The 57,671-nt window shown below is 56.5% G+C and carries 52 protein-coding genes (1 of these 52 running past the window's edge); 23 read left to right on the plus strand and 29 right to left on the minus strand.

The window, feature by feature from the left end:
* The 9 genes from MDG893_RS07795 to MDG893_RS07835 form a co-directional block, all read right to left on the minus strand.
* The coding region (locus MDG893_RS07795) for a porin (protein ID WP_007153205.1) at nucleotides 1-1,070 on the minus strand (1,070 nt) is incomplete at its 3' end.
* Nucleotides 1,071-1,439: 369 nt separating this feature from the next.
* The gene (locus tag MDG893_RS07800) at nucleotides 1,440-2,030 is read right to left on the minus strand and encodes a cupin domain-containing protein (RefSeq protein WP_007153206.1); all 591 of its coding nucleotides are present in this window, start codon (nucleotides 2,028-2,030) and stop codon (nucleotides 1,440-1,442) included.
* A 36-nt stretch (nucleotides 2,031-2,066) separates the two neighbouring features.
* On the minus strand, nucleotides 2,067-2,519 hold the full coding sequence (locus MDG893_RS07805; RefSeq protein WP_007153207.1) for a cupin domain-containing protein: 453 nt from the start codon (nucleotides 2,517-2,519) through the stop codon (nucleotides 2,067-2,069).
* 540 nt (nucleotides 2,520-3,059) lie between these two features.
* The gene (locus MDG893_RS07810) at nucleotides 3,060-3,914 is read right to left on the minus strand and encodes an alpha/beta fold hydrolase (protein ID WP_007153208.1); all 855 of its coding nucleotides are present in this window, start codon (nucleotides 3,912-3,914) and stop codon (nucleotides 3,060-3,062) included.
* A gap of 9 nt (nucleotides 3,915-3,923) precedes the next feature.
* Nucleotides 3,924-4,751, minus strand: coding sequence for a 3-methyl-2-oxobutanoate hydroxymethyltransferase (locus MDG893_RS07815; RefSeq protein WP_007153209.1), 828 nt, complete (start codon nucleotides 4,749-4,751; stop codon nucleotides 3,924-3,926).
* Between the two features lie 32 nt (nucleotides 4,752-4,783).
* The gene (locus MDG893_RS07820) at nucleotides 4,784-5,806 is read right to left on the minus strand and encodes an amidohydrolase family protein (RefSeq protein ID WP_007153210.1); all 1,023 of its coding nucleotides are present in this window, start codon (nucleotides 5,804-5,806) and stop codon (nucleotides 4,784-4,786) included.
* Nucleotides 5,807-5,840: 34 nt separating this feature from the next.
* Nucleotides 5,841-6,527: a 4-carboxy-4-hydroxy-2-oxoadipate aldolase/oxaloacetate decarboxylase gene (locus MDG893_RS07825; protein WP_007153211.1), complete on the minus strand. Its 687-nt coding sequence runs from the start codon at nucleotides 6,525-6,527 to the stop codon at nucleotides 5,841-5,843.
* A gap of 35 nt (nucleotides 6,528-6,562) precedes the next feature.
* Complete coding sequence (locus MDG893_RS07830; RefSeq protein ID WP_007153212.1) at nucleotides 6,563-7,609, minus strand: CobW family GTP-binding protein; 1,047 nt, start codon at nucleotides 7,607-7,609, stop codon at nucleotides 6,563-6,565.
* A 14-nt stretch (nucleotides 7,610-7,623) separates the two neighbouring features.
* The gene (locus MDG893_RS07835) at nucleotides 7,624-8,733 is read right to left on the minus strand and encodes a zinc-dependent alcohol dehydrogenase (RefSeq protein ID WP_007153213.1); all 1,110 of its coding nucleotides are present in this window, start codon (nucleotides 8,731-8,733) and stop codon (nucleotides 7,624-7,626) included.
* Between the two features lie 131 nt (nucleotides 8,734-8,864).
* Here MDG893_RS07835 and MDG893_RS07840 point away from each other — a divergent pair, with 131 nt between their 5' ends.
* A complete protein-coding gene (locus MDG893_RS07840; RefSeq protein WP_007153214.1) occupies nucleotides 8,865-9,164 on the plus strand; it encodes a hypothetical protein in 300 nt (99 codons plus the stop codon).
* Between the two features lie 120 nt (nucleotides 9,165-9,284).
* The gene (locus tag MDG893_RS07845) at nucleotides 9,285-10,235 is read left to right on the plus strand and encodes an ABC transporter substrate-binding protein (protein ID WP_007153215.1); all 951 of its coding nucleotides are present in this window, start codon (nucleotides 9,285-9,287) and stop codon (nucleotides 10,233-10,235) included.
* Here MDG893_RS07845 and pcaQ read toward each other — a convergent pair.
* Genes pcaQ through MDG893_RS07860 form a run of 3 tightly spaced genes read right to left on the minus strand, consistent with a single transcriptional unit; the run spans nucleotide 10,232 to nucleotide 13,051 of the window.
* Complete coding sequence (pcaQ, locus tag MDG893_RS07850; RefSeq protein ID WP_007153216.1) at nucleotides 10,232-11,164, minus strand: pca operon transcription factor PcaQ; 933 nt, start codon at nucleotides 11,162-11,164, stop codon at nucleotides 10,232-10,234. The two genes, MDG893_RS07845 and pcaQ, sit on opposite strands and share 4 nt — an antisense overlap.
* A 17-nt stretch (nucleotides 11,165-11,181) precedes the next feature.
* A complete protein-coding gene (locus MDG893_RS07855; protein WP_157132793.1) occupies nucleotides 11,182-12,387 on the minus strand; it encodes an MFS transporter in 1,206 nt (401 codons plus the stop codon).
* Nucleotides 12,388-12,412: 25 nt separating this feature from the next.
* Entirely contained in the window at nucleotides 12,413-13,051 is a 639-nt protein-coding gene (locus tag MDG893_RS07860; protein ID WP_007153218.1) for a cysteine hydrolase family protein, read from the minus strand.
* 344 nt (nucleotides 13,052-13,395) lie between these two features.
* Between MDG893_RS07860 and MDG893_RS07865 the strand changes: the two genes are divergently transcribed.
* Together MDG893_RS07865 and MDG893_RS07870 are read left to right on the plus strand one after the other, a co-directional pair.
* Entirely contained in the window at nucleotides 13,396-14,415 is a 1,020-nt protein-coding gene (locus MDG893_RS07865; protein WP_007153219.1) for a Bug family tripartite tricarboxylate transporter substrate binding protein, read from the plus strand.
* Nucleotides 14,416-14,481: 66 nt separating this feature from the next.
* On the plus strand, nucleotides 14,482-15,354 hold the full coding sequence (locus tag MDG893_RS07870; protein ID WP_007153220.1) for a TauD/TfdA dioxygenase family protein: 873 nt from the start codon (nucleotides 14,482-14,484) through the stop codon (nucleotides 15,352-15,354).
* 126 nt (nucleotides 15,355-15,480) lie between these two features.
* Here MDG893_RS07870 and ppk1 read toward each other — a convergent pair whose 3' ends face one another.
* Nucleotides 15,481-17,625, minus strand: coding sequence for a polyphosphate kinase 1 (gene ppk1 / locus MDG893_RS07875; RefSeq protein ID WP_007153221.1), 2,145 nt, complete (start codon nucleotides 17,623-17,625; stop codon nucleotides 15,481-15,483).
* Nucleotides 17,626-18,781: 1,156 nt separating this feature from the next.
* On the opposite strand from ppk1, the gene MDG893_RS07880 reads away from it, so the two are divergent.
* Nucleotides 18,782-21,964, plus strand: coding sequence for an ATP-binding response regulator (locus MDG893_RS07880; protein ID WP_208855178.1), 3,183 nt, complete (start codon nucleotides 18,782-18,784; stop codon nucleotides 21,962-21,964).
* A gap of 55 nt (nucleotides 21,965-22,019) precedes the next feature.
* On the opposite strand, the gene MDG893_RS07885 is transcribed toward MDG893_RS07880, so the two are convergent.
* Both MDG893_RS07885 and MDG893_RS07890 read right to left on the minus strand, forming a co-directional pair.
* Nucleotides 22,020-23,162 (minus strand): putative sulfate/molybdate transporter, encoded by a 1,143-nt coding sequence (locus MDG893_RS07885; RefSeq protein WP_007153223.1) that lies wholly within the window; start codon nucleotides 23,160-23,162, stop codon nucleotides 22,020-22,022.
* Nucleotides 23,163-23,214: 52 nt separating this feature from the next.
* On the minus strand, nucleotides 23,215-24,099 hold the full coding sequence (locus tag MDG893_RS07890) for a helix-turn-helix transcriptional regulator (RefSeq protein ID WP_007153224.1): 885 nt from the start codon (nucleotides 24,097-24,099) through the stop codon (nucleotides 23,215-23,217).
* 116 nt (nucleotides 24,100-24,215) lie between these two features.
* On the opposite strand from MDG893_RS07890, the gene MDG893_RS07895 reads away from it, so the two are divergent.
* The 7 genes from MDG893_RS07895 (at nucleotide 24,216) to MDG893_RS07925 (ending at nucleotide 29,792) form a co-directional block, all read left to right on the plus strand.
* A complete protein-coding gene (locus MDG893_RS07895) occupies nucleotides 24,216-24,914 on the plus strand; it encodes an ABC transporter permease (RefSeq protein ID WP_007153225.1) in 699 nt (232 codons plus the stop codon).
* Complete coding sequence (locus MDG893_RS07900) at nucleotides 24,911-25,654, plus strand: ABC transporter ATP-binding protein (protein ID WP_007153226.1); 744 nt, start codon at nucleotides 24,911-24,913, stop codon at nucleotides 25,652-25,654. Before MDG893_RS07895 ends, MDG893_RS07900 begins: the two co-directional genes overlap by 4 nt.
* Before the next feature lie 69 nt (nucleotides 25,655-25,723).
* Nucleotides 25,724-26,530, plus strand: coding sequence for an ABC transporter substrate-binding protein (locus MDG893_RS07905; protein ID WP_007153227.1), 807 nt, complete (start codon nucleotides 25,724-25,726; stop codon nucleotides 26,528-26,530).
* A 65-nt stretch (nucleotides 26,531-26,595) separates the two neighbouring features.
* Nucleotides 26,596-27,465 (plus strand): formate dehydrogenase accessory sulfurtransferase FdhD, encoded by an 870-nt coding sequence (locus MDG893_RS07910; protein ID WP_007153228.1) that lies wholly within the window; start codon nucleotides 26,596-26,598, stop codon nucleotides 27,463-27,465.
* Nucleotides 27,458-28,045, plus strand: a complete 588-nt coding sequence (gene mobA, locus MDG893_RS07915; protein WP_007153229.1) for a molybdenum cofactor guanylyltransferase MobA — start codon at nucleotides 27,458-27,460, stop codon at nucleotides 28,043-28,045. Before MDG893_RS07910 ends, mobA begins: the two co-directional genes overlap by 8 nt.
* Entirely contained in the window at nucleotides 28,042-28,533 is a 492-nt protein-coding gene (gene mobB / locus MDG893_RS07920; RefSeq protein ID WP_007153230.1) for a molybdopterin-guanine dinucleotide biosynthesis protein B, read from the plus strand. The genes mobA and mobB overlap by 4 nt, the downstream gene beginning before the upstream one ends.
* Nucleotides 28,530-29,792: a molybdopterin-binding protein gene (locus tag MDG893_RS07925; protein ID WP_007153231.1), complete on the plus strand. Its 1,263-nt coding sequence runs from the start codon at nucleotides 28,530-28,532 to the stop codon at nucleotides 29,790-29,792. The genes mobB and MDG893_RS07925 overlap by 4 nt, the downstream gene beginning before the upstream one ends.
* On the opposite strand, the gene MDG893_RS07930 is transcribed toward MDG893_RS07925, so the two are convergent.
* Genes MDG893_RS07930 through MDG893_RS07945 form a run of 4 tightly spaced genes read right to left on the minus strand, consistent with a single transcriptional unit; the run spans nucleotide 29,793 to nucleotide 33,811 of the window.
* Nucleotides 29,793-30,269: a DUF6505 family protein gene (locus tag MDG893_RS07930; RefSeq protein WP_007153232.1), complete on the minus strand. Its 477-nt coding sequence runs from the start codon at nucleotides 30,267-30,269 to the stop codon at nucleotides 29,793-29,795.
* Complete coding sequence (locus MDG893_RS07935; RefSeq protein ID WP_007153233.1) at nucleotides 30,266-30,970, minus strand: biotin/lipoate--protein ligase family protein; 705 nt, start codon at nucleotides 30,968-30,970, stop codon at nucleotides 30,266-30,268. Before MDG893_RS07935 ends, MDG893_RS07930 begins: the two co-directional genes overlap by 4 nt.
* Nucleotides 30,967-31,812, minus strand: a complete 846-nt coding sequence (locus MDG893_RS07940) for an Mrp/NBP35 family ATP-binding protein (RefSeq protein ID WP_007153234.1) — start codon at nucleotides 31,810-31,812, stop codon at nucleotides 30,967-30,969. Before MDG893_RS07940 ends, MDG893_RS07935 begins: the two co-directional genes overlap by 4 nt.
* Nucleotides 31,813-31,831: 19 nt before the next feature.
* Nucleotides 31,832-33,811 (minus strand): 4Fe-4S binding protein, encoded by a 1,980-nt coding sequence (locus MDG893_RS07945; RefSeq protein WP_007153235.1) that lies wholly within the window; start codon nucleotides 33,809-33,811, stop codon nucleotides 31,832-31,834.
* A 149-nt stretch (nucleotides 33,812-33,960) separates the two neighbouring features.
* Between MDG893_RS07945 and MDG893_RS07950 the strand changes: the two genes are divergently transcribed.
* The 9 genes from MDG893_RS07950 (at nucleotide 33,961) to MDG893_RS07990 (ending at nucleotide 41,351) form a co-directional block, all read left to right on the plus strand.
* Nucleotides 33,961-34,539 carry a DUF3305 domain-containing protein gene (locus tag MDG893_RS07950; RefSeq protein ID WP_007153236.1) on the plus strand — a complete coding sequence of 193 codons (579 nt, stop codon included), beginning with the start codon at nucleotides 33,961-33,963 and terminating at the stop codon, nucleotides 34,537-34,539.
* Nucleotides 34,539-35,165: a DUF3306 domain-containing protein gene (locus MDG893_RS07955; protein ID WP_007153237.1), complete on the plus strand. Its 627-nt coding sequence runs from the start codon at nucleotides 34,539-34,541 to the stop codon at nucleotides 35,163-35,165. The genes MDG893_RS07950 and MDG893_RS07955 overlap by 1 nt, the downstream gene beginning before the upstream one ends.
* A gap of 122 nt (nucleotides 35,166-35,287) precedes the next feature.
* Nucleotides 35,288-35,899, plus strand: coding sequence for a TorD/DmsD family molecular chaperone (locus MDG893_RS07960; RefSeq protein WP_040474423.1), 612 nt, complete (start codon nucleotides 35,288-35,290; stop codon nucleotides 35,897-35,899).
* 41 nt (nucleotides 35,900-35,940) lie between these two features.
* Nucleotides 35,941-36,129 carry a twin-arginine translocation signal domain-containing protein gene (locus tag MDG893_RS07965; RefSeq protein WP_007153239.1) on the plus strand — a complete coding sequence of 63 codons (189 nt, stop codon included), beginning with the start codon at nucleotides 35,941-35,943 and terminating at the stop codon, nucleotides 36,127-36,129.
* Between the two features lie 86 nt (nucleotides 36,130-36,215).
* Nucleotides 36,216-39,101, plus strand: a complete 2,886-nt coding sequence (locus MDG893_RS07970; protein WP_007153240.1) for a formate dehydrogenase subunit alpha — start codon at nucleotides 36,216-36,218, stop codon at nucleotides 39,099-39,101.
* 15 nt (nucleotides 39,102-39,116) lie between these two features.
* Complete coding sequence (fdh3B, locus tag MDG893_RS07975) at nucleotides 39,117-39,725, plus strand: formate dehydrogenase FDH3 subunit beta (RefSeq protein ID WP_007153241.1); 609 nt, start codon at nucleotides 39,117-39,119, stop codon at nucleotides 39,723-39,725.
* 84 nt (nucleotides 39,726-39,809) lie between these two features.
* Nucleotides 39,810-40,982 carry a formate dehydrogenase subunit gamma gene (locus tag MDG893_RS07980; protein WP_007153242.1) on the plus strand — a complete coding sequence of 391 codons (1,173 nt, stop codon included), beginning with the start codon at nucleotides 39,810-39,812 and terminating at the stop codon, nucleotides 40,980-40,982.
* Complete coding sequence (locus MDG893_RS21300; protein WP_007153243.1) at nucleotides 40,979-41,104, plus strand: hypothetical protein; 126 nt, start codon at nucleotides 40,979-40,981, stop codon at nucleotides 41,102-41,104. The genes MDG893_RS07980 and MDG893_RS21300 overlap by 4 nt, the downstream gene beginning before the upstream one ends.
* A gap of 19 nt (nucleotides 41,105-41,123) precedes the next feature.
* Nucleotides 41,124-41,351, plus strand: a complete 228-nt coding sequence (locus tag MDG893_RS07990; protein WP_007153244.1) for a sulfurtransferase TusA family protein — start codon at nucleotides 41,124-41,126, stop codon at nucleotides 41,349-41,351.
* Between the two features lie 43 nt (nucleotides 41,352-41,394).
* Here MDG893_RS07990 and MDG893_RS07995 read toward each other — a convergent pair whose 3' ends face one another.
* Nucleotides 41,395-41,934 (minus strand): cytochrome b, encoded by a 540-nt coding sequence (locus tag MDG893_RS07995; RefSeq protein WP_007153245.1) that lies wholly within the window; start codon nucleotides 41,932-41,934, stop codon nucleotides 41,395-41,397.
* Nucleotides 41,935-42,105: 171 nt separating this feature from the next.
* Here MDG893_RS07995 and MDG893_RS08000 point away from each other — a divergent pair, with 171 nt between their 5' ends.
* Nucleotides 42,106-43,770, plus strand: coding sequence for a SulP family inorganic anion transporter (locus MDG893_RS08000; protein WP_007153246.1), 1,665 nt, complete (start codon nucleotides 42,106-42,108; stop codon nucleotides 43,768-43,770).
* Nucleotides 43,771-43,798: 28 nt separating this feature from the next.
* Here the strand turns inward: MDG893_RS08000 and MDG893_RS08005 are convergent, their stop codons facing one another.
* The 4 genes from MDG893_RS08005 to uraD all read right to left on the minus strand — a co-directional run bounded on the left by MDG893_RS08005 (nucleotide 43,799) and on the right by uraD (nucleotide 51,170).
* On the minus strand, nucleotides 43,799-46,021 hold the full coding sequence (locus MDG893_RS08005) for a GGDEF/EAL domain-containing response regulator (protein WP_007153247.1): 2,223 nt from the start codon (nucleotides 46,019-46,021) through the stop codon (nucleotides 43,799-43,801).
* Nucleotides 46,002-46,913 carry a GGDEF domain-containing response regulator gene (locus MDG893_RS08010; protein WP_007153248.1) on the minus strand — a complete coding sequence of 304 codons (912 nt, stop codon included), beginning with the start codon at nucleotides 46,911-46,913 and terminating at the stop codon, nucleotides 46,002-46,004. The genes MDG893_RS08005 and MDG893_RS08010 overlap by 20 nt, the downstream gene beginning before the upstream one ends.
* Before the next feature lie 8 nt (nucleotides 46,914-46,921).
* Complete coding sequence (locus MDG893_RS20480) at nucleotides 46,922-50,515, minus strand: CHASE domain-containing protein (RefSeq protein ID WP_007153249.1); 3,594 nt, start codon at nucleotides 50,513-50,515, stop codon at nucleotides 46,922-46,924.
* 139 nt (nucleotides 50,516-50,654) lie between these two features.
* Entirely contained in the window at nucleotides 50,655-51,170 is a 516-nt protein-coding gene (gene uraD, locus MDG893_RS08020) for a 2-oxo-4-hydroxy-4-carboxy-5-ureidoimidazoline decarboxylase (RefSeq protein WP_007153250.1), read from the minus strand.
* Nucleotides 51,171-51,694: 524 nt separating this feature from the next.
* Here uraD and MDG893_RS08025 point away from each other — a divergent pair.
* A complete protein-coding gene (locus MDG893_RS08025; RefSeq protein WP_007153251.1) occupies nucleotides 51,695-52,447 on the plus strand; it encodes a GntR family transcriptional regulator in 753 nt (250 codons plus the stop codon).
* Between the two features lie 77 nt (nucleotides 52,448-52,524).
* On the opposite strand, the gene MDG893_RS08030 is transcribed toward MDG893_RS08025, so the two are convergent.
* The 5 genes from MDG893_RS08030 to MDG893_RS08050 all read right to left on the minus strand — a co-directional run.
* Nucleotides 52,525-53,838 carry a glycerate kinase type-2 family protein gene (locus MDG893_RS08030; protein WP_007153252.1) on the minus strand — a complete coding sequence of 438 codons (1,314 nt, stop codon included), beginning with the start codon at nucleotides 53,836-53,838 and terminating at the stop codon, nucleotides 52,525-52,527.
* A gap of 130 nt (nucleotides 53,839-53,968) precedes the next feature.
* The gene (locus MDG893_RS08035; protein ID WP_341857556.1) at nucleotides 53,969-54,859 is read right to left on the minus strand and encodes a 2-hydroxy-3-oxopropionate reductase; all 891 of its coding nucleotides are present in this window, start codon (nucleotides 54,857-54,859) and stop codon (nucleotides 53,969-53,971) included.
* Nucleotides 54,860-54,891: 32 nt separating this feature from the next.
* Nucleotides 54,892-55,668 (minus strand): hydroxypyruvate isomerase, encoded by a 777-nt coding sequence (gene hyi / locus MDG893_RS08040; RefSeq protein ID WP_007153254.1) that lies wholly within the window; start codon nucleotides 55,666-55,668, stop codon nucleotides 54,892-54,894.
* A 91-nt stretch (nucleotides 55,669-55,759) separates the two neighbouring features.
* Nucleotides 55,760-57,535, minus strand: coding sequence for a glyoxylate carboligase (gene gcl / locus MDG893_RS08045; RefSeq protein WP_007153255.1), 1,776 nt, complete (start codon nucleotides 57,533-57,535; stop codon nucleotides 55,760-55,762).
* A gap of 111 nt (nucleotides 57,536-57,646) precedes the next feature.
* On the minus strand, nucleotides 57,647-57,671 hold the end of the coding sequence (locus MDG893_RS08050) for an ureidoglycolate lyase (protein WP_007153256.1). Its footprint extends 473 nt past the window's final position; the window shows 25 of its 498 coding nt (coding positions 474-498); its start codon lies beyond the right edge, outside the window; the stop codon is at nucleotides 57,647-57,649.

A 57,671-nucleotide genomic window follows, 5' to 3' on the forward strand; every position in this document is an offset into this window, starting at 1 on the left:
GTAGCAGCCACTTCCCAGATCGGATTCATCATGAACGTACTGCCGGCCTGAACCAGAGTAACGTTACCGATGCCGCGACGACCGTCACCAACACCGCCAACACCGGAGGTGGTGATGTTTTCAATGAAGCCTTCATCCAGCATCATCTTGGTGGCGCGGAAATCGCCTGCGAGTTCCTGGAATTCGCCCACATCGTTGTCAGCGGGGTCATCGTCACCCGAGCCCCAGGCAACAAGCAGGTGCGGCTCGTGATTCGCCACCTTGGTAGACACCTCGGCATACAAAGCCTGACCTTTATATTTTTCACCCGTGACCGCTTCACCAAACTGCTGGTTGAACTCGAATTGGGCTTTTACGCCACCCAACTTGCCTTTCCAGCCAGCGGACACGTTATAGAGATCGCCAAAATCGTCACCGTCGGCGAGATCTGTGGTGGTCGCGCCACCTGCATCTTGCTGGGCCAGGGCCGTGGTTACATAAAAATCGTTCATGGAACCGGTTACCCAGGTAAGCTGGCGGTCGTCGTCAAATGAATCGTCGTTTTCATCCAGGGTGAGCGTGCCCACTTCAGCGTTGAAGCCACCAAAGTCGTGCATGAGCCGCGCCATGACAGAATCCTCGCGGTAGAAAAGCCGGGTCTTACCCTCCAGATCCGGGCGATACACACCGACGCGAGCACGTGAACTATCAGCTTTGTAGTCAACGTAGGCTGAACGGACCTCGAGATCACCGCTACGGCCATCACGAACCCGGCGGCTACTTTCATCCTGCAAAGTGTCCAACTCCATTTCGAAATAGCCGGACCAGTGATCACCCAGTTCTGCCCCAATACCGAACTCAACTTCGTTATCCCACTCATCTGTGTTGTCAGCACCGTCGGATGGGTCCTCGCGGTAGAACTCCTTTTCAATTTCGATAGCGGTGTGGGTGTAGAGTTTGAAGTTTTCCACGCCTGTATCGATGGCCACTTCTTTGCCGTCTTTTATTTCGTAAAGATCAAGTGCATGAGCTGCTGGCGCAGACGCCACCATCACAGCCAGCGCGATTGGAGTCATTTTTATCGATTTCATGTTAAAGCCCCTTCTTTTGTTTTAATTAGCTTCATTACTTGAGCATTGAATTGCTCATTCTCATTGCGACCAACACAGCACTCTTCAATCGCAAAACTCGGACAAACCCCAACTATTCACGCGCCATCTGGCAGCGAGTAAACAGCGTTAGGCGTTTTGGTTACGCTTACAGAAAATCTGACACTGGCTGCCTGAAAAGACGTTGGCAGCAAGACTACTGTTGTGGCAGGCAGAACCATTTCTGAAGACTTCAGCATGATGACTGCCTTATTTTTATAGTTATAAAAGCTTGCTGTTGTGGCCGGGGCGGTCGGCGTAGCCGAACCAACCCCTGTTTACACTGCGCTACTCTTTCAGCTTTCCAGTGGTTCAGTCCTCCGGTGGCACCCAAAGATCTTCGAAACCTTCAGCCGGCTCGAGCTGATCGAACCAGTCGAAGCCGATCGCCTTCATCATTCGGCTGTTGATGACCACTACCCGAGCTTCGTTTTCAGGGTCAGAATTGAAACGTTTGTGGGCGCAGTAAGGTGGGATATAAATGAAATCACCAGGGCCCCATTCAAACTTCTTGGGCTCGGTTTCCCATTCCCAGACGAACGCTTCTTCACAGCGAAACTTGACGTCGTAGTGCAGGTCATAACCCTTGCCTTCAATCACAAACGCAACCTCCTCCGACAGGTGACGGCTGGTTCCGGTCGCTTTATTGGCGGCTATAAACTGCATGTAAATGTCGATGGCACATTCTTTGGTGTTCATGCCCTCATTAATGATGTGCTTGATGAGGCCGTCGGCGGAACGCTCCATCGGCATTTCACTGTGCTTTACAACGTTTTTGCGTTCCTGGTACTCCCGCCGGAATTCTTTGGATGCCTCAAGGGCCTTGGCGTAGAAGTCTGCGCTGATGTCTGAACGGGCGCGCTGGCGCTCGATATCAGAAACGAAAGGGGTATCTGTACTCATTACACTTCCTCACAATATTGACGAGTGGATCCAGGCTTAAAGTGACGCTGGCGGGGTGTAGTCTTCCTGCCCTGGCACCGGCTCTTTCGGCGGAAACTCAACCACTTCCTGGAAAATCAAATGCATGAACAGGAACAGCGGCTTGGCTTTCATGATCAGGCAGATGGACTCGTTTTCGGTGTCATCAGAGAAGTGCTGGTGTACGCAGCCATTTTCCACAATCAACGCATCGCCCGCTTCCCAGTCGATCCGGCGACCGTCGTGAACGTCGTGACCCTTACCCTTCAGAACGAAAAACACCGCGCTGTTCATGTGTCCGTGACGCTGGCCATGGCCACCGGGCGCGAAGGCGTCCACGTGGGTTTCAATCGACTGAGCAATTTTGGCGGCCTGCGGATTAATGACTTTTTTGCCAAAGTTCTGGGGCCCACCTTTCCACTTCAGATCCTGAGTTGGATAGATGCGCGGCTGATTGAACAGCTCTGACATCAGCTCTCCGTATGTACCTTCAAGTGCGCGGACAAAAGTTCTCTTCTTTGTCCATCTCTCCCAGGAGACCTCTTGTTTTTGTTCTGTGCTTGTATCGCTCATCACTTACTCCTTCGTCTCTACTCGGTTTGGGCGCGCCGTCAGCAACGGAAAATAAAGCACGCTACATCTAACGGTACAACGTTCCACATAACAGAACAAGGTCTAGCGACCCATTAGTTTGGTTAAAAAGCAACCTGCTCAACAACCATTTCAGAACAACTTCGGCCGCTGAATCATTTGATCCTTCTGCCATCGGCCAAAAGTCGTTATGAAGTCTTAATCTCAATATCGGATACGAGCTTCGGCATGTAAATTGACGATTTGTTGTTTTCCTATTCCGAAAACGGAATGCAATAACGAGCAGACAGGAACGCTTGCTGATCGCGTCAAAATCAGTAAAAAAGGGTCTTGTGGAAGGGCACAGAGAAGGTGGGCGCAGCTAAGAACGCTGCACCCTGTTATTTTTGCGCTGGCAAGGCTTGGTCGTGCCCTGACCGTCTATGCAGGCACCTTACCCAGGAACTCAAGAATACGGGCGGGAGCGGTTTCCTCCGTTTGCTGATCCGGTAAAACATCCCAATATTCAGCACCGCTACAGCACTCTTCCAGGTATCGGGCAGCAGACATTGAATGCGCCGCATCCCGGCCGGGAATGATCAGTGTTGGGATATTCAGTTGCATCAGATCTTCGGGCTCAGCCCCTGGAGCCGTATCGCGATCAACCAGAGTGCGAGCCAGGCCGGCAATGACCAGCTTGTAGTTGGCAAGGTCATGCTTGGCGTAGTGGTCTGCAAAGTCGTCGTCACGGCGGATCACCGGCCCCCAGGGCCCTATCCTGGGGTCCTTGCCAAAGCCGTCAGTGGTCGTGCGGGCCAGCTTGACCACACCGTCCAGGCCGTGCTCTTCCACATAGGCCAGATGAATCGAGAACCGTCGACTGGCGTTCATCCGGAAACCAGCGCCGCCTACAGGCCAGTACTGCACCATGCTCAAAACCATCTCCGGGTGCATCGTTGCGAAAGCCGCCACAGGGCAGCAGCCCATGCAGCCACCCATCAGGTGCGCCGCTTTATAGCCAAGATGGTCCAGCAGCCCTTTGCCCTGGGCTACATAATCGGCCCAGGTAATTCGCTGAACGCGCCCACCGGATTTTCCGGTTTCACGTCGGTCAAAAATTATACAGCTATAGCTGGCTGGCAAATGATCGAGCAGTTTGATTTTGGCGTAGACGCCCAAATTTGACCATTTGTCCATCGAGGCATCGAAGCCGCCGGGCGCAAACATCAACAACGGCGGACCGCTACCAATCACATCGTACTCTGTCTTTATTCCATCAATCACAACAGAAGGCATATCGAACCCCTATTTGTTAACCGGTGGTGCACCTTTAATTTGTCGAGCGGCCTTAACGTCCTCGCTGAAAGCGGAAATGGCGTCATAGGTTATCTGCGCTACGTTTGCGTAGGTCTCAATGTCATCATCCAGGTGTTTGGCGGAGTATCCAATCGCGGCATGGCCCATGCGCACACGCCCATCAAGCCAGGGCCCTCCGCCAAATCCACCAATCACCGGAATATCCACGGCATCGGTTGCGGCCGGTCCCACAACCGGGCCAGAGTTGGTAAAATCAAGCAATACAGCGCCCGCCTTCTCAAGCATTCTGGCTTCTTCGACCAGGCGCTCTTTCATGGCTTCGGGCACCTGGGCACCGGCCTTCGACATTGCGGAATACTCCATTCCGTACTGCAATGCGGTCTGAGGGGTAATGCCGAACTGCGCCCAAACCGGAATACCGGCGCGGGTCAGGGCGGTTACCGCTTCTGGAAAATCGGCGGCGCCATCCAGCTTGATCATGTCCACGCCCGCCTCTTTAACCAGGCGAATCGCAGCCCGCACTGCGGCATCAACTCCCTCCTGCAGAGGTCCATAGGGGAAATCGACACTGACCAGCGCCCGTTTGGTGCCACGGCGAACCGCCTGAGCCACGGTCACCATCTGATCCATCGTCACCTCCAGTGGATTGGGCTGGCCCCAGAGGTTAATGCCCACGGTGTCACCGACAGACAGAATATCCACGCCCACCCGGTCCACGATTTTGGCCATCTGGTAATCCCAGGCCACGATACCCACTATCTTTTCTCCCGCTTTCTTCTTTTGCTGAAGCATCGGGATGGTCACTTTATCGCTCATATCAGTTCCTCTGAAATCGTGTCTGGTGGGGGTTACAGGCCCTTCGCTTTCAGGGCAGCGTCCAATCGCGGATACACCCGGCGAACGTTGCCTTCAAAGACCTTTTTCCAGTCTGCATCGGACAAATCCAGCGCATCGATATAGCGCTTGGTGTCGTCAAAATAGTGCCCTGTTTCCGGGTCAATGCCTTTCACCGCACCGAACATCTCAGAGGCAAACAGAATGTTGTCGACGTCAATGACCTTGAACAGCAGTTCAATACCCGGCTTGTGATACACACAGGTGTCAAAAAACACATTGCGCATGATGTGCTCGGTCAGCGGCGGACGATTCAACATATCCGCCAGCCCCCGGTATCGGCCCCAATGGTAAGGCACCGCGCCGCCGCCATGGGGAATAATCAGGCGCAAATCCGGGAAGTCCTTGAACAGGTCGCCCTGGAGAAATTGCATGAATGCGGTGGTGTCGGCATTCAGGTAATGGGCACCCGTGGCGTGAAAGTTGGGGTTGCAGGACCCAGACACGTGAATCATGGCCGGAACGTCCAGCTCCACCAGCTTTTCAAAGAACGGGTACCAGGCCTTATCGGTCAAAGGCGGGCCACTCCAGTGGCCGCCTGACGGGTCCGGGTTCAGGTTACAGCCCACCATCCCCAGTTCCAGCACGCAGCGTTCAAGTTCTTCGATGGAGTTCTTGATTGGCACATTGACCGACTGCGGTAACTGGCATACCCCAATAAAATTGTCTGGGAACAGCGAGGTAACACGATGAATAAGATCGTTATTGATTCGTGTCCATACCTTGGACACGTCTTCATCGCCCACGTGATGGGCCATGGCCGACGCTTTGGGGGAAAAAATGGTCATGTCGGCGCCACGCTCACGCAGCGCTTTCAACTGGTTGTTCTCGATGGACTCGCGGATTTCATCATCCGAAATATGCGCCAGATCGGGCTTTGGATTCGACGGATCCTTGAAATGGGCAATTTGAGCGTCGCGATAATCCTGAAGCTGCTGGGGCGCTGTTGTGTAATGGCCGTGGCAATCGATGATCATTCAGTGTGTCCTCTTCTCGGTCGGGGAATCCCCGTCAATCTTTCGGTGCGCGATCAAGGTAAACCAAGCCTTCTTCTTTTAACCTCGGGCGCATGTTGTTCATGTCCAGACCCAATTCGCCCGCGGCGTATCGACGGCGTATCTCGGCCTCTTTTTCTTCCCGCGCTTTGGATCTGGCAAGCACCTCCGATGCTTCCGCCCGGGCGACGACCACCACTCCGTCATCGTCGGCAACAATGACATCACCCGGGTTGATCAGCTGTCCGCCACAGACCACCGGAATATTCACGCTGCCCAGGGTTTCTTTTACGGTGCCCTGCGCCGAAATACATTTTGACCAGACCGGGAAACCCATTTTCTTCAGGTCGGCGATATCGCGGCAGCCACCGTCCAGAATCAGGCCTTTCACCCCCCGCACTTGCAGAAGTGTGGCAAGCAGGTCACCAAAATAACCCGCATCGGAGTAGGACGTTGGCGCAACGACCATGATGTCTCCCGGCTGGCATTGCTCGGCGGCAACGTGGATCATCCAGTTGTCGCAGGGAGCAACCGAAACCGTGACCGCGGGGCCGGAGATGTGCGCGCCGGAATAGATCGGATTCATGTAAGGTGCGAGAAGCCCTTTGCGACCCTGGGCTTCATGGACCGTTGCTACGCCGTATTCGGCAAAGGCAGGCGCTTCTTCGGCCCGGTCGATGTTCTGAATCACTACGTTCTTCACAGTATTTTCTCCAATGGCTCGTCGATCTGACTCAACTAATCCTCGGCGCAGCCCAACAGGCCAGCGCGCAATTCGGCGTGATTGAGGTTTCGCCCAATGAACACCATCTGACTTCTTCGCTCCTCGTCCGGAGCCCAGGGACGCTGAAAGTCACCCTCGACCATCATGTGCACCGCCTGGAAAACCAGTCGGCGATCATCTCCGGCGGCGTTCACAATACCCTTTGCTCGCAGGATGTCCTGGCCGTTCTCCGCCAGGTAATCATTCAGCCAGTCGGACAATCGCTGGGCGTCCATGGGGCGATCGCTTTCGATCACCAGGCTGGTCACCGACGAATCGTGGGTATGGTCGTGGCCATCGTGACCGTCGTGACTCTCGCCGTGCGCACCGTGCGCGCAGTGCTCGTCGTGCACATGACCCGGCTCACCATGACCGGGGTTCAGAAACCCCGATTCAAGCCGGGTGATCCGCTCCAGGTCGAAGCTACCTTTGCCAAGCAGATTCTCGAGCGGCACATCGGCCCGGTCGGCGCGATAGATCGGGGCAAACGGATTGATGGCTCGCAACGCTTGCTCAATGCTTACCAGTTCCTGGGCGGACACCAGACTGACCTTGTTAAGAACGATCTGGTCAGCAAAGGCGAGTTGCTCTTCCGCTTCAAAACTCTGCTTCAAGGTAGGCTGTATATGCTTGGCGTCGACAACCGTGGTAATGCTGTCCAGGGCCAGACGATCCTGTAGATTGGTATCGACAAAGAAGGTCTGAGCGACTGGGCCCGGGTCTGCCAGGCCAGTCGTTTCAATAATAATCGCGTCAAACTGCTCCGAGCGTTCAAGCAGGGAATACAGAGTTCGGATGAGGTCTCCCCTGACGGTGCAGCAGACGCAGCCGTTGTTCATTTCGAACAGCTCTTCGTCTGAGGAGAGTACAAGGTCGATATCGATACCGACCTCGCCAAACTCATTGACGATCACGGCGTAACGCTTGCCGTGATCACCGGTCAGGATGCGATTCAGCAAGGTGGTCTTGCCTGCCCCCAGAAAACCGGTGAGCAAAGTCACCGGGATACGCTCACTGTACATCGGCCCTTCTGCGCTCACTTCCAGGGCATCAGTGAAACGTGAACGACGCCTTCCTCGCCCTTGCCCGCAACGGCGTTGATCGCTTTGTCCGTATCCTCCAGCCCGAAACGGTGGGTTGTGAGCAAGTGCAGCGGAAAGCGGTCAGACGCCAGTTGTTCCAGTGCCAACTCGCAAGAGCGATAGTTATGGCCCCGGGCCGACTTGATGGTGATGTACTTGGTAGCCACCTTGCCCAATGGGAAGTTCGGGAAGTCAGCCATCTCACCTTGAATCAGTAAGGTGCCACCCTTCCGCTTCAGCGCTTCGATACCCAGCATGACCGGGATGGTGCCAGCACCCGCGGTGCAGTCCAGCGCCACATCAACGCCTTTATCGTTGGTGATTTCCTTGATGCGCGCGAGCGGGTCTTCCTCATCGACTACGATGGTGTAATCGGCACCGAGTTTCAGCGCGGTTTCCAGACGCGCTTTGTCCCGTGATGTTCCGGTGATGATAATCAGTGAAGCACCGGCCTGCTTACAGGCAACCACCTGCGATAGCCCCTGCTGCCCCGGCCCCTGGATCAGAACGCTGGAGTTGTACCCCACCTCACAGTCAAACAGTGCCCACTGAATGCCGTTGGCCATGGGCGTGACAATGCCGGCAAGTTCCGGTGATACACCGTCCGGCACCTTGTGAATGACCGCATTCCAGGGCAAGTACATGTATTCGGCAAAACCACCCCACAAGTACGGCGCACGCTCGGCTGAGGTATAGCCGTAGCGGATGGCATCGGGGTTGCCGCGCCAGTCAGTAGCCGGGCATAGTCGGTATTCGCCCGCATGACACCATTCACACTGGAAGCAGGGCACGTAATGCTCAACAAACACCAGGTCACCCTCTTTCACGCCCTTACGCGCCATAAACTGGCTTCCAGCATTGGTGATATACCCAATGTTTTCATGGCCCATAATGACGGCATCGTCGGACGGCGGCTTGCCATAAAGTTTAACGTCGGTGCCGCAGATGCCCGCGACCTCCACCTTCATAAGAGCCGCGTCTTCCGGCACGTCCGGCATCGGGTATTCACGAATTTCGGTCTTGTTCGCAGCAGTGCGGACAGCGGCCCGTACTTTATTTGTCATTATGGTTCTCCGTTTATTTCAGCAAAGGCGATTGGGGTAGCATACCAAGCGATCTTTATTCTTGCAAAACAATGTTCCGTATACAGGAACGTTATGATAGAACTGTATTAACGCACCAAGGAGCCATTCGCATGTTTCAGTCGTTCAGAAAATCAGCACGTGAGCGCAGCGCCATTGCGCAGGTCGGCGACTGGACGAAAGCAAGGTTCAACCTCTCCGACCAAGCCACCGTGATGGTCGCTGAAGTCAACTGCCAGGTCCCCGGATGCCCGCCAGTAGAGACCGTTATCGCATTCTGGACGGATCCGGAAACCCGCTATCGATTCAAGGTTTTCAAGCCCGTTGCTGAAGTCGTCGAGGACGATTTGCCGGTCAGTTGGCTTTTGCCATCGCTGCTTGATGAAGACGACCTGGGTTGCGACTGCTGCTAGCGCGCACCCTGAAATACGGAACAGCGTTCCGTTTTGCCTTATGATTGGTGTAAACTCAGCCAAGATAAACCGTCGTTTCCATTTTTCAAAGCAGTCAAAACAAGAACCAGGAAGATCATCATGAACAACAAGTCGCATCCACTGAAAACGGTCACACGCACACAGGGCAACAATGCCGCGCTGAAAGATGGCCGCGTCAAGCCAGATGGTTTTACGTTTGAATTCGAGGAAGTTCCCGTGTTGCCACAGGCGTTTCGACGCATGGTGCGCACACTGGAATTCGATGTCAGCGAAATGGCGCTGACGACTTATCTGACGGCTCGCGAACACGGCGTTGAGTTCACCGCGCTACCCATTTTTCTGGTGCGGGGCTTTCACCATGGCGCGATCCTGCACAACGTGAAGGCTGGCATAAAATCGCCCAAAGACCTGGAAGGTAAAAAGGTGGGAGTCAATCGCGGATACACAGTGACCACTGGCGTCTGGGCTCGCGCTATCCTTCAGGACCAGTACGGCGTTGACCTGGATAAAATCACCTGGGTCCTGTCTGGCGACGAACACGTTCAAAGCTGGCAGGCGCCGGGAAACGTCGTTCCACTGGGGGATGACAAAAACATGGAAGGAATGCTGGCCAGCGGTGAGATCCCCGCAGCTATCGGTGTAAGCTCCGACCATCCTGACGTACAGCCACTGATCGCAAATGCCACAGAAGTCGGCCTGGAAGCCCTGCGCGCGTCAGGGCACTACCCGATCAATCACCTGGTAGTGGTCAGAAACGAAGTACTTCAACAGCATCCAGATGTTGCCGAGTCCGTATTCAATGCATTTGCTGAATCCAAACGACTCTATCTTGAGCAACTCAGGGCCGGCAGCATCGCAAAACCCACCGCAATCGACCGGCTACACGCCCAGGTGATGGAGGTCATTGACGACCCCCTGCCATATGGCATCGAACCAAACCGAAAAATACTTGAGGAACTGATTGACCACGCCACTCGCCAAAAGATTCTCCGCAAACCCGTTCACTTGAACGATGTATTCGCCAAAGCAACCTGGAATCTGGCGGGTTAGCGGTCATACCCTGGTTTTTGCGCCTTTGCCTCATCCCTTACCGCATGCATGAACAATTGCATTGCCGGTGACGGGATGGTGTCCGCGCGAATGGTCAGCCCCACTGGACCAAGCGTCTCTTTGGTATCCAGAGGCAAGGCCTCCATTACACCCAGACCAATCTGTGGCGCAGCAACCCCGTGGGAAATGATCCAGATGGCGTCAGTCTGACGGACGTACTCCTTGCCGAAAGCGCCTGAAATCACCTCAATGACGTCTGGCAGTTCGCCCACGCCCTCCGCCAGCAGTATCGCTTCAGCGGCTTTGGCAATGATCGAGCCTTCCACCGGAAACAGCACCGTGTAATCGCGTATGTCCATAAAGCTCAACCGCTCTTTACTGAGCAGCGGATGGCCTTTGCGAACGGCAAACACAATACTTTCCGAATACAGATGTTGAAACGACAACCCCGACATATGGGCAGGTTCAGCCAGGCGACCCACCACCAGATCCAGATCTCCGACCCGCAACTGCCCCAACAGAAAATTATTGGGCGCAGACACCAGTTTCAGGGTGACGTCCATGCCCAGAGTCCGGAAGCGGTCGACCGCCTTGGGCAGTATACTGGCCGCTACCGTAGGCAGAATCCCAATCGACAGCCTGGTTTTGCCCTTCATCTGAGCCTGACTGATACTTTCCGCCCCTTCACGCAGAGCGTTGACGCTAGCACCGGCATACTTGAGAAACACCTCGCCAAAGCCGGTCAGCGTGACACCGTTCTTACTTCTTTCCATTAACCTTACGCCCAGCATTTCCTCTAGCTCTTTGAGCTTCTTGGACACCGCCGGTTGGGACAAAGACAGGGCATCGGCAGCGCGACCAACGCTGCGCTGGCGCGCCACTTCAAGAAAGCATTGCAGATGCCTGAACTTAATTCGGTTATACAGCATAATTTTTTATCCGGTCGTTATGTCAATGGCGTGTGGTCGCGACAAAGCATTCGTTGTTCAACGTCTCGCAACCCAATGGCGGCTCCGAAACCCACGGCCGCCAGCAGCGGTATTAACCACCGGCCGCAATCCCAGCCACCCATGTGAGCCACTGCAAGAGCAATGGCCGGCGGCCCGACAAAGGTGCCCAGGCTACCAAGCTGCATCACAATACCGTTGCCGACGGCAACCTGCTCCGGACGTCTCGCATGGAAAGGAATAGCTGAAAATACCGTGGCCGGCAAGGCTCCTCCGAGCCCACAGGCCAATATCGCGGCCGCAGAGCGTTCCAGGTCGGTAAAACCGGACGAGAAAACAACCCATCCGAAACTGCCAATCAGCAATTGCACACAGGCCAACACGGACCAGCGGGGTGCACCGACACGGTAAAAAAGCTGCGCACTCAGGTTGCCAACAATATTGAGTCCAACCGCCGCCCCAGTCAGCCAAATCGCAGCGGACTGCGAATAGCCCATGTGACTCACGGCAAAACTCGGCAACCAGGTAACAAGCATAAACCAGATCGATGTATAGCAGCCAAAAGACAGCCCCATCAGCCAAGGGCCTGTCATTCGAAAGCCGTCGGCAAGCACTCTGATACTGAGAGTCCCGCGCGGGCTTACACTGGCCAGCAACGCCCGCCACCGGAGCGCGATCAGCATCATTACACCACACATAAGCACATTCAGAACCCAGAGACCCTGCCAACCCACCACTTCCATGAGAAAGGGCGCCACCATCATCATGGCGGCGATGCCCACTGGCATGTAGGTCCCCCAGACAACCAATGCACGCTGACGCCAGACCGGCGTATCGGCCAGTACAACTGCCAGGAGGGACGGTGCAGCAACCACCACGGTGACAAAGCCCAGAGCTTCCAGAAATCGAGTGACCAATAGCCACCCGACAATGGGCACCGCCATTGCTAACAATGAACCAAGAACAATCAGAGCAAGCCCCAGCATCAGGCTCCGTCCATAGCCCAATACCGACGACGCCAATCCACAGAAAATACCCAATGCAGCCGCGACGCAGGCAATCATAGAAGCAACCCAACCGGCTTCGACCATTGACAGGTTAAAGTCCTGGGTTAGCAGTGATAGAGCAGGCGCCACCTTCCCCACCTGTGCCGCCGCCAACCAGCCTGTGGCAAGCGCAAACAGAACAACGCGTCGGTGGCTCATTGCAGCCACCGCACGAGTTGGCAGATCAGGAATTGGCGCCGGCATCCAGCATGGCAACGATTTCCGCCACACTTCTCACCCGGCCCATACGCGGGAAAATCCGTTCCATGAACTGATCGTGGTTGTCCTTCTCCGGTGAGCTACAGGCGTCCCTGGCAAACACCAGATTATAGTCCATGTCCCTGCCAGCGAAGGCTGTACTGGCCACCCCGACATCCGTCGAGCCACCGGCAACAATCAACGTGTCAATGTTTCGCGACCGCAGTGCCAAGTCCAGATAAGTCTGGTAAAAGGCACTCCAGCGATACTTCGGGATCAGGTAATCCTCGTCTCGCGGCCCCAGTTCGTCAATGACCTGCGATTCCCATGTGCCGCCGGACACGATCGGCTTGAACTCCGGGGGCTGATCAACCGGTATCGGTTCCAGGCGATTATTGGTATCACGGATCTGGTGCGCGCTGGTGGCGTTATCCGCCCGATGGTTGGCATGGGCATAGGCAACCATAACGCTGTGAGCCCGGGCGCCCTGCATCAATTCTGCTGCGGCAGCGACCACGGGACGGTATCGCTCTATCGTTTTGGGATCCTCTTTTTTCACATGCCCATTAAGCATATCAAAAAAAAGAATTGCAGTCTTTTCAGGGTCCAGCATATCTGCAGTCATATCAAAAATACCCTTAGAAAATTACCTGTCGGCGGACAGAGAGATATAAAAAATCAGCAGCCGTCCGCGCTGAGAAATGGGTTTTGTTTTTGTCGTTTTCTGCGAAATCATCACAAACTATTTCGTTGACGCCTGATCATGTCAAATAATTAAAATTTGCAAGAAGTATACCGATTTAGATATATACAACCGGGAACCCACTGTTTCCGCGCCCAAGCAATCAGCACCATTTCGTTATTCAAAATATCCAAATTTTCATTTGAATAAGGTGCCACTTTACGTCTGACTTAGGGGTGGGCAAACAACTAAAACAACCCTTATATCTCTCAGGAGTCTGAACCAACATGCTCGCAAAAAAACTCGCTACGGTCGCGGCTTGCCTAACCTTCGGCGCGATGTCGCTGGCGCATGCCGACGACCACAACTTTTACGAAGGTAAAACCGTCCAACTGCTGATCGGATATTCCGCTGGCGGTGGCTACGACACTTATGCCAGAACCCTGGCACGCCATATCGGAAAACATATTCCTGGTAATCCGGAAGTGATCACCAGAAACGTTCCGGGCGCCGGTAGCCTGGTTCTGATGAACCAGTTGGCCAACACCTTACCGAAAGACGGCACCGTATTCGGCACCGTTTCACGGGGTCTGGCCTTCGAGCCGCTGTTTGGTAACGACAAAGCCATCTTCGATCCCACCAAAACCAGTTGGCTTGGCAGTCTGAACAATGAGACCAGTCTCTGTGTCGCTTCCACCGATGCCAAGGTGCAAAAGTGGCAGGACCTTCGAGACACCGAGCTGCTGGTAGGTGCGACTGGCTCCGGCGGTGACTCCAATGTTTTCCCACGGGTACTCAACGAAGTTCTCGGCTTCAAATTTGAGGTAGTTGCCGGTTATCCAGGCAGCAACGACATTCGCCTGGCGCTGGAACGTGGCGAGGTAAAGGGTATCTGCAGTTGGTCATACAGCAGCGGCAAAGAACAACGACAGTCTGCAATCGGCGAAGGCAACATCAGGAACCTTTTCCAGATGTCTCTGCGCAAGCATCCCGACCTGCCTGACCTGCCGCTGGTCATAGATTTTGCCGAAAACCAGAAGCAGCGTGAGGTTCTTCGCCTGATGTTCGCCCGTCAGACCATGGGGCGGCCATTCGTCGCACCTGCCGATGTTCCTGAAGAGCGTGTCGCGATTCTGCGCAAAGCCATGGCAGATACCACCAAAGACGCTGACTTCCTGGCCGACGCCGAGAAGCAGGGATTGGATATCGACTTTGTCGGCGGTGAAGAAATCCAGGAAATCGTGATAGAAGCCTACCAATACCCGGCCGATGTGATCGACGTTATCAAGCGCGCCACATCAAGCTGAGCAGTCTTTGATCGAAGGCCTGCGCCCCAGGACGCAGGCAGTTTTCGGCTATCAGGAACAAACAGTATGAAGATCAATCCATTCGCCAACGACTTTGGTGCGGAAATCACCGACGTTGACCTTAAAGACCCCTCCAGCGAAATCACTGAACGCATTTATCAAGCCTTTCTGGACCACCAGATGCTGGTTATTCGCGATCAGGATTTGAACCCACTGGAGCAGGTCGCCTTCACCGAGCGTTACGGCACACTGGAATGGCAGGAAAACGTCAAATACGCACATCCTGACCACGACAAGGTACTGATTCTCTCCAACGAAATTCGCCCAGATGGCACTGCCGTGGGTGTGGTCGATGCCGGCGATTTCTGGCATTCGGACTCCTCTCACCATGAAGAGCCGGTGAAGGTAACCGTGCTGATGTCTGTCCGCACGCCCTCTAAAGGTGGCGCCACCGATTTCTGCGACATGTACGCGGTTTACAATGCCCTGCCGGAAGCCACAAAACAGAAGATCAGTGGACGCTATGGCATTCATCATGCGTCCAAGGCACTGAATCCGAGAGTGAAAATTTCAGAGAATCGCCCAGGGGCCAAGGAATTTTACGCCAAACAGGCCCAAGAACGACCTACGGTACGACAACCGTTAGTGCGCACCCACGATGAAACTGGTCGCCAGGCACTGTATGTTTCGCCCCGATTTACCCTCGGCATCGAAGACATGGACGACGCGGAGGCGCAACCGCTACTCGACGAGCTTTTCAGCTACATCACCGATGAAGCGCGTAAATACCACTATCGTCACTACTATCGCACCGGCGACCTGGTGCTGTGGGATAACCGCTGCATTGTGCACCGCGCTACAGGCGGCTATGCCCGCGACGATATTCGCAGGCTGCACAGAACCACGGTTGTGGGGCAAAGGGCTTTTTACAAGGCCTAGCATGCAAGGCACGTGGGAGGGTTGAACGTCACTGTGTTGAACGATGGGCCGATTCTGCGGCGTCGTGGAGTCATCGCAGGCAAGCCGCCGGCCACCGCCGCTCAAACACGTTCTCCGGTTCTGGAATCAGGTCTTTCCTGTCAATCGTTCTAACAAAACCAACTGGGAGGCGAAGCGCTCCTCGTCTTCTCCGGGCTGACTCTGGACATAGCTGCCGTCCGGCTGCAGCACCCAGGACTGACAATTATCCGCCAAGTAGACATCCAGATCTTCCCGTACCCGGGAAGCCAGTTCCGGATCGTCGAGGGGAAACGCGGTTTCTACTCTGCTGAGCAGATTCCGCTCCATACCGTCGGCGCTCGAGCAATACACATCCGCCGGAAGGTCATTGTTGCCAAAGTAGTACACCCGGGTGTGCTCAAGGAAACGACCGATGATGGATCTTACCCGAATGTTTTCAGAGAGGCCCGGCACTTCCGGGCGGAGACAGCAGATGCCACGGACAATCAGGTCAATTTTCACCCCGGCGTGGGAGGCTCGGTACAGCGCCTTGATTAGCTGAATCTCCGTCAACGCATTGAACTTCAGGATAATCCGGCCCTTCTCCCCGAAGCTGGCTTCACGCTCTATCAAGCTCAGCAGACGCGGATGCAAGGTAAACGGCGAGTGGAAGAGCTTCTTGATCTTCAGCGCCTTGCCCATTCCCGTAAGTTGCTGGAACAGTTTGTTAACATCATCGCCGATGGACTCGTCGCAAGTCATGAAGCTGTAATCGGTATACAGGCGAGCACTACCGGCGTGATAGTTACCGGTGCCCAGATGCACATAGCGGCGCAGCCGTCCCTCTTCACGACGGACAATCAGGATCATCTTGGAGTGAGTCTTGTGGTCGACCACACCATAGACCACGATCACACCGGCCTCCTGAAGCCGGCTGGCCAGCTCCAGATTCTCGGCCTCACTGAACCGCGCCCTTAACTCTATAACAGCGGTCACTTCCTTACCGCGACGAGCCGCATCCGCCAACGCCTCAACAATCTCCGACTCCGCCCCGGTGCGGTAAAACGTCTGGCGAATCGCGAGAACCTGGGGGTCCTTCGCCGCCTGACGCAGCAGGTCCACAACCGGGCTAAAATTTTCATAGGGATGCAGCAGCAGAATCGGCCTCTTGCGGATGGCATCGAAAATCGATTCCTTGCTACGGATCTGCCTGGGAATCGACGGAGAAAATCCAGAATAGGTGAGGTCCGGTCGGTCCACCAGTTCACCGACAGCCATCAGCCGGGTCAGGTTGACCGGCCCATGGACCTGGTAAAGTTCACGCTCGGTCAGACCGAATTCCTTGAGCAGGAACTGAACCAACTTTTCCGGGCAGTTGTCGGCGACCTCAAGCCGTACGCCATCACCAAACCGACGGCTCAGCAACTCACCGCGCAAGGCCGAAGCCAGGTCTTCCAGGTCGTCTTCAAGTTCAAGATCGGCATTTCGTGTCAGACGGAACTGATAGCAGCCTTTCACTTCCATGCCCGGGAAAAGTTCATCGGCATGGGCGTGGATCATGGATGACAAGAACACTAGGTTGTCGCCACCGCTACAGACATCATCAGGCAGTCGGAGCAGACGCGGAAGAGATCGGGGAGCAGGTACAATCGCCATCCCGGTTTCCCTCCCAAAGGCGTCCTTACCATCCAGCTCGACAATGAAGTTCAGGCTTTTATTAACCAGGCGCGGGAACGGGTGCGAGGGATCCAGCCCGATGGGGCTGACAACCGGCAGAATTTCTTCTTCAAAATAGGTGCGCACCCACTCCGCTTGTTTCGGCGTCCATTCCCGGCGCCGGACAAAGTGAATGTTCTCCCGCTCCATCTCGGGAATAAGGACATTGTTGAGTATGTCGTACTGCTCGCGGATATATTCTTGAGCAACCCGACTAATTTCGCCCAACACCTGTTTTGGAGACATACCATCGGAGTCTAGGATTTCTCGTTCATATTTGATCTGCTGCCGCAGGCCCGCAACTCGGATCTCGAAGAACTCATCCATGTTGCTGCTGAAGAAGCAGCAGAAGATCAGCCGGTTGATCAACGGATGGGTGGTGTCCAGGGCTTGCTTGAGTACCCGGTAATTGAACTGGAGCTGGCTAAGTTCCCGGTTGAAGTAGTTTTCATAGGCATCCAGGTTGACTTCCTCACCAATCGAGTGGGTTTCAACCGGTGCAGGCACACTCTGCTCATCCCGTGCCGTCTGATTCTTTGCCGTATCTGTTGTCATGAATCCAGTGTGCTCCCCATCGCTGGCGAAAGACTTGATACTGATTGGCCCTTACCCCATACCCTAGCGGCTGCTCTTCCACTACGCGGGAGGGCGAACAAACAGTACAAGAGAGGAAATCTATGAAGTTTTACCATAGCACTCACCGCTATTATTTTGGAGTCAATCTGCAAACCCGCAGCCTTATATACGTGCATCATCAACTAGCAGAAAGGGGTGTTACCGTAAAAGGAAATAGCCCCTCGTAGGTGACGGCTACTAGACCTCGAATCATTTCGCGATGACCTCGCCGTCGCTATCGAGTGGAAATCGTTGGAACTCTGGCCCTCACCATTTCCTTAGAAGGCAGCGATATCCAACGCTTTGCTTCCGTCAAGATGCTTGCGTCTTCCGCCCGTTTGGTGAAATGCAAACCCAAATTAGCTGGTTAGGTCTTCGGCACCCAAGGCAACAAAATCGGCAATGGCTGCTTGTCGCGAGACTGCGAACAAATTGTCCGTTCCAGGACATTCTGAACCGGACAAAGTTAGGCATGTTGTATGTGGGCGGTTTCGCGAGGACAAGTACAGTTTAGTAATTATTCCAAATTAAATGAAGCTGAGAGCAGCGGTCATTCTGGTATTTTTAGGGCATTAGATACAGGACATTTTTGTGCCCAAGATAGGGGTAATTCGTGCAAACATCGGCATTAAAAGGATTTTCTTGGAGAGCGAAGTCTAAACATAATCGCTTGATCGACCTCACATTAGGTCGCTTAACCACACATTAAGGCACCCTAGTACAGTGCCCTCCGGAGGCAAAGGTCTCAGGTTCGAATCCTGACGGGCGGGCCATCTTGCTCAATGAAGCCTCGCCATGTGCGGGGCTTTTTTGTGAACGACGGTTTGATCGTTAGCTTTGATGAGAACCTGCGTTCGACAACTCGCACAACGCGTTGCGAGTCCATTCTGTGCATCCTTACCCCTGAGTGGAAAAGTCCACCAATCAATTCCGAAACGATACCTGTGGTCGCATTTCCGCCCGTAATTACTAACATAACAGTCTGCCGATTCCTTCTAGAGCAGCTATTCTATGACTGGCTCGACCGAATATTGATACCACAACACATGGGTGGCTCGTTTGTTTTAGCTGCAAAGAAACAGGATCTCTATTTCCTATGACAGACTGTAGAACCATGACGTTTTCATCAAAAGCCATATCCACGCTCGCTCTGGCCCTACTGGCCTTTGCGGGCAACATGCTCAACTTGCCGCTATTTTTTGGCGTGCATTTTATATTTGGTTCTGTAGCCGTCATGGTCGCCGTGAAATTGCTGGGGCTATGGCCCGCACTATGGGTTGCGCTGTCGGGCGGCGCCTATACCTGGGTGCTCTGGGGTCACCCCTACGCCATGCTGACGTTTACACTCGAAGCGATCATCGTCAGCCTGCTGTATCGGCGTGGCATGCAGAACCTGGTGCTGGCAGACCTCGCTTTCTGGCTTGTGGCGGGGCCAACTCTGGTACCACTGCTATATATAGGCGTGATCGGTATAGATACGTCCTCTGCCGTCATGATTGCCCTGAAGCAGTCCCTGAACGGCCTGTTCAATGCGCTGGTCGCAGGGATTCTGGTTCAAGTGATGGTTTGGCGGCTCCAGAACGGCTCTGTCAGTTGGTTGCCCGCTCATATCCGGTTAAACGAGCTGCTTTTTCACGCTCTATTGATTCTGACCCTTATCGCCGGCACGACTCCGGTCATTCTCAGCAGCTCCGCCGAGAAAACCGAACAGGAGCAGGTGTTGGCCGGGCAATTGAAACGAGTGCTTAACGAGGCACAGGAGACTCTCCAGCGACAACCCGATGCCTCGCCAATCCTTAAAAGTGAATTATTGCGGTACTCGAAAAGCGATGACGTATCGAGTATCGCGCTGCTGAATCGCCAGGGTGAACCCATTGCGCAGGCTGGGAAGGTAAACGCTTTTTCACCAGGAGAGGTGCAGCAACTAAGTGGCGCGGACAACCTGGCCATCTGGCTGCCGGATTTCGAAGGCAGTCTTGTGAGCCGCTGGAAAGCCGGCCAATATCATTATCGGCTTCCTGTCACCGGGCTTCCCGATGGTACCGAGCTAATGGCTGAGAGGCCTGCAGCGCCATTGATACAAGCCATTGAAACTCAACGCAATAAAAGCTTCGCGTTTCTGGCGGGAATGACGTTACTGAGCATCCTGGCCAGCTTTTTTCTGAGTCGCGTCCTGACTCTCCCCTTGTCGCGACTCAACAAGGCCAGCAGGCACCTGCACGACAAAATACGTCATCAAAGGCAATCCGAGCTACCCGACAGCAGGGTTCATGAGTATGCGAGTCTGTCTGCCTCACTCAAAAGCATGAGCGATACGCTTACCCATACGTTCGCCGAACTGGATAACGCAAGGGCCAATCTAGAGCTGGAAGTCAAAACTCGCACCCGAGAACTGGTCAATACGTCCGCGATGTTGAGCAATGTACTGGAAGCTTCCACAGAGATGGCGATTATCGCAACCGATACCGACGGCACAATCACCCTGTTCAATAAAGGGGCTGAAAACCTTCTAGGGTACAGTTCAAGCTCGATGGTCGGCACTCATAGCCCGGCCCTGTTTCACCTCTCTTCTGAGATTGAAGAACGATCCCAAGAGCTTTACGAGGAAACCGGCGAGACAGTCTCAGGCTTTGATGTGCTCGTACAACGCCCTCTGCACGAAGGCTCGGAAACCCGCGAATGGTCCTATGTAAACAAGCTGGGGAAGCAGATTCCGGTCATGTTGACGGTCACACCGATCCGGGACGACGTTGATAGGATTACAGGTTTTCTGGGTATCGCTCAGGACATCACCGAGCGTAAGCGCCTTGAGCAAATGAAGACTGAGTTTATTTCTACGGTAAGCCATGAATTGCGCACGCCGCTTACATCCGTAAGCGGCGCCATCGGACTCGTGCTGGGCGGGCGGTTAGGTGATATACCCGAAAAGGCACAGGAATTATTGAATACCGCACAACGTAACAGCGAGCGGCTGGCGCATCTGATTAACGATTTGCTGGATACCGATAAAATTGCGGCGGGTAAGATTCATTTCGACATGCAAGTGACGCCAATCATACCAATACTTGAGCAATCACTAGAGGAAAACAGAACTTACTGTGCTGAGCAAAACCTAAAACTGGTGTTAACCCGCAAGCTGACCCAAACCAGCGTCAAGGTCGATGTACAGCGACTGAAACAGGTGCTGGCCAACCTATTGTCCAATGCCATCAAATTTTCTCCCGACGGCGGTACCGTCAGCATTGAAGCGACCAGCACTGATACCGACATCACGGTCAGTGTGGTTGATCAGGGGCCCGGTATTCCCGAGGACTTCCAACATAAGGTGTTTCAGAAATTTGCTCAGGCCGACAGCTCCGACACGCGCCAGAAAGGCGGCACTGGCCTGGGGTTGGCCATAACCCGTGAACTCGTTAAACGCATGGGCGGAACCATTGGCTTTGAAACGACCGAAGGAAAAGGGACTCGTTTTTTCTTTACGCTTCCAGCGGTACGATCAGCCCAAGCGATACCGATACCCGTTCATCTGGGTGCACGCCAACCTGCTCAAGCGTCACCCCGAATATTGATCGTGGAAGATGATCCGGATGCTGCCGAACTTCTGAAAATCATGCTGGGAGGGGTCGGGTACCAGGTGGCAGTCTGCCACACTGGCTTGGAGGCCCTTGAAGCGGTGAACAAGGGTGATTATGACCTGATCAGCCTGGACCTGATATTGCCGGACATCGGTGGACTCGACATTATCCGACGGCTGAAGGAGCATGCTGACACGGCAAACATACCTATCGTGGTGGTGTCTGCGAAAGTGAAGCAGGGAAAGCTTGAACTTAATGGCGAGGCGAACAATATCGCCTGGCTGCCAAAACCCATCCAACATCAGAAACTGATTGATCTGGTGCAACATCAATTATCGGACGGCGGGCTCGCGAAAATACTGCACATAGAAGATGATGCAGATTTGCACCATGTCATATCAGCCATGGTCAGTGATCGGTTGATTATGGACCGGGCGGGAACCATTGCCAGCGCCAAAGCTCTGTTAAAGCAGCACGCTTACGATGCGATATTGCTGGATATTGGCCTGCCGGACGGCTCAGGATTGGATCTGATCCCGGATATTCAACACGAGCAACCTTATGCGGCAATCGTCATACTGTCGGGCGACGACGTCAGTAAAGAAAAGCACAATACCGTTGGAGCAGTTTTGCTGAAAAACCGCCTGACAACGGAACAACTCGTCAATGTTATTGAAAGCCGCATTCATGGAAGCCAGCCATGAGCTTCAATGGCCTTCGGCAGCATGAGGCAGGTCGTTATTTTCAAAGGCATGACGCCTAGACGTCCGCGGGGCCTTCGGATTCCATCTTGCCCCGCACCCAAGCTGCCCGAACACGCTCCGAAACCACGCCGGCTAAAAGCCCGAAAAACGGATCAGCCCAGACGGTCACCAGTGCGGTTATCGCAATGACCGGCCAACAAGACGGTTTGGCGGCCCAGAGACGCCTGGACACAGCAAGTTCAACGGCGGTTACCAACAACAAGGCTCCCAGACCCGCCACCGGAATGGCGGCAATAAATGACAAGCCGCCCGGCAGGAAAGCAACCATGAGCAAAACGGTTCCCAGCAGAACTGGCGCCATGCCGGTCCTGGCACCGAAACGGTGGTGCGCGGCCACGCCTCCGGCGCCATGACACATGGGCAAGGCACCGAGCGGAACGAGAAAAAGGTTTGCCAAACCCGTCGTCACCGACAGCCGGGCTGGCGTCACGCGGTGTGATTGATCGCCGAAGTAATCCCCTGCCACCAGGGCCGTCAGTACAACGGCATTGGTGATCGTTAGCGCCAGTTGAGGGAACACCAGCATGGACATCGCCTGCTGCCAATCGTCTTTGCCTGGCAGTTGAGGGAGTGCGAATGGTAACGAATCTGCTGCAGGCAGCGTGAGTCCCGGCGCCCCCAGTACCGCGCCGATCGCTAACGCGACACCTAGCCCTATCAGGGCTGCTGGCCAGTTCGGCGACACCTTGAGGGTGATGACCAACACCGCCAGGGTGATCACACCCGACGGCAAGGACGTGGCCATCAACCCCAGGCTCATGCTGGCCAACAGCAACCCCAATCCCAACTGAAGGCCGCTCAATACCGAGCCGGGCACAAGACGTGCCACCCGGTTGATCCATCCGGTGGCACCCAGCAGCAACAGTATGGCTCCGATCAGCACACCGCTGGCGACCAGACTCTGGGACGTCACCTCGGTGGTCAGCAACAACGCAGCAACCGCTTTCATGGGTTGTACCGGTATCGGCAGCCGATAGTACAACCCCGTTGCAATGTAGAACGCGGCAAACCCCAGCAGTACGGGTATCGGTGCCAACCCTGCCACGCCAATTGCTCCAAGACTCAGTGGCAGCAAGGTACCGATGTCACCCAGCGCCCCGCTGATCTCCTTCACTGAATCTTTCGGGTTCAAGGGCATGCGCGCTCCTGATTCATTGGCCTGTTTTTATTAACGTTATTATTGGCAACTCTCACGCGTTATAGACGACATGTCCCAACTCAGTGATGTCGTAACCGCCCAACGCTTCGGCGCGCTGGACAAAGCGCTCGCTACCGGCAAACGCCAGCAGCCTCTGCATGGCCGGATCAAAATAGTGGCGCCTGCGCATGGCCAGATCAAAATGCTCCTGCTGCAGAGGTATAAAAGCGAGCCCCTGGCGCCGCGCCGCCGCTTCGATTCCCACGCCAACATCCGATTCGCCCTGTCGAATGGCCAAGGCGAGATCGTCTTCGCTGAGCGACGGATGTGTTGCCCACGTGAGGTTTCCGGCATCGATTCGGTGCCGAGCAAGCAAGCTCTGCAGTAAATGGCTGACACCGGCATCAGGCTGTCGATGCGCGAGACGTATACCCGGGCGGGTGATATCCTCCAAACGGGCGAGTCGGTGAGGGTTATCGGCGGCTAACAGGAGCCCCTGCTGGCGCTTCGCCCAGCGAATCAGCACCAGGTCACGCATGCCGCTCAGCCCCAATGTGACAGGATCATTGTAGTCCCGGCTGTCAGCGTGCCAGATATGCATCCCCGCGAGCATTGCGCGACCGGCGATTAACCGTTGTACGCCATCACCACTCCCCTGACACAGCAGCGCCAGTTCCGCGCCGCTCTCTTTCACCGCCCACTCCAACAATGGATCCTGGCTGCCTGCCAGGACTGGCGGGGTCGGCGAACTGACGGCGTCGTCGCCCTCCAGATGATTCATCAACCACAGATCAATACGCTGACGTGGAAACAACAGCTTTCCAGTCACCCGCACACAAGGAATAACGCCCTGGCTGACCAGGTCATAGACTTTGCGCTCTTTCAGGCGCAGATACTCGGCAGCTTCGGCCGTGGTGAGGTAAGCGGGAAGCGTCATTAATGTCTCCTGCCGCCTGGAAAAGCACTAAACTGTTTTTAGCTGCATATTTTTCAACAGGCTGTGCAAAGCGTAGTCAGAAACTCCACGATGCTCAATAACAAGGAGACGCAGCTGTGGAAAATAATGCGTTTTACGTAGCGCTGTCGCTACTGCTAAACCTCGACGCTTCGCTCTTTCAGATCGTGGCGCTTTCGCTGCAGGTGTCGCTTCTGGCGGTACTGATCGCGGCCGTTCTGGGATTCCCTCTCGGTGCTGCGGTGGCACTGTGGCGCTTCCCCGGGCGCGGCATCATGATTGTCGTGCTCAATGCCTTGATGGGGCTGCCTCCGGTGGTGGCCGGGCTCGCTGTCTACTTACTACTCTCGAGAGCCGGTCCTCTGGGTGAGTGGGGGTTTCTTTTCACACCGGGGGCCATGGTCATTGCCCAGGTGGTGCTGGTGTTACCGATTCTGGCTGCGCTCTCGCGCCAGAAGGTGGAAGAGCTTCTGGGTGAGTACCGCGAGCAGTTTATGTCACTGGGCATGTCGCGCTCACGCATGATGCCCACCCTGCTGTGGGACGCCCGTTTTGCGTTATTGACCGTTCTGCTCGCCGGCTTTGGCCGCGCCAGCGCCGAAGTGGGCGCGGTGATGATGGTGGGGGGTAATATTGATGGGGTCACGCGGGTCATGACCACCGCCATAGTGCTGGAAACCGGCAAGGGCAACCTGCCCCTGGCACTGGGACTGGGGATCGTACTACTGGCGCTGGTCATGTTGATCAACACAGGCGCCTATTTGGTGGGTGAACTGACCAGAAGGCGGATAGGATGACGTCGTTTAACGTTCCGCTGCTTGCCTCGGCCGCCCTGCTCCCGCCACCAACACTGCGTTTTGATGGTGTCGCCTTCAGCCAGCAGGGTAAGGCGCTGCTGGGCCCCTGCTCATTCACCCTGAACGGCACCGGCCCCACTCTGGTGATGGGGCCAAACGGGGCGGGCAAGAGTCTTCTGTTACGGCTGGCTCACGGTTTGCTCTCACCCACTCAGGGACAGGTGGCCTGGTCAAGTGAGGGGTGCCCCCGCCAGGCAATGGTATTCCAGCAACCGGTACTGTTGCGCCGCTCGGCCGTCGCCAATCTCATTCACGCGTTGGCGGTGAATAATGTCCCCCGCAAGACACGTACAAAGATCGCCTGGGAAGCACTCGAGCATTTTGGGCTGACCCCGTGCGCAAACACGCCCGCGCGCGTGCTCTCCGGCGGCGAGCAACAGCGCTTGGCACTGGCCCGTGCCTGGGTACTTGCCCCCCAGGTGCTGTTTCTGGATGAACCTACCTCCGCACTCGACCCGGCGGCGATTAAAGGCGTGGAGGCCGCGGTACGCGAGTTCCATCAGCGGGGAACGCGCATCGTCATGACCACTCACGATCTGCATCAGGCGAGGCGCCTTGCCGGGGATGTGTTGTTTCTCTCTGGCGGGAAAGTGTGTGAACACACCTCTGCCGAAACCTTTTTCATTAGCCCCGTCTCGCGGGAGGGGCAAGCGTTTATTGCCGGAGAACTGGTGGAATAGTTCGGCCCTGACGGTTTTGCCGACGCGTTACTCATTGCACGTTCGATACACGCGAAAGGAGACAAAAAGATGAGAAAGGCACTAATCCTTGCACTCGCAAGTGTCACCAGCATGGGCCTGGCGTTCAACGCACTCGCCGATGACTACATCACTCTGGCCTCAACGACTTCCACCCAGAACTCGGGGCTGTTCGACGCCATTTTACCGCAGTTCGAAGAGGCCACCGGCATCGACGTGCGGGTGGTGGCGGTGGGCACCGGTCAGGCGTTTGAAATCGCCCGCCGCGGCGACGCCGACAGCCTCCTGGTGCACGATACCGCCGGGGAAAAACGATTTGTCGACAACGGCTTCGCCAGCGAGCGGGCTGATGTCATGTACAACGATTTCGTGTTGATTGGCCCTGCGGACGATCCGGCGAATATCGGGAAAGCACAAAGTGCCGCCGAGGCCTTCGCGGCGATTGCCCACGCCAAGGCACCCTTCACCTCACGCGGCGATGACAGCGGCACCAACCGCGCCGAGCTGCGCCTCTGGGAGAACGCCGGCGTCAAACCCGACGGCGACTGGTACCGCGAACTCGGTAGCGGCATGGGGCCAACGCTCAACACCGCTGCGGCCATGAATGCGTACGTGATGTCCGACCGCGCCACCTGGGTGGCGTTTGGCAATCGCCAAAACCTGACGCTGCTTTTTGCCGGCGACGAAGTGCTGTTCAACCAGTATGGTAGCTTGCTGATCTCCGAAGAGAAGCACCCGCACCTTAAACACAATCTGGCGAAGCAGTGGCATAACTGGCTGATTTCCGAGGATGGACAGCAGGCAATTGCGGACTTCGAGGTGGACGGACAACAGTTGTTTTTCCCGAATGCCAAATAGGCTAATCTCTGGGGACGTGCATCGAGCTTCAAGTCCGTGGCGTTCCTGGAAGAGCTATAACAACAATGACCATTAATCCGATACTACCCGACCCCAAAGACCCTCGTCTGTCCCGCGCCGTCGAGGGCGTTGATGAAAACGGTCAATCAAAATCCATCGGTGTGATTGAAGAGCGCCCCCTGACGATCTATCTGAACAGCCAAGAGATTGTCACCGCCATGACCATTGGCGATCACCCGGAGTATCTCGCCCTCGGTTTTCTCCTGAATCAGGGTATGCTGAAGGAAACCGATCAGGTCACCGGAATTGACTTCGACGAAGAGCTGGACGTCGCCGTAGTGCGTACCGCAGGTGTTACCGATGTTGAAGACAAACTGGAAAAGAAAACCCGCACGTCCGGCTGCGCCGTGGGCACGGTGTTCGGTGACATGATGGCAGGGCTTGACGGGTTGTCACTACCGGACACACCGGTGCACACCAGCACGTTTTACGATCTCTCCTACCAGATCAACCATACCCCCAGCCTGTACATGGAAACCGGTGCCATTCACGGCACGGTTCTGTGTCAGGACCGCCAGATTCTGGCGTACATGGAAGATGTCGGGCGCCATAACGCAGTGGATAAGATCGCAGGCTGGATGTACCTGAACGGAATCACCGCCGCCGACAAAGTCCTCTACACCACCGGCCGTCTGACCTCCGAAATGGTCATCAAAACGTCCCTGATGGGGATCCCGACCCTGATCAGCCGGTCCGGTTTTACCGCCTGGGGCGTCGATATTGCCCGGCAGGTCGGATTGACCCTGATCGGTCGTATGCGCGGTAAAAAGTTCACTTGCCTCAGCGGCCAGCACCGCCTGGTGTTCGATCAGGACTTGTCACAGGTTCCCGATGAGGACAAAAAGCACCGTCGAAAAGGGGCCGAGCATGACTGAGTGCGCGGTCATTCTGGCGGGCGGCCAGGCCAACCGGATGGGCGGCGGTGACAAGGGGCGATTGATGCTGGGTAATCAGTCGCTGATCCAACGTGTTATTGATCGAATCACGCCACAGGTGGACGCCGTGGTGTTGAACGCCAATGGCGACCTGAGCCGGTTCGATGATCTGGGGTTGCCGGTGGTGGCCGATTCCATCGGCGATTTTCCCGGCCCGCTGGCGGGGGTTCTGGCGGGCATGGATTGGGCGGCCGAACAGGGGCACGAGTGGTTGATCAGCGTCGCTGCGGACACCCCCTCATTCCCCCGGGATCTGGCCGCACGATTGGCCGGGCACGATACGCCAGTGGTTCTCGCGGCAACACCGGATCCGGAACGCGGCCGCCTGCCCCAGCCAACGTTTGGTCGCTGGCAGGTCGCGTTGCGAGATGATCTGCGAGCCGCCTTGCACGACGGCGTACGCAAGATCCGCCAGTGGACACAAGCCCAGGGAGAAACGCTGGTGGTGTTTGCTGAGGATGACTTTTTTAACATCAATACACCGGAAGACCTGGCCTGGGCGGAGAAGCACCTGAAGTGAATGTCATCGGCATTGTGGGCTGGAAGAACAGCGGAAAAACCACGCTGGCAGCGGCCCTGATTCGCGAGCTCTCCAGCAGGGGTTTAACGGTTAACTCGATCAAGCACGCCCATCACGGGGTTGATGTCGACCAACCCGATACCGACAGCTACAAGCACCGCGACGCCGGAGCGCGCGAGGTCATCCTGGCTGGCGGGCAGCGCTTTGCCATCATGCATGAGTTGCGCGGCGCTGAAGAGCCAACGCTGGATGAATTGCTGACCCGGCTGGGCTCCTGCGACTGGGTGGTGGTCGAGGGCTTCAAAACCCACGCACATCCCAAGATTGAAGTGCACCGGCGTGAGTCCGAGCGTGCGCCCCTGTACCCGGAGGACGCCAGCATCATTGCCCTGGTGGCCGACTATGCGGCGGATTTCCCGGGCCCTGTGTTCGACGTAAACAACATACCCGCCATCGCTGACTTTATTCTGAGCCCGGGGAAATCATGAACGGGAAAGCAACGACGCCACTTCGTAACGATTGTTTCGCCCTACCCCCGGGTGTGAACTGGACGCCGGTGGAAGAGGCGCTGGAACGATTGCGCTCGCGTTTACATCCGGTGGTGGGGGTGGAACACGCCGTTGCGCTGTCGCGGGTCAACGGTCGGATTCTGGCGAGCGATGTTCATGCCCCCCGCGCCCATCCCCCGAGCAACAATTCCGCAGTCGATGGCTATGCCTTCGCAGGGCCGCTGACAGACGTGCCCTGCACCCTGCCCCTGGTTGATGGCCGCAGTGCCGCCGGGGAACCGTATATGGGCAATGTACCCGCGGGCCACGCCATCCGGATTCTGACCGGCGCGGTGATGCCGGCCGGCGCGGATACCGTGGTCCTCGAAGAAGACTGCGAGGTCATCAATGGTCACCTGCATCTAAACGGTACGTTGAAAGCGGGCGCCAATGCCCGCAAAGCCGGCGAGGACATCAAGGCACAGGATCGAATCCTCACGGCAGGCACTCGTCTGACCCCAACCCAGATTTCAGTACTTGCCAGTGTGGGCATCGAATCAGTGGATGCCTATCAGCAGCTGCGCGTCGGCGTTTTATCCACGGGCGATGAAGTAAAGCCCGTCGGCTCAGCGGTCACCGACTGGCAAATCTATGACGCCAACCGCCCGATGCTGAGCGCCCTGGTGACGCAACTCGGCTACGAGTTGGTGGACCTGGGCCATGCCCTCGACCGCGCCGAAGCAGTCGAAGCGGCGTTGGAGCGAGGCGCGGAACAGTGCGACCTGATCCTGACCAGCGGTGGTGTGTCTGCCGGCGACGAGGATCACGTGTCGAAAACGCTGAAAGCACACGGTGACATCAGTAACTGGCGCATTGCCATCAAACCGGGCCGCCCACTGGCGCTGGCCATGTTCCGGGGAACGCCGGTGGTGGGTCTGCCAGGAAACCCGGTCGCCGCCTGGGTCTGCGCACTGCGTTTTGGCGCGCCAGCAATGGCATTGCTGGCAGGCGGAACCTGGTTCGAACCTCAGGGCTACCTCATGCCCGCTGGTTTCTCCAAGAACAAGAAACCGGGGCGTAGCGAGATGTTGCGGGCCCGCGTTCGGGATGGGCAGGTTGAAGTATTTGGCTCTGAGGGCTCTGGACGGGTAACCGGCCTGGCCTGGTCCGAGGGTTTGGTGGAGTTGGACGAAAGCGCCCAGCAGATAGAACCGGGCACCCTGGTGCGGTTTATTCCCTATGGCAGTTTCGGACTGTAATCAGTCAACGCTGCCATGCACGGCAAAGGCCTCCAGCGAGGCATCCTGCGGGGCCCGGGAACGATAGGTTTCCTCAACACCCAATTCGGTGAGCGTGCGGCTGACCATCAAAAGCGTGTTGTCCTCGAAGTCCTCACACATGTTGCGCATTTGGTCGATTTCTTCGCAGGCGACCGGATAGGCCGCATCGATACCCGGTGCGCCGTAACACTCAACAAACGTCTGCGCGAGGATCTGACGTAACTGCTCCAATTCCGCGTCGGTGATGTCGCACACGCCCACAAAAGTGGCGCGACCGCCTGACTCGATGCTGTACCAACCATTGCTGAAGGCCTGCCGGGCCTTCCCCTTCAGGTCCGCCTCGGTCCAGTTGGAGAACTCAAACCCACCGGAGATCGCCCATTCACCGCTGGGAGCCGGCACATCAAATACATTGTCATCGGATACATCCAGTCGCAGGGTTCGGGCCAGTTTCATACGTGCTCCGCGAATTCGATCAAACTCACTGTTTCGGTCATAACATCTTGGCGCAACAGCATTCGGCCCTTTTCATCCAGGCCCACAAAGAGCCCGGGCTTTGGCAGGTCGATCATCTTGCCCAGGGTGTCACAGCGTGGCCGCCACTCATTGTGTATGCGTTCGAAACCACTGTCCATGTAGTAAGTCAGCCACAGCAATGTGTGTTTGGACCAGCTTTCCAGGAGCGCCATGGGCGTGATCTCAACACAGCCTTCCTCATGCAGACAGGTCTGGTTCGGCGTCTCGCCCGGCTCACCGCCCACCGGCAAAAAAGGTACATCAATGCCGACCACCAGCCAGTTCGGATGGGCACTGGGCTCTGACACATCCGCGGCAAAGCGGACACCGCCGCACACCGCGCCATTGACCTTGATACGGTCAGGCCATTGGAAGAACACTGGCACCTCGGGCGGGGCCAGCGCGCCAAGGCTTTCAGCCAGGCCTATCTGGGCCACGTAGACCACCTGGACAGCCTCTTCCAATGAGGTCTCCGGCGCCAGCACCAGGGCCGCACGCAAGACGTCCACCGCGTCGGAATAGAAGATCGTGCCGGAATCGACCCCGGCAATAGCACGGCTGACGGCCTTATCAAACGGATCCGTCTGGTTTGGTACCCATTCGCCCGTAAACAGCGGCGGCAAGCGCGGTGACACCGTCATCGCATGGCCTCGGCGTAGACATCAGAGGCGATAAGCTCATCGGCGATACGCTGGAAGGCCCTCGACTGAGGGCTATCCGGCTTCGACACCACAATCGGTACGCCGCCGTCCGAACCAACGCGGATATCCAGATCAAGCGGAATCTCGCCCAGGAATGGCGCGCCCAATTTTTCAGCCTCCGCCCTGGCGCCGCCGTGTCCAAACGGATGGTGCTCTTTGCCGCAGCCATCGCAGATAAAAGAGGCCATGTTTTCAATCAGGCCGAACAGCGGCACATCCATCCGTTTGAACATATCGATGCCTTTGCGCGCATCCATTAGCGCGATGTCCTGGGGGGTCGAGACCACCACCGCCCCTGCAACAAAGAATTTCTGGCTCAGGGTCATCTGGACATCACCGGTGCCTGGCGGCAGGTCCACCAACAGGACATCCAGCCTGCCCCAATCCACCTGGTTCATCATCTGTTGCAGGGCGCCCATCAACATGGGCCCACGCCAGACGATGGCTTCATCATCCGAGGCCATTAACCCCAGGGACATCAGGGTCACACCGTGATTGCGCAACGGCAGTATGGTATTCCCATCGGGGCTGGACGGCCGACCGGAAACGCCCAGCATACGGGGCTGGCTAGGGCCGTAGACATCGGCATCCAACAGGCCCACTTTCAGACCTTTCGAGGCCATTGCCACCGCGAGGTTAGAGGCCACGGTCGACTTGCCAACCCCTCCTTTACCGGAAGCAATGGCAATGATGCGATCAACCCCCTTCGGGTTTTTGTCCTGGGGCCGGGGGGCGTCGGTTCCAATCAGGTTCGGTTTTCCTACTTCGGTGTATTCAACCATGTTGTGTCCCGTTTCTATTTTAGCTGTCCAGGTAGTCGTCTCTGGTGCGAACCCTGGGGCGCTCTCCCCCCGCCAGGGGCGCGTTTTCCCCGTGGAACTGAGATTTCACCCGACAGTCGTCACACATCTTTATAAGCTGGACGTTATCAGCGTTTTTGTACATCCAGTGCTGGTTTTCCAGTTTTTCAACGATCCGGTTAATGGTGCTGGCGACACCGAAGGGCTTTCCACACTTGATGCATTCGAAAGGCTCCTCGCCGTGCAGTGTCCGGGCACTTAGCGCATCCTTGGACAGATCCAGTTGCGGCTTCAGGTTGATGGCAGTCTCGGGGCAGGTGCTTTCGCAAACGCCGCACTGAACACAGGCATTTTCCGTGAACTGAACCTCGGGCCGGTCGGGATGATCTCCCAAAGCGCCAGTGGGGCACAGCGACACACAGGCCAGACAGAGCGTGCATTTATCGGAATCGATTTCGATAGCGCCATAGGGCGCGCCCTGTGGCAGCGGAATCGGCGCTTCAACACCGTTTGCCATCGCACTGACGGTCACCCGTGTAATGTCACGGCGGCCGCCGACCAGTAATACGGGCTCGCTGACACGCCCCGCATTGTCCCCTTCTGCACTGAGCTCGTCAGCTGCAATCACCCGAATTCGGCTGGGCGAATGGTGGGCACCGCTCACCATCGCCTGAGCCAGTTCCACTTCCGCGGCAACGGCCTCGCGGTCAGTCTCGTTGTCCGCCAGCAGCAGAACTTCCGCATAGCCGGCGCCCAATGCGGCCAGGATCTCGGCATGGCCGATACGATCGATATGCTCAAGCCCCATCGGAATCAGATCGTCCGCCAACCCATCGCCGTACCGTGCCAGGTGCGCCATGACCTCACCGCCGGCATTCAGGGTATGAAACACCAGGCGTGGGGATTCTTCGGTATGTTCACGATACACCCTGGCCATCACGTCCACGGCTTTGGTCAGGGCTTCGAAAGGGCTTTCGTTCATGGTGATGGCTGAGGTCGGGCAAACAGCCGCGCAGGAGCCACAGCCGGCACAGATATCCGAATCAATCTGCACGTGGTCGCCGAACGAAAAAATGGCCTCTGTGGGGCAGACGTCCAGGCAGCGGGTACAGCCGGGTTTGTTGGCCCGGGAGTGGGCGCACAGGGATTCTTCCAACCTGAAGTAGACGGTTTTCTCGAACTCACCGACCCGCTCCCGGGCCGTCAGGGCAATACGCTCCAATTCCCCGGTTTTGGCGGGGTCGGCCCAGAAATAACCGTTGCGCTTCTGGTAGCTGGGAAAGGCCGGAGCGCCACCACGGAGGTCGATAAACACATCACACTCGCTGCGAGCGGTGGCTTGCACCTCGCCAAAACCCAGTGCACCACGGCCGGCGGGATTCAGGGTTTGCAACTGGGCAAACTCCATCCTGAAATGGCCCAGCGCGCCATAAGCTGACGTCAGCCGGCCCTTCGCCACGTCGTAGGCGGCAGAGGGTAGCTGTATGGGACCGGCGTCATTGACAATACAGGTAACCCCCAGCTCGTCCTGCACCAGCTCGGCCATCCTTATGGCCTGCTCAGTGGGGCCGACGATACAGCACACCCCACTGGAGCGGATCGTTTTTGCAGGCGCTATCGGAGCCGGCAGTTGGGCCGCAGCAACCAGGGCCGCTTGCTTGGCACGCTGACGTTTGGGGTTTGCGTTCGCGCTCCCCCAACCTGCCCGGTCCCGGATGTCGATGGTGCCCAGCGGCGCGGAATGCCCGGTTTCGGCCTGGACATCCTCGCCCAGACGCTCGAACAGGGCCGCCTGCTGGCCACAGGCAATGAGTATCTCTGCATCACCACCCAGGTGCTCAGCGGCCGTCTTCATGTCATGGCCGCACAATTGATCCACTGCGATTACCTGCTCAGCAGCTGCGGCCTTACGCAGTGCCTCTGGATCAAAGGACTGTGTTTTATCGCAGCTGCATAGCAGTAAGGTCTTATGTGCCGTCATCAGGAATCTGACTCTTTTCGTTGTTGTTATACGTATACGAAACACTATAGCTCTTCGAGCATGACACAGCCGTTTGTTTTAGGACAATTGAATAGTTGGATATTTTTTGACCTCCTGCTAGCTTGAAGGAATAACAAAAGAGAGCAGCCATGAGCAGTCGCACAGATCATTGGAAACGTGTGTTACAAGTCGGTGCCGTCGTTCGCCGGTCCCCTGGCGTGACCCAGTGGGCGCGGTATGTCTGGACGCCGGTGGCGGTCATACCGGGCGCACCGGAGGCATTCTGGAAAGAACTGATCCATGAAGGCGATGAGGTGGATTACCACGCAGGCACGGTGACCATGGAGCTCTTTCGCGCCGACGTGGAGGGCTATCTCGTGTCCCTGAACATGGCCGTTCCCTCCGTTTGGATTGTCATGGATAAGGACCAGACCGGTCACTCTCCCTCAGGGTGGGTCATCAGCTCCATTACCGCCAGTGCCCATGAGGCATTGGATGCCCAGGACAGTGGTGAAAGTATCGTCGAGCCCGTGCCCATTCCCGAGTCTCTGGCGGCCTGGATCAAAGAGTTTGTCGATATGCACTACATCGAAGAGCCCTTCAAGAAACGGCGCCGTGACAGTGTCCACGTTGATGGTATTGAAGACGCCAAAGGCGATCCGCGTATCCGTCAGGAAAGCGACGTCTTCCGCGCACCTGCCAACATCAAGAAACCGAGGATTCAGTGATGACTGAGTCACGCCTGCAGCGTTGGTCGCGCAAGAAAACAGAAACCGGCAAAAAGACCGAGCCGGCAGCACCTGTTTCAGTTGAGTCTGAACCGTCACCTGAAGAACAGGAACTCGCCATCAATCAGACTTTGCCCGAGCACGACGTATTGGAGAAGTACGGTTTACCCGATCCTGATGCCATCGAGCTGGGTACCGATATTACCGGGTTCATGCAAAAAGAAATCCCCGAGCTGCTGCGCCGCAGGGCCCTGCGGTCACTCTGGAAATCCAACCCTGTACTCGCCGTGCTGGACGGGCTCAATGACTACGATGAGGATTTCACGAACGCGGCGGCTGCGAAGGGGGCCGTAAAGACCCTCTACAAGGTGGGACAAGGGCTAATCGACCGGACCGCGAAGGTTGATGAGCCGGTTGATAGCCCGGCGGGGGATCGCACCGCAAAGCCGGCCGAGGCTTCGACAACCGTAGTGCCTCCGGAACCTGCAGGACTGCGCGAAACATCGGTTTCCGACATCGATGAGGCGCCATCAGATACTGATCGTCACACTCAATCAGTGCTCACCGAAACCGGGGAGAAACCGACGCCGCACTACCGCCCGCGAATGCGTTTTGACGAGTCATGAATATTAGCAACTGTAGTTGCGCCCGACACAAATCGGAGCTATACACAGTAGATCGGTGATTAAAAATTAGACAACAATAAACAAGCGACGAAATAAACAAGAAACAATAAGAGAGAGACGACTTGGCCAACACTGCGGAAGTTCAGTGCCCTCGCTCGATCAGCGACGAAGATCGAGCGAGGGCCCAAATGTATCAGTTGCTGGGTGTCTTGCTGGGCGGCCCACCTTCGAGTGAGCTGCTCCGGGGGCTGGCAACCCTAAAGGGTGACGACACTCCGATTGGATCCGCCTCCCGAAACCTCGCAGCCCTTGCCCAACGCACCTCGCCCAATGATGCCGAGAGGGAGTTCAACAACCTTTTCGTGGGCATCGGTCGCGGTGAATTACTGCCCTACACCAGTTACTACCTGACCGGTTTTCTCAACGAGAAGCCCCTTGCGAATCTGCGTAGTGATCTGATGGCCCGGGGCATCAAGGCAAGAGACAACGTTAAAGAACCCGAAGATCATATGGGCACGCTGTGCGAAATCATGGCCGGCATTATTGCGGGCGAATTCCTTTGTGACAGTGACCAGCCATCTCAAAAAGCCTTTTTCGACGCACACCTGGCAAAGTGGGCGGAACTGTTCTTTACCGATCTGGAACAAGCGCAAAGCGCGGTTTTCTACGCGCCCGTGGGTTCGCTGGGCCGGGCTTTCATGGCCGTTGAGGCCGATGCGTTTGCCATTCAATAACTGGGACCTGCCCGGTCCCTTAACTCAGGTGGAGGTGTCCAATGGACAACCCGAAACGTGAAAACAGCCGCCGCCGTTTCTTGAAGGTGGCAGCAGCTGCAGCGCCTGCGGCTGTTGCGCTGGCAGTCTCCCCCAACGCCGCAGCCGAGGTGGTGAAAGAAGCCCCGAAAAGCCGCGGGCTGCGTGACACTGAACACACACGTAAGTACTTCGAATCGGCTCGCTTTTAAGGAAGCGTGCGTCATTCAAGGTTGCGAAAGGCTCTTGAATGGCCACACCTCCGTAAAACGAGAATAAAAAGAGAGAGGTAATTGACATGTTAAGAAAGAAAACCAACGGGGTAGCGAAAGGCCCCCGTGCTGGTTCTTTACTTTCATCCCTCGCTGCCAAAACCATGGATCGTCGTGGTTTCCTGGCCGCCTCCGGTGTCACAGTGGGCGGTTTGGCAGCTTTGTCACTGACGCCTGGCCGAGTTGAGGCCGCAACCCCGTCGACGGGAGGCGGGGAAGTGATTCGCAAAAAGTCCGTGTGTACTCACTGCTCGGTTGGCTGCACGGTGATGGCGGAAGTCCAGAATGGCACCTGGATCGGGCAGGAGCCAGGTTGGGACAGTCCCTTCAACCTTGGCGCACATTGCGCCAAAGGCGCCTCCGTGCGCGAGCATGCTCACGGCGAACGCCGTCTCAAGTACCCGATGAAAATGGTCGGCGGACAATGGCAGAAAATCTCCTGGGACGAAGCGATCAACGAGATCGGTGACAAGATGCTGCAGATCCGCGACGAGAGCGGTCCGGACTCGGTTTACTGGCTGGGTAGCGCGAAGTTCTCCAACGAGGGCTCCTACCTCTTCCGCAAGTTTGCCGCCTACTGGGGCACCAACAACGTTGATCACCAGGCCCGGATCTGCCATTCGACCACGGTTGCCGGTGTAGCCAACACCTGGGGCTACGGTGCGATGACCAATTCGTACAACGACATCCACAATTCGAAAGCGATCTTCCTGATCGGCGGTAACCCTGCAGAAGCGCACCCGGTGTCTCTGCTGCACCTTCTGAAAGCCAAGGAAGAGAACAACGCACCGCTGATCGTCTGCGACCCGCGTTTCACACGCACTGCCGCCCATGCGGATGAGTATGTTCGGTTTCGTCCGGGTTCAGACGTCGCGCTGGTCTGGGGCCTGTTGTGGCACATCTTTGAGAACAGCTGGGAAGACAAGGAGTTCATCCGCACACGGGTGTACGGCATGGACGACATCCGGCAGGAAGTAAAGAAATGGAACCCTGAGGAAGTCGAGCGTGTAACCGGTGTGCCTGGAGCACAGCTTGAGCGCGTCGCTCGTACCCTGGCGAATAACCGCCCTGGCACGGTCATCTGGTGTATGGGTGGCACCCAGCACACCAATGGCAACAACAACACCCGCGCCTACTGTGTGCTGCAACTGGCACTGGGCAACATGGGCGCTCCTGGCGGCGGCACCAACATCTTCCGTGGCCATGACAACGTTCAGGGCGCCACTGACCTGGGTGTATTGGCCGATACCCTGCCCGGCTACTATGGCCTGGCCGCTGGCTCCTGGGCTCATTGGGCCCGCGTCTGGGAAGAGGACCTGGATTGGCTCAAGGGGCGTTTTGCCGTGTGGGACAAGGATGGCAAATCCAGAGCCATGATGAACGAGAAAGGCATTCCCGTATCGCGCTGGATTGACGGCGTTCTGGAAGCCAAGGAAAACCTGGAGCAGCCCGACAATACCCGGGCCATGGTGCTGTGGGGCCACGCGCCCAACTCGCAGACCCGGATGCTGGAAATGAAGGAAGCCATGGAAAAGCTCGACCTGCTGGTCGTGGTGGATCCCTTCCCTACTGTGTCAGCGGTGCTACATGATCGCAAGGACGGCGCCTACCTGTTGCCCGCCACCACCCAGTTCGAGACCTCGGGTTCAGTTACCGCTTCCAATCGTTCGCTGCAGTGGCGTGAGAAAGTCGTTGAGCCGTTGTTCGAGTCGAAGGTCGATCACGAAATCATAAAGCTGTTCGCGGACAAGTTCGGCTTCACCGATCGTATGTTCCGCAATATTGCCATTGAAGGCAATGAGCCGGTCGTCGAGGACATTACCCGCGAATTCAACCGTGGCATGTGGACCATCGGCTACACCGGTCAGTCGCCCGAGCGGCTGAAAAAGCACATGGCCAACCAGCACCACTTCGACAAGACCACACTGCGTGCGGTGGGTGGCCCCTGCGATGGTGATATCTACGGCCTGCCATGGCCGTCCTGGGGTACGCCGGAAATGAACCATCCGGGTACACACGTGCTTTACGACATGTCTTTGCCTGTGTCCAAAGGCGGCCTGACCTTCCGCGCCCGTTTTGGCGTTGAACGTAACGGCGAAAACCTGCTGGCGGACGGCGTTTACTCGAAAAACTCCGAGATCAAGGACGGGTATCCGGAGTTCACCATGCAGATGCTGATGGACCTGGGCTGGGATGGCGACCTGACAGCCGAAGAGCGTGCCAGCATTGATGCCGTTGCCGGCCCCGAAACCAACTGGAAAACCGACCTGTCTGGCGGCATCCAGCGTGTTGCGATCAAACACGAGTGCGCACCCTTTGGTAACGCCAAAGCCCGCGCCATCGTCTGGAACTTCCCGGACCCCGTGCCGCTCCATCGCGAACCACTCTATACCAACCGCCGTGACCTCGTGAAGGACTACCCGACCTACGAGGACAAGACCTTCTGGCGTGTCCCGACCCTATACGAGTCCATCCAGAAGAAGGACTTCAGTAAGGACTTCCCCATCATTCTGACCTCTGGGCGACTGGTGGAATACGAAGGTGGTGGTGACGAGACCCGGTCCAACCCCTGGCTGGCGGAATTGCAGCAGGAAATGTTCATTGAGGTAAATCCGCGTGATGCGAACAACATGAACATTCGTGACGGCAAGGATGTCTGGGTGTCTGGCCCGGAAGGTGCACGCATCAAAGTCAAGGCCATGGTGACCGAACGGGTCGGCGAGGGTGTCGCCTTCATGCCGTTCCACTTCGGCGGACACCTGGAGGGCAGGGATCTGAGGGACAAGTATCCGAAAGGCTCCGACCCTTACGTATTGGGTGAATCCACCAACACAGTTCAAACATACGGGTATGACTCGGTCACGCAGATGCAAGAGACCAAGTGCACCCTGTGTTCGATTATGCCGGCATAACAAGAGGTGTAGATCATGGCCATTGAAGGACAAGCAAGAGCGAAATTCCTTTGCGATGCCGAACGCTGCATCGAGTGTAATGCCTGCGTAACGGCCTGCAAAAATGAACATGAAGTCCCCTGGGGCATCAACCGCCGCCGCGTGGTGACCATCGAAGATGGCAAACCCGGCGAACGTTCGATCTCGGTAGCCTGCATGCACTGTTCAGACGCGCCCTGTATGGCCGTCTGTCCGGTGGATTGCTTCTACCAGACCGAAGACGGCGTGGTGCTGCACTCCAAGGATCTGTGTATTGGTTGTGGGTATTGTTTCTACGCTTGCCCCTTCGGCGCGCCCCAGTTCCCGCAGGCGGGTAACTTTGGCAGCCGTGGCAAGATGGACAAATGCACGTTCTGTGCAGGCGGTCCTGAAGAAGACAACTCCACGGCCGAGTTCTCCAAGTACGGACGCAACCGTATTGCGGAGGGCAAGCTGCCGATCTGTGCGGAAATGTGCTCGACCAAAGCCCTGTTGGCCGGTGATGGCAACGAGGTGGCGGACATCTATCGCCAGCGTGTGGTGAACCGTGGTTTCGGTTCAGGCGCCTGGGGATGGGGCACAGCCTACGAGAAGAAGGGTGCTTAAGCCCGCTTGATGTTTCCGGGGCCTTGGTGCCCCGGAATTCGTTGAGGCAAGGATTCTTTTTGTTCATTCCGCTGGAGTGCTTTAATGAACGGTAAAACATTCGGTGCGGCCGTCCTGGTACTGGCGACACTACTCTTCAATCCTGTGTGGGCGCAGGACGTTCCCGAGTCTGACCGGATGTCTGGCGGGGGAGGCCAAACCCTCGAAGACATCATGGCCCGCCAGGAGAAGCAGAAAGCTGACGGGGAATCCCGCTCGAAAGAAACAGGCAATCCCGCCAATGCGGCGCCGATCAACGAGCCGCTGGGCACCCGTGGTGGGCGCTCCGATGCGGACGTCTGGCGAGGCGTTCGCTACGACGACATCGACATTGAAACCCAGGTTCGCAATCCGGCCGCCGATGTTCTGATTCAGGACGGAGGCGTGCGCTGGTATCAGTTGCGTGAAGGGCCGGTCATCACCTACGGCGGCGGTGCCATTCTGGGCTTCATCGCATTGCTGGTGGTGTTCTACCTTGTTCGCGGCAGGATCAAAATCGAAGGCGGCCCTGCGGGCACCACGATTGAACGATTCAAAGCCGTCGAGCGGTTCGGCCATTGGTTGCTGGCTGGCTCGTTTATCGCCCTGGGCCTGACGGGGCTAATCACCCTGATGGGGCGCAGCTTCCTGATCCCGGTCATGGGGGCCGACGCCTTTGCCACCCTGGCTGCCGGCTCCAAATGGATCCACAATAACGTTGCATGGGCGTTCATGCTGGGGCTGGTGATGACCTTTGTCATGTGGGTAGCCCATAACATCCCCAACAAGCTGGACTGGCAATGGCTCAAGGCCGGCGGTGGCATCTTCACCAAGAGCCATCCGTCCGCGAAGAAGTTCAACGCCGGCCAGAAGATCATTTTCTGGACCGTGATGGTGCTGGGCGTCTCCGTGTCTCTCTCCGGGCTGTCGCTGCTGTTCCCGTTTCAGATGCCCATGTTTGCCGATACCTTCGGCATCATGAACAGTGTTCTGGGAACCAGCTTCCCGACCGATCTGGCGCCCCACGAAGAGATGCAATACGCCAACCTCTGGCACTCGATTGTAGCGTTCGTGATGATGCTGGCCATCATCGCCCACATCTATATTGGCTCGGTTGGTATGGAAGGCGCGTTCGATGCCATGGGTAACGGCCAGGTTGATGTAGAGTGGGCACGCCAGCACCACGATCTGTGGGTGGCCGAAGTTGAAGCCAAGCAAGGCAAAGGAGGGTCATCGTGAAGGTTATGATTTCAGCGTTTGTCGCGGCCCTGGTGATTGCCTTTGCCGCTCCGCTCGTTCTCGACCAGTTCGGGTGGTCCTCAGCCGCGCAAACCAGCAGTGAGAGCGTGCGGCTTGACTGAACAATCCCGGAAACAGGAAATGGAGGTTTACCAAATCGATGCCATCGGCTTGGTATGCCCCCTGCCCGTTCTGCGTTTTAAAAAGCGCACCCAGGGCCTTCCCAGCGGCACGCAGGTTGAATTCCTGGCCGATGATCCCAGCGGCCGCCGGGATTTACAGGTGCTGTGCGAACTGACCGGGCACCGGGTTGAATGGGTTCGCGAGGAGGATGCCGGGGTGCTTCGGTACCGCATCTGCCTGGCTTAGCGGTTGCATCGGAACGGACCCGCTGCGGTCAGAGCATGCTGGTTCAAACCATCCTGCGGAAAATACCATCCCCACGGAGCATATGGCGAAAGGCCGCTCCGATATGGCCGGCGACCAGAACACCTAACGTTATGGCAAGCCACCCGTGTATTGCAAACAGGCTCGCAGCCAGCTCTTCGTCCTCTGGCACCAACGGCATCGCGGGCAGCTGGATATCGCCAACTATGCCCAGGGCCGGAAACGCCGTCACACCGGCCCAGCCAAACAAAGGAGTTAACACCAGCAACACATAGATCAGGTGATGCACACTTTTCGCGGCAACCTGCAATGCACGAGGCATGCTCTCCGGATAAGGGGGACTTTTCACCCCAATTTTCACCGCGATCCGCAAGATCATCAGTAGCAGCACGCTGAAACCAATGGCTTTGTGCGCACTGTACAAAGTGTTCGTCAGCGCCCCCCAGATATCAGCTTCCGCGCGCGACGCCATCCAGAGTCCGACAGGTATCAACGTCAGAACCATCAGCGCCATTACCCAATGCAGTACCCGCCAGCCCGCGGGGTATTTCTGGACCTGTTGCATACGCCTTCTCCATCAGCGAATTTATTCGTGCACTCTCCAGAGGCGGTGCCATGCAGTCTTATGAAAGCATAGTTCATGGAGTCGAATTCTACTTTCTCCATCCGGATGCTGGTAATGTGCTATACGATTATCAAAGCCCTTAACGGAGAGCTCCAGCGGCTACGCGTCTAAATGATCTTCAGGCTCTTTCCCTTTCTGAAATGGGCCAGGCCCACGAGACGGCAATCCCGGGCGGATGCCATTGCCGGCATCACGGTCGGGTTGGTGCTGGTTCCCCAGGCCCTGGCATACGCCCAACTTGCGGGAATGCCTCCCGTTACCGGTCTCTATGCGGCACTGCTGCCGGGCATTGTTGGGGCCTTGTTCGGTTCATCGTCAATGCTTGCGGTCGGGCCTGTGGCATTGACCAGCCTGCTGACCTTTGCAGCGCTGCAACCGATGGCCGAAGCGGGATCCCCGGAATGGGTGGTGATGGCGATATGGCTCGCGCTCTATTCCGGGCTCATGCAGTTTCTTATGGGCGCGTTCCGCATGGGCATTCTTGCCAATCTGATCTCGAACGCTGTCGTTCAGGGATTCGTAAATGCGGCTGCCGTCATCATTATCGTTTCGCAGATCCCTTCCCTGTTGGGCTTCGATACTGGTGCCGGTGAAAACTGGCTATCCACGATCTGGCAGGAATGGCAACACGCTCCCTGGCGGCTGATTGCAACCGCCGGGTTCGGCCTTGGTGGCGTGGCCGCTTTGCTGTTACTCGGGAAATTGACCGCGCGCCTGCCTGCAGTGATGGTGGTTACCCTGATTGGCATCGCCGGCAGTTACCTGCTGGGGTTTGGAGACCTTGGTGGCTCGGTTATCGGGCCGGTTGGCAGCGGACTTCCCCATCCTTCATTGCCTCTGACACTCTCCGTTGACCAGCATCTGGCGCTTCTGCTACCTGCTGCAATCATTGCACTGATCAGCTTTACCGAAGCGATGTCCAGTTGCCGCACCATGTCGCGCATAACGGGGGAACCGTGGGACCGGAATCAGGAGTTAATCGGTCAGGGGCTGGCAAAAATGGCCAGCGGCTTCAGCGGAGCCTTCCCCGTCAGTGGTTCATTCTCTCGCACGGCGCTGAATGCCTACAGTGGCGCGAAAACCGCGAGGGCATCCCTGATCGCCTCGCTGGTGGTGCTGATCTCCCTTTTCGGATTTACAGAACTCCTGTATCACCTGCCGACCGCTATTCTCGCTGCCATCATCATCGTGCCCGTCACCCGGCTGATTGATGTCCGCTCGCTTACCCGATTAAGTCGTGAAAACCCCAAAGACGGCGTGGTAGCTCTCGTCACTCTGGTGGTGACACTGGTCACCGTGCCAAACCTGTACTGGGGCATACTGGCGGGCATGGCAGCGTCTTTGCTCGCCTTCCTTCATCACCATGCCATGCCGCGAATCATTGAACTGGGGGTTCATGAGTCAGGTGGATTTCGTGACAGGCATCTTTACCAGCTGCCGCCGATTGCCGAGGGGGTTCTCGGGGTTCGTATGGACGCCTCACTCACTTACCTGACGGCACCTGTTCTGGAGCGCTCTATCCGCAAGCGAGTGGATGCTGACCCGAATCTGAGAACCGTGCTGATTTCAGCGTCGTCCCTGAACCAGGTCGACTCTACCGGCCTGGACACCCTGCAGGACATCTGGTCTTTTCTGGATGCCAGAGGCATAACCCTCTACCTGTCTGGCCCAAAACTTCCGTTGAGAGAAGCCCTTTCAAGGACAGGACTGGCGCAACTGATCAAAGAGGAGAACATTTTTGCGACCGACGCGAAAGCGATTGAGGCATTGACGTAATACCTGGGCCAACACCCAGGCACACTGTTCAACTCGATTGCTCTTCGAAAAATGTCCACAGCGGTGCCGGGCGCCCAAAGAAGTATCCCTGTAGATAAACCCCCGGATGGAAGGCTTTCAGGAAATCCGCATGTTCCTGCGTTTCGACACCCTCCGCCACAACTCGAACATTCATGGATTCGCCGATACGTTTCACCATATCGACGATATCGGCAGAGGTGGAATCGCTTAGCGCCGAGAGCACAAACGACCGGTCAATCTTGATTTCCGATATGGGCAGCCGGCGCAGTTGGGATAGCGAGGAATACCCCGTCCCGAAATCATCCAGTGAGAACGTGCAGCCAAGGCTCCGTATCGTTTCCATCTTTTCGACAACGGCATCCACATCCTTCACCATCACGCTTTCCGTCAACTCGAACGTAATCAGCGCCGGTGGATAACCCGAGTCCGCAACCAACCGGAGGATCGTCTCGGCAAAGTCCTCTTCCGCCATGTGCTTGGCGGAAATATTGATCGAACAGCGAAGTTGTCGCGAATCCGCTTTCATATCGGCCAACATTCCCAGGCACTCGCGAACGATATGGCGCTCCAGCGCGACAATCTGCCGGGTCCGCTCGGCAAAAGGAATGAATTCGCCAGGCCCCAACAACCCTCTTTCCGGATGATTCCAGCGAACCAGCAGTTCGATGCCCGCCAGTTCCCGGTCCGGGCTAAGTTGGGGCTGGGCATACATCGCAATTTCGTTCTCAGTAATCGCTCGGGTCAGTTCCGACTCCACCGCCATTTGCCGCCGGATATTCTCGCTCATGGAATCTTCAAACACAGCAACAGCCCGGTGTGACTCCTTGGCATTTCGGTGCGCCGTTTCGGCATGGCGCAAAGCCAGCGATGGCATGTCTGAGCTTTCTGTTGGGTACAGCGCAATGCCACCGGTTGCCTCTATCGTCAACGCCCCTTCCGAGCGATAAGGAACGGGTTCCCGCAGCGCCTCCTGAATACGCTCGAACAACCGCAGAGCTATCCGGTAGGCTTCGTCCAACGTCCACTGCTTTGGTGCCAGCACGATTCCAAATTCATCGCCGGAAAGACGGGCGATGGAATCGTCTTCGTGGCAGGCATTTCTGAGCCTCTCGGCAAAGGTCTGAATAACGATATCACCACAGTCGAAACCATAGGTTTCGTTTATGTATCGAAAGTTATTGATATCAATAACGATCACCGCAGTGGCCATGCCGCCGTGATGACACAGCTTCAACACGGTACTCAATTGGTCCAGGAAAAGAGCCCGATTGGGGAAACCGGTAACAGGGTCGCGCCAGGTCAGTTCTTCCAGCCGCTGCTCGGTTTCTTTCAGGTTGGTGATATCGTTAAAAACCGTCACATAGTGGGTCACCTGGCCGTCGTCAGCCCTTATGATGCTGATCGTTCGCAGCTCCGGGTAAACCTCGCCATTCCTTCTGCGATTATAGATTTCCCCCGACCAGTGATTATGAACCCCCAGATAGTCCAGAATACTGGTGCTGTCCTGGCGCTTATCCACGCGCATATCAAGAATTTCATGATACCGACCTAGCGCTTCGGCTTCGGAGTAACCGGTAATACGGCTGTAGGACGGGTTTACTGCGGTGATCTTTCCTTCGCGATCAAGCACCGCAATGCCTTCCGAGGTCGACATGAAAGCCTGCTCATAGAGGTTCTTTGAGGCAGCGGCACGGTCCTTTTTCTGTTTCTGTTCCTGCATCAAGCGCCAGTTCAACTGGTCCATTTGATGCAATCGTTCGCTTAACGTTTGATTGAGCTCGACCATGTGATCAAGCATGCCCTTCAGGGAAATGTGGGTGCGCACTCTTGCCCGAACAGAAGGAATGTTGATCGGCTTGCGAATAAAATCCACGGCCCCCGCCTCAAACCCCTTTTCTTCACTGCCAGTGTCCATGAGTGCCGTGATGAAGATAACAGGAATATGCTGAAGCTCCTGACGTTGTTTCAACCGTCGGCACATTTCCAGACCATCCATGTCCGGCATCATGATATCCAGTAGCAACAAATGAGGGCGCTCTCCCTTATCGAGAAGCCTCAACGCCTGTTCCGCGCTGGTGGCCACGATAATGTCATAATCGCTTTTCAGTGCTTCCGACAACACGCGTATGTTGGTGGGTTCGTCGTCCACAACCATGACTCTGGGTTTCACCTGAAAGAGGTGCGTTCCGATCGAGTCGTCCCGGTCCAGCTTAGATGGCAGGTCTGACACAGCTACGCCCTCCTTCTCTTTTTGCCTCATACAGATGTTGGTCCGCAGCTTCCATCAGCTCTGAAGAATTCGTCGCTTTATGAGGAACGACGGCGAAGCAACCGACTGACACTGAAAAGTCAGGGCAGGATTGCCCACTACGGCGACACTTCTCGTGTTCGGTTTCCAGAACCTCCTCCAGACGCCTGGCAGCCCGAACCGTATTATTGAGTGTGGCGCCGGGCAGCATGGCTACAAACTCATCGCCGCCAAGCCTTGCCACCAGATCGCCAGCGCGGCCGAACGCCTTTTCCATGGACGTCGCCAGAAGCTGCAGACAAACATCACCCTGGGCGTGCCCGTATTGATCATTAATGCCCTTGAAATGGTCCATATCCACCAGAGCAAGGCCGAGGGAAAGCTCCTGTCGAAGAGCCCGTCGCCACTCCAGGTCCAACTGCTGCTCAAACATCCGCCGATTGCCGATCCCGGTCAATGTATCCCGCAACGCCTGGGCAGCCAGCAGATCCGTCTTGCGTTTAAAATCAACAAAGGTGGAAACCTTGGCACTCAAGATGATCTTATTGAAAGGTTTGAGGACATAATCAATAGCGCCTTCCCTGAACGCCTCTTCAATGTCACTGCTCTGGTCGGAAGCCGACATACAGATCACCGGCAGTTCCTGATAGGAGGGGTCCGACTTCAAGCGCTTCAGAAACTCAATACCGTTGCCATCGGGCAGGTAGAGGTCAAGCAGCACAAGGTCCATATCCGGAGAGAGGCATCGCTCTGCCTCTGTCAGCGTCTTGGCAACAACGAGTTCACAGGCCGAACCCAGTATCCCCACAAGACTGGCTATACCGGTCGGGTTATCTTCCACAACAAGTACAACTGGCTGTTCTTCATTGCTCATTGTCTAGCCTATCCCCTCAATGGGACATCATCCAATAGTGCGAGTGCGAGCTGAAAGTCATAAACCTCCAACGCTTGTCTCAGTTGGTTCGCCAGTGTCATCTGGCTGCTGGCAATGAGGTGATTCAAGATCATCCTCAAATCTTCATCTTCAGCGATACGATTGCCACCCAGTTTGGTCTTTACACGAGAAAGCACGGTTTGTAACTCCGCATCGGTTTCAGCGGTATGACCGCCAGAGGAGATCAAGCCGAAGTGCTGTTCCAACCGACGACCATGATCAAGAAGCAGGTTGAGCAGTTGGGGCAACATCGACAGCGACGTACTATCCTCTGTAGCGTTTTCAACCTGGCCAGCGACCAGAGCAAGTTCTGTGTCCGCAATACTGGCGGCCGCCCCCTTGATTTTGTGCGCCATGTGGCGGGCATCTTCCGCCCGCGTTGCCCGCCGGACATCAGCAACCATCTCCGCGGAACTGGCAATAAAGCTTCTGACACATCGCGTGAACAAAGCTTGATCATCACTGAAAAGACGGTCGTAAGCCTGGCGTGAGATAAACTCCGGCATGCCCGATACTGGCACCTCAGTGTCGTCGGCTACCTCAGGTGTGTAAACCACTGAACGGCGGTCTTCAAAATAGGTCTCCAGCAGCAACTGAATATCCTTGGGAACCACAGGTTTGGTGAGATAGTCCTGCATTCCCGCCGCCTTGGCCGTCATGCGGTCATGATCGGAAATAGAGGCCGAGAGTGCAACGATGATTGAATCACCCGCGTTGGCACAGCCATGGATGCGCTCTGTCACTTCCTGCCCGGTTTCACCGTCCAGGTGGAGATCCATGAGTATGAGATCGAAGCTCCGTTGCCTTAAGTGCTCGATGGCCTGGTCCCCCTTCTGGACAGATTGCACATCGACACCAAACGAACCCAGGTAGCTTTCAACAATCTCACAGTTCAAGGGCACATCATCAACAACCAGTGCAGACAGTCCCTTGAACTGGGGTTTTCCCCCTCCCGGGATATCCGGAGTATTTCCGTGCCTTTGGGAGAAGTGCTCAAAGAGTTTTGACGGCGTCAGTGGCTCAAAGGCCATGTGTCCGCCGGAGCGTTCAAAATCTGCGGACCATTCCCGCCTATAGCCTGCCGGGGCGATAATCAGTATGGCCCAGAGCGGGTAGCTACCGGGATGGGTCAAGATTTCGGTCACGAAGCTGTCCAGCAGGCTCGGTTCCGTGCCTTCCATGTCGATCAGGAAGAATCTGTCTTCGACGTCTTCAACCTTTGCAATAGTCTCAAGGATACCTGGCCACTGGGCCATATCATCGACGGCTTCAAGAGTCAGGCGCCAGTGCTCCCGATAATCCTCCAGCAAGGCCAGATTGGCGCGAAAACCGTAATGGAAGACGTGAATCGGCCTTCCCGTTCTCGCGGAACTTACCGTGCCATCGTCCTGGGATACGCCCACCGGCACCAATAGCTGGAACGTAGAGCCTTCACCAACATCGCTCTTCAGGGTCAGTTCCGCCTCCATCAGATCTGCCAGTCTTCGGCTGATGGCAAGGCCCAACCCGGTACCACCGAAGTTCCGGCTCGTGGATTCGTCCGCTTGCCGGAAGTTCTCAAAAACCCGCCCCTGGTCCTCGGGTTTGATCCCCACGCCGGTATCCGCGACTTCAATACGGAGATAACCACTTGCCTGGCTCTCAGCCCGATAATCAATCCTGACATCAATACCGCCCTTACGGGTGAACTTGACAGCATTGCCGACAAGATTGGTACATATCTGGGAAATCCGCAGCAGGTCGCCCGCGACCCGATTGGGTGTCGTGGGATCAATGGACACCCTGAGCTTCAGGCCTTTTTCTTCCGCAACAATGGCGAACAGGTCGACGCTACGGTGAACCAGCGCGTCGATATCAAATGGATGGATATCCAGCTCAATGTGATCCGCCTCAATCTTGGAGAGATCCAGAATGTCATTCAGAAGTTGCAGGAGGGCCTCAGACGCCGAGAAGGCTTTCTTCACAAGCCGCCGGGGGTGATCCTCAAGCCCGGCTTCCTGTAGCAGCACCAGCACGCCGATAATGGCGTTCATGGGGGTGCGGATTTCGTGGCTCATATTCGCAAGGAAGGCCGTTTTGACGGTCACTGCCGATTCCGCCTCCTGCTTCTGCTCCTTGAGTTCCGCATTCAGAACTTCCAGTTCTTTTTCACGCTGCACGATCTCGGTCACATCAATCGTGGTCGCCATGAAGCACTGTTCACCCTGCAACGTTACCGGGTGATAACTGACCACAACATCGCGGATCTCACCATTGCGGTTCTCAAGCGAGGCACTGGCCTGGACACTCCTGCCTTCCAGTGCTTGCTGATAGTGAATGTTGCGTTCTTTGACCAGGTCAGGGCCAAGCAACTGCTCCAGATTCTGGCCAATGGCTGCTTCTTTGCTGAAAGGAAACCAGTGCTCGCCATAGGCGTTCATGAAACGGCAGTTCAGTTGAGAGTCCCAGACAGACACGGTCAACGGAAGGTTGTCGGTCAGTGTGTTGATAAAATCCAGGCTTTCCCGCAGCTCAGACGTTTTCTCAACAACCTTGCTCTCAGCGCGACGACGCGCGTCAGCCATGAGCGTAAAGACCAGAAAAATCAGGGCATTGATAACCAGCCCGCTGACGAGAATGATGATGGGCTGTTTGCCGGCGTTAAACGTTTCGAAGCGCAGTGTGGTCTGGACGTCGAAATGCCACCGACGACCATACATATCCAACACATAGGACGCCTCGAACATGGGCGTGGGGTCGTAATTGTCGCCACGGGTTTCATCGAGTTCGCTGTACAGGCGGGATTCACCATCCGTAACCCGAAAGTGAACAAGCCGGTTGATGTTGGCGAGCGTGCCTTCCATCAGTTTCGACATGATAAAGGGCGCGTAAACCAGCCCGCTGAACAACGACTCACGTTGATCGGTCGGTGGCACTTCTGCGGATTGGTAGAATGGCCGGTAGAAAAGGAATCCGGGTGTTTTTTCCTCATCCTGTACCAACACGATAGGGCCCGTGATCTGGGTTTCGCCGGTTCTCATCGCTTTGAGCGCCGCCTGATACCGATTCGATTCATGGGCCATGTCGAGCCCGACAGCCGCCCTATTGGACGCCTCTGGCTCAATATAAACAATGGGCCAGAAATCATCGCCGCTATGGGAAGGGTGAATCCGGAAGTGGGAGCGTTCCTGTTGCTTTTGCGCGATATAGTCGCCCAGATTCTCCGCGGCAACGCGTTCAATAACGCCAATACCATTAATGCCCGGCAAACGCTCCTGAAGCGCCAGCACTTCGCTGAAACGCTTCCACATCTGCAGGTTCACGCCGTCTTCTGAGGCCCGGATGGCACCAGCACCGGACATCAACGCAAATTCGTACTTCTGCATCCGGTCCCGCAGAAGTTCGTTGAGCTGTTCCACCTGATGGTCAAACTGCTCCCTGGCCTTCTCCTCTGCAATTCGGGATGAAACCTGCCAGGCGGTGAGGGTAAGAAGTAACGAGAGGGAAATCACCACCCAATGGAGTAAGGACAGCGATCGAAAAGACTTCCATGCGTCAAACATACCTCGGCCCACTCCCTGTCAGGAACAACACGATCAAGTGTAGTTCAATTTCGGAGTGAGCACGAAAGCACCAACGTCTCAAAAGCCTAATAAATCCAGACTTTGAACCTGATGCAAGAACGTTTCGGTATTCCGCCTGCTACATGGCTTGCAGGCGGAACAACGCAATTTTATTGATCTCGCTCAGTGCGCGCTGAAATTCCTGCTCGGGAGAGTTGTCAATGCGCTCTTCGAACGACGCCAGTATCTGGTGTCGATTACTGCCCCGCACCGCCATAACAAAAATGAACCCGAACTTGGCTTTGTATCCCTCGTTCAGCCTGACAAAGCGCTCAAACTCTTCCGGGCTGCAATCCTGAATGCCCGCACCGGCCTGCTCGGAAGTACTGGAGGCCGTCAGTTCTCCACGCATAGCGGCTTTGCCTGCGAGGTCAGGGTGGGCGTTGATCAATGCCAACTGGGTGTCGCGATCCGCACTGAGAAGGATGTTGGCCATCCGCTCATGCAGTTGTTCGACTTCATCACATGTTTCATCGATGCCCATCTCATAGGCTTTATCCGCCACCCACGGTGAATGCTCATAGATGTCCGCAAATGCGGCCACGAAATCCTCGCGCCCAAGGCTGGACGGAGTCAGCGTTTGAAAACGGCTCATTGTCTGCTCCTGATATTTCAATGTATGCGGTTGGTACCCGAATCATAGAGCGCCAAACCTAAAATATCGTATACAATTAACATAGACATCAATGCGAGGCAATTCTTTTTGCGGGCCGTTAATATATCTGACTTCAACATGACACCCACTCACCACTCCTGATCCACAATTGATCTAAAAACAAGAATTTTAGTAAATTATAGGATACAATATTTTAACTTTATGTATTCATTTATAATTGAATTATGTTACTCTTTGATCAGGTCATCGTGGCCACGGCGGGAAGGTTTTGTGACATTCGATCTGCGAACCTTACCCGCCCTCCTGCAACACACTCGACTTGCCTCAGTGTGTTTTTACCCGCCGCCTGGCGGGTTTTTTTTGCCCCTTTCTCCGACTCATTGATGGCCTGGAGCGCCGAAAGGTGGCGCGTGACTGGATCAGGCTCGGCTAAACGGGGTCTTTTCTCGTATACTATCCCACTACCAGATTCCGTACTTCCACCACCTCATTCGCGAGACATTATGAGCAAACAAGCGCAGCCCACCAAAAGCCTGAACCGAGCCGAGAAAAAACGGACGGGGGCGACAAGCGACACCATATACGCCCACATGTTCGACGCTATTCTTGAGCATCGGCTGGCCCCGGGAACCAAGTTGAGCGAAGAGGCGTTGGGAGAAATATTTGGCGTCAGCCGCACGATTATCCGGCGGGAGCTGTCGCAACTGGCCCATGAGGGTGTCGTTTCGATTCGCCCCAACCGGGGCGCGATGGTGGCCAGCCCAAGTGTGGAGGAAGCTCGCCAGATCCTCTACGCAAGGCGATTGGTCGAACGTGCCATCACGGAGCTTGCGGTTCAGCACGCCACTGAAGAACAGATTGATGAGCTGCGGGGAATGGTGACAGAGGAGCATGACTGCTTTGCCCGCGGGGATCGGGGCGCCGGTATCCGCTTGTCTGGCGAGTTCCACCTGAAACTGGCCGAGGCGGCGAACAACGCCCCCTTCGTTGGTTTCCAGCGCAGCCTGGTTTCTCAGACCTCGCTGATCATCGCCCAATATGAAAAGGGCACCCGTTCGCACTGTTCCTATGATGAGCACAACCAGTTACTGGATGCGATATCCGCCCGTGACACCGACAAAGCCGTGTCGTTGATGATGCATCACATGGATCATATCGATGCAAAACTGAACTTTGACAACGAAAGTACAACCGATGACCTGCATGCGGTGTTTTCACACATCGGCTTTGCCCGGAAAAAAGCCGGCACCAAATAACAGGGGCCGGCCAGGGTATTCACGTGTGGTAACGCTGTTGATGGTCGGCATTGCCCCCCCCACATGGACCTCAGGGCTCACATGGATTTCGGAAGCACCAGAATGGCCCGGAAATCATTAACGTTGGTGCGAGTCGGCCCCGTGATGATCAAACCATCGAGTGCCTCGAAAAAACTGTAGGCGTCATTGCGGGCGAGATAGCTGGCAGGATCAAGCTTCAGGGCCTGAACCCGCGACCAGTCATTGGGGCCAAAAATGGCGCCGGCGTTATCTTCGGAGCCATCAATACCGTCCGTGTCGATGGCCAACGCGTGAATATTGGACGCTCCCTGAAGAACCGAGATTGCACCCAGGAGGTACTCAACGTTGCGACCTCCTCGCCCTTCACCGGAAACCGTAACGCTGGTCTCGCCACCTGAAAGGATCAATAGGGGTTCTTTGAGGTCTTTTTGCAGCTTCAACGCCATTGTCGCATGCTCGCCTCCGAGTTCCCTCGCCTCTCCTTCAAGATCGTCACCCAACACACGAACGTCTAAACCGGCCAGATTCGCGGAGGCCTCGGCGGCCCGAAGTGCATCACAGGCCCTGGCCTGAACGATCGTGCGATCAAGTCCGAATTCGGGTGAGTGCGGCTTGGGCGCGGTATCGTCACTGAGCAGGTGGCGACGCACGGCCTCCGGAATGCCTATGGAGTACCGCTCCAGTATTTCCAGGGCGTCCATTGGCGTTGTCGCGTCTGGAATGGTTGGCCCTGAGGCGATGAGCGCGGGATCGTCGCCGGGCACATCGGAAATCAGGTAGGTAATCACCCTCGCCGGATGGGCGGCGACGGCCAAGCGCCCGCCCTTGACTCGCGAAAGGTGGCGCCGCACCGTGTTGATCTCCCGGATCGGGGCGCCACAACGCAACAGCGTCTTGTTGATGGCCTGCTTTTGCTGCAGCGTCAGCCCTGGCGCCGGCAGTGTCATGAGCGCGGAACCGCCCCCTGAAATCAAAGCGACAACGAGATCATTCTCGGTCAGCCCGGCCACCGAATCGAGCATACGCTGGGCCGCCTTTTCGCCCAACTCGTCCGGCATGGGATGGGAGGCCTCCAATACCTCGATGTGACGACATTCCGCGCCATGCCCATAACGGGTAACAACCAGGCCGGAAAGGTCGGCATCGTCGTAGGCGTCAGCCCACGTGCGCTCGAAGGCCGCAGCCATTGCCGCCGCCGCCTTGCCAGCCCCAATCACAACGGTACGTCCGGACGGGCGTGGCGGTAGCTGGCCGGCCGAAAGCAGCGTATCGGGATGGACGGCGGATACCGCCGTTGCGGCAAGCTGCCTGAGCCAGACATTCACTTCTGTCGGATGATCAAAGGACAGCGAATCAGACAAGGCGTGCATCTGCGGCTCCTCGCAACGGATAGAAATTAAAGAAACGACGTGGTACGCCGGCGCGCCCCCAATCGCGCCCTAATGGCCGGTGCCGAATCGACACCGGCCATTGGGTTTGAGTGCTGCGCCGGCAACTTAACTAGGCACCGATTTCGTGGTCAGCCAGCTTTTCCAGGGCCTTCACAATGCCTGCGTGGTCCCAATCCGCACCGTTGTTCGCGGCGCAGGCCTGGAACAGTTGCTGGGCATTGGCGGTACCAGGCAGCGACAGATTCAGGCTGCGTGCACTTTCCAGGGCCAGGTTGAGGTCCTTCTGGTGCAGGCGAATACGGAAGCCAGGGTCAAAGGTACGCTTGATCATGCGCTCTCCGTGCACATCGAGGATCTTCGACTGAGCCAGACCGCCCAGCAGGGCCTCACGCACTTTCGTCACATCCGCTCCGGCTTTCGAGGCGAAAAGCAGGCCCTCTGCCGCGGCCTGGATGGTCAGCGCCACCACGATCTGGTTGGCAACCTTGCAGATCTGGCCAGCGCCGTGCTCGCCAATATGGGTGATGGTCTTACCCATTACCTCAAGGACAGGCAGCGCCCGGTTAAAGCCTTCATTGGTACCACCCACCATAATGGTCAGGGTTGCGTTAACAGCGCCACCCTCGCCACCAGACACCGGGGCATCGACGTACTCACCACCAGCCTCGGTGATGCGCTTGGCAAATGCCTGGGTGGGGATCGGCGCGATGGAGCTCATATCGATGACCAGCGTACCGGGCTGGAGGCCTTCAACAATGCCGGCCTCGCCAATCAGCACTTCCTCAACATCGGGGGTATCCGGAACCATGGTGATGATAATCTCGGCCTGTTCCGCAACTGCCTTGGGGCTATCGACTTCTTTCATGCCCTTGGCCGCCAGGCCTTCGTCCAGAGAGCCATACTTAACGTAGGTTACCAGCTCGTGGCCTGCTTCCAGCAGGTGTCCGGCCATGGGCCGACCCATAATCCCGAGACCAATAAATCCGATCTTGCTCATAATCCTCTCCTTACTCACTTTTTTGTTGAATGACCTTATCGTGCGTTATCCAGCCAGCCGAGACCTTCGAGCGTTGTCGCCGCAGGCTTGTACTCGCAGCCGATCCAACCCTGGTAGCCCAGGCGATCAAGATGACCGAACAGGAACGGGTAATTGATTTCCCCGGTGCCGGGCTCGTGGCGCCCTGGATTGTCCGCCAGCTGCACATGGCCGATTTGTGAAAGGTGCTTTTCGATGGTCGGGGCCAGGTCGCCCTCCATGATTTGCATGTGATAGATGTCGTATTGCAGTTTCAGGTTGTCGCTACCCACGTCCTCGAACAACGCCAGGGCCTGCTCCGTCCGGTTGAGGAAGAAGCCGGGTATGTCGCGGGTATTGATGGGCTCGGCGAGCAACAGGATGCCCGCCGCTTTCAGTTTTTCGGCGGCGAAGCGCAGGTTGTCGATCAGGGTTCTACGGGCCTGTTCTTCGCTTACTGTGTTAGGTCGGATACCTGCCAGACAATTCAGTTGCTTGCACCCGAGCACGGTGGCGTAGTCAATGGCCAGGTCGACGCCTTCACGGAACTCGTCGACCCGGTCCGGGTGACAGGCAATACCGCGCTCACCAGCCGCCCAATCCCCAGCCGGAAGGTTGTGCAGCACCTGGGTAAGCCCATGGGCATCCAACTGCTTTTTGATGTCTGCCGCGGGAAAATCGTAGGGGAAGAGATACTCGACGCCCTGAAAGCCTGCCGACGCGGCGGCCTGGAAGCGATCGAGAAAATCCTCCTCGGCGAACAGCATGCTTAGATTCGCTGCAAACTTAGGCATTTTTGGGTCTCCTACTCGTCCATTTTTGGGTCTTCGCCCCCTACCTGACACCTGATGCTTTCCACAGGTCGGGGGCGATTGATTGCGATACTCAGGTCAGGCTGGCAATTGAGGTCGGCGCATCGGTGACGTTCTCTACCAGTGCTTCGAACTCGTTAACACCGTCAAGATCGGTCCCCATGGCAATGTTGGTCACACGCTCAAGGATGATCTCCACCACAACCGGCACCCGGTGTTCGTGCATCAGTTGTCGCGCCTGTACAAACGCCGGGCCAATGTCATCAGGCTTGGTGACCCGCAACGCCTTGCACCCAAGGCCCTCGACAACCGAGACGTGATCAACGCCATAGTCGTTTATCTCGGGGCAGTTGACGTTCTCGAACGACAGCTGCACGCAGTAGTCCATGTCGAAACCACGTTGCGCCTGACGGATCAGCCCCAGATACGAGTTGTTCACGAGGACATGGATATAGGGCAGCTTGAACTGCGCCCCGGCAGCCAACTCCTCAACCATGAACTGGAAGTCGTAGTCCCCGGAGAGAGCGACGACCTCGGCCTCGGGATCGGCACGGCATACACCCAGGGCAGCTGGAATGGTCCAGCCCAACGGCCCGGCCTGACCGCAGTTGATCCAGTGCCGCGGCTTGTACACGTGCAGGAACTGGGCTCCGGCGATCTGGGACAGACCAATGGCGGTCACGTACCGGACATTCTTGCCGAACACCTTGTTCATCTCTTCGTAGACGCGCTGCGGCTTGACCGGCACGTCGTCGAAGTGAGTCTTGCGCAGCAGTGTCTGCTTGCGCTCCTGGCATTCCTGGGCCCAGGCTCCGCGATCCTTGAGTTTGCCTTCGGCGCGCCACTCCTTGGCCACGGTAATGAACAGCTCCAGCGCCGCCTTGGCATCAGAGACAATCCCATAGTCCGGCCCGAAGATACGGCCGATCTGGGTGGGCTCGATGTCAACATGAACAAACTTCCGGTCCTTGGTATAGGCCTCGATGCTACCGGTGTGCCGGTTCGCCCAGCGGTTACCAATGCCCATCACGAAGTCGGACGCGAGCATGGTGGCGTTGCCATAGCGATGGGACGTCTGGAGCCCCACCATGCCGGCCATCAACGGGTGGTCATCGGGAATCGTCCCCCAACCCATCAAGGTAGGAACAACGGGAACACCCGTAAGCTCTGCAAACTCAACCAGCAGGTCGCTCGCATCACTGTTGATAACGCCGCCACCGGCAACCAGCAAGGGCTTGTCGGCCTCGTTCAGCAAGGTCAGCGCTTTCTCGATCTGTGCCCGTGAAGCCGCCGGCTTGTAGGCAGGCAACGATTCGTAGGTGTCCGGATCAAATTCGATCTCGCTCATCTGTACATCGATGGGCAGGTCAATCAGAACGGGACCGGGGCGGGAGCTGCGCATCAACTGGAACGCCTGCTGGAACGCCCGCGGCACCTGGGCCGGCTCGAGGACGGTAACTGCCCATTTGGTGACAGGGCCGGCGATGGCCTGGATGTTCACCGCCTGGAAGTCTTCCTTGTGCAGTTTGCTTCGCGGCGCCTGCCCAGTGATGCAGAGAATGGGTATGGAGTCGCCTGTGGCAGAGTACAACCCGGTGATCATGTCGGTGCCAGCGGGTCCTGACGTTCCGATGCAAACACCGATGTTGCCTGCTTTGGTGCGGGTGTAACCCTCCGCCATATGAGAGGCCCCCTCCACGTGGCGCGCGAGGACGTGGTCAACCCCTCCAACTTTGCGCATAGCGGAATAGAACGGGTTAATGGCCGCTCCGGGCACTCCAAAGGCAATATCGATACCTTCTTTCTTCAAAACGTGAACAGCGGCTTCTGCTGCGGTCATGCGAGTCATGGTGTTTCCTCCGAAGTAAGGTTGTTCTTGTAGTCGAGGCGATGCTCGTCCCGGCGCTTGAAACGTCAGTGCACCGTCGGTAAAAGGTTGAATGGGAATTCAGCCGGTAAATCAGTCAGATAGGTCGAGGAGCACA

This window comes from Marinobacter algicola DG893 (assembly GCF_000170835.1).
Taxonomy (GTDB): Bacteria; Pseudomonadota; Gammaproteobacteria; order Pseudomonadales; family Oleiphilaceae; genus Marinobacter; species Marinobacter algicola.

Coding starts and splice junctions, on each gene's coding strand:
- MDG893_RS07800 (WP_007153206.1), bottom strand. CDS start 2,030: ATGAGTACAGATACCCCTTTCGTTTCTGATATCGAGCGCCAGCGCGCC.
- MDG893_RS07805 (WP_007153207.1), bottom strand. CDS start 2,519: ATGTCAGAGCTGTTCAATCAGCCGCGCATCTATCCAACTCAGGATCTG.
- MDG893_RS07810 (WP_007153208.1), bottom strand. CDS start 3,914: ATGCCTTCTGTTGTGATTGATGGAATAAAGACAGAGTACGATGTGATT.
- MDG893_RS07815 (WP_007153209.1), bottom strand. CDS start 4,751: ATGAGCGATAAAGTGACCATCCCGATGCTTCAGCAAAAGAAGAAAGCG.
- MDG893_RS07820 (WP_007153210.1), bottom strand. CDS start 5,806: ATGATCATCGATTGCCACGGCCATTACACAACAGCGCCCCAGCAGCTT.
- MDG893_RS07830 (WP_007153212.1), bottom strand. CDS start 7,609: ATGTACAGTGAGCGTATCCCGGTGACTTTGCTCACCGGTTTTCTGGGG.
- MDG893_RS07835 (WP_007153213.1), bottom strand. CDS start 8,733: ATGACAAATAAAGTACGGGCCGCTGTCCGCACTGCTGCGAACAAGACC.
- MDG893_RS07840 (WP_007153214.1), top strand. CDS start 8,865: ATGTTTCAGTCGTTCAGAAAATCAGCACGTGAGCGCAGCGCCATTGCG.
- MDG893_RS07845 (WP_007153215.1), top strand. CDS start 9,285: ATGAACAACAAGTCGCATCCACTGAAAACGGTCACACGCACACAGGGC.
- pcaQ (WP_007153216.1), bottom strand. CDS start 11,164: ATGCTGTATAACCGAATTAAGTTCAGGCATCTGCAATGCTTTCTTGAA.
- MDG893_RS07855 (WP_157132793.1), bottom strand. CDS start 12,387: ATGAGCCACCGACGCGTTGTTCTGTTTGCGCTTGCCACAGGCTGGTTG.
- MDG893_RS07860 (WP_007153218.1), bottom strand. CDS start 13,051: ATGACTGCAGATATGCTGGACCCTGAAAAGACTGCAATTCTTTTTTTT.
- MDG893_RS07865 (WP_007153219.1), top strand. CDS start 13,396: ATGCTCGCAAAAAAACTCGCTACGGTCGCGGCTTGCCTAACCTTCGGC.
- MDG893_RS07870 (WP_007153220.1), top strand. CDS start 14,482: ATGAAGATCAATCCATTCGCCAACGACTTTGGTGCGGAAATCACCGAC.
- ppk1 (WP_007153221.1), bottom strand. CDS start 17,625: ATGACAACAGATACGGCAAAGAATCAGACGGCACGGGATGAGCAGAGT.
- MDG893_RS07880 (WP_208855178.1), top strand. CDS start 18,782: ATGACAGACTGTAGAACCATGACGTTTTCATCAAAAGCCATATCCACG.
- MDG893_RS07885 (WP_007153223.1), bottom strand. CDS start 23,162: ATGCCCTTGAACCCGAAAGATTCAGTGAAGGAGATCAGCGGGGCGCTG.
- MDG893_RS07890 (WP_007153224.1), bottom strand. CDS start 24,099: ATGACGCTTCCCGCTTACCTCACCACGGCCGAAGCTGCCGAGTATCTG.
- MDG893_RS07900 (WP_007153226.1), top strand. CDS start 24,911: ATGACGTCGTTTAACGTTCCGCTGCTTGCCTCGGCCGCCCTGCTCCCG.
- MDG893_RS07905 (WP_007153227.1), top strand. CDS start 25,724: ATGAGAAAGGCACTAATCCTTGCACTCGCAAGTGTCACCAGCATGGGC.
- MDG893_RS07910 (WP_007153228.1), top strand. CDS start 26,596: ATGACCATTAATCCGATACTACCCGACCCCAAAGACCCTCGTCTGTCC.
- mobA (WP_007153229.1), top strand. CDS start 27,458: ATGACTGAGTGCGCGGTCATTCTGGCGGGCGGCCAGGCCAACCGGATG.
- MDG893_RS07925 (WP_007153231.1), top strand. CDS start 28,530: ATGAACGGGAAAGCAACGACGCCACTTCGTAACGATTGTTTCGCCCTA.
- MDG893_RS07930 (WP_007153232.1), bottom strand. CDS start 30,269: ATGAAACTGGCCCGAACCCTGCGACTGGATGTATCCGATGACAATGTA.
- MDG893_RS07935 (WP_007153233.1), bottom strand. CDS start 30,970: ATGACGGTGTCACCGCGCTTGCCGCCGCTGTTTACGGGCGAATGGGTA.
- MDG893_RS07940 (WP_007153234.1), bottom strand. CDS start 31,812: ATGGTTGAATACACCGAAGTAGGAAAACCGAACCTGATTGGAACCGAC.
- MDG893_RS07945 (WP_007153235.1), bottom strand. CDS start 33,811: ATGACGGCACATAAGACCTTACTGCTATGCAGCTGCGATAAAACACAG.
- MDG893_RS07950 (WP_007153236.1), top strand. CDS start 33,961: ATGAGCAGTCGCACAGATCATTGGAAACGTGTGTTACAAGTCGGTGCC.
- MDG893_RS07955 (WP_007153237.1), top strand. CDS start 34,539: ATGACTGAGTCACGCCTGCAGCGTTGGTCGCGCAAGAAAACAGAAACC.
- MDG893_RS07965 (WP_007153239.1), top strand. CDS start 35,941: ATGGACAACCCGAAACGTGAAAACAGCCGCCGCCGTTTCTTGAAGGTG.
- MDG893_RS07970 (WP_007153240.1), top strand. CDS start 36,216: ATGTTAAGAAAGAAAACCAACGGGGTAGCGAAAGGCCCCCGTGCTGGT.
- fdh3B (WP_007153241.1), top strand. CDS start 39,117: ATGGCCATTGAAGGACAAGCAAGAGCGAAATTCCTTTGCGATGCCGAA.
- MDG893_RS07980 (WP_007153242.1), top strand. CDS start 39,810: ATGAACGGTAAAACATTCGGTGCGGCCGTCCTGGTACTGGCGACACTA.
- MDG893_RS07990 (WP_007153244.1), top strand. CDS start 41,124: ATGGAGGTTTACCAAATCGATGCCATCGGCTTGGTATGCCCCCTGCCC.
- MDG893_RS07995 (WP_007153245.1), bottom strand. CDS start 41,934: ATGCAACAGGTCCAGAAATACCCCGCGGGCTGGCGGGTACTGCATTGG.
- MDG893_RS08000 (WP_007153246.1), top strand. CDS start 42,106: ATGATCTTCAGGCTCTTTCCCTTTCTGAAATGGGCCAGGCCCACGAGA.
- MDG893_RS08010 (WP_007153248.1), bottom strand. CDS start 46,913: ATGAGCAATGAAGAACAGCCAGTTGTACTTGTTGTGGAAGATAACCCG.
- MDG893_RS20480 (WP_007153249.1), bottom strand. CDS start 50,515: ATGTTTGACGCATGGAAGTCTTTTCGATCGCTGTCCTTACTCCATTGG.
- uraD (WP_007153250.1), bottom strand. CDS start 51,170: ATGAGCCGTTTTCAAACGCTGACTCCGTCCAGCCTTGGGCGCGAGGAT.
- MDG893_RS08025 (WP_007153251.1), top strand. CDS start 51,695: ATGAGCAAACAAGCGCAGCCCACCAAAAGCCTGAACCGAGCCGAGAAA.
- MDG893_RS08030 (WP_007153252.1), bottom strand. CDS start 53,838: ATGCACGCCTTGTCTGATTCGCTGTCCTTTGATCATCCGACAGAAGTG.
- hyi (WP_007153254.1), bottom strand. CDS start 55,668: ATGCCTAAGTTTGCAGCGAATCTAAGCATGCTGTTCGCCGAGGAGGAT.
- gcl (WP_007153255.1), bottom strand. CDS start 57,535: ATGACTCGCATGACCGCAGCAGAAGCCGCTGTTCACGTTTTGAAGAAA.